This window comes from Arthrobacter sp. MYb214 (genome assembly GCF_002979865.1).
GTDB lineage: Bacteria > Actinomycetota > Actinomycetes > Actinomycetales > Micrococcaceae > Glutamicibacter.
Map to the genome: position 1 here is coordinate 286859 of NZ_PCPZ01000001.1, position 56797 is coordinate 343655.

At 61.1% G+C, this 56797-nt stretch carries 53 protein-coding genes, 4 tRNA genes and 1 other RNA gene (1 of these 58 only partly in view); 34 read left to right on the top strand and 24 right to left on the bottom strand.

Going from position 1 to position 56797, the window contains the following annotated elements:
- Positions 1 to 2246 carry the 5' portion of a pyruvate dehydrogenase (acetyl-transferring), homodimeric type gene (gene aceE, locus CQ012_RS01175; protein ID WP_105657749.1) on the bottom strand. It extends 499 nt beyond the left edge of the window, so the window shows 2246 of its 2745 coding nt (coding positions 1-2246); it begins with the start codon at positions 2244 to 2246; the stop codon falls past the left edge of the window.
- A 362-nt stretch (positions 2247 to 2608) separates the two neighbouring features.
- Here aceE and CQ012_RS01180 point away from each other — a divergent pair, with 362 nt between their 5' ends.
- The 8 genes from CQ012_RS01180 (at position 2609) to CQ012_RS01215 (ending at position 6372) form a co-directional block, all read left to right on the top strand.
- Entirely contained in the window at positions 2609 to 3025 is a 417-nt protein-coding gene (locus CQ012_RS01180) for a DUF3052 domain-containing protein (protein WP_105657750.1), read from the top strand.
- Positions 3025 to 3477, top strand: a complete 453-nt coding sequence (locus CQ012_RS01185; RefSeq protein WP_105657751.1) for a redoxin domain-containing protein — start codon at positions 3025 to 3027, stop codon at positions 3475 to 3477. The genes CQ012_RS01180 and CQ012_RS01185 overlap by 1 nt, the downstream gene beginning before the upstream one ends.
- A gap of 115 nt (positions 3478 to 3592) precedes the next feature.
- Positions 3593 to 3668, top strand: a tRNA-Val gene (locus tag CQ012_RS01190).
- Between the two features lie 662 nt (positions 3669 to 4330).
- A tRNA-Val gene (locus CQ012_RS01195) sits at positions 4331 to 4406 on the top strand.
- Between the two features lie 112 nt (positions 4407 to 4518).
- Positions 4519 to 5127, top strand: a complete 609-nt coding sequence (locus CQ012_RS01200) for a class I SAM-dependent methyltransferase (RefSeq protein ID WP_105657752.1) — start codon at positions 4519 to 4521, stop codon at positions 5125 to 5127.
- Between the two features lie 240 nt (positions 5128 to 5367).
- Positions 5368 to 5736, top strand: coding sequence for a hypothetical protein (locus tag CQ012_RS01205; protein WP_146112884.1), 369 nt, complete (start codon positions 5368 to 5370; stop codon positions 5734 to 5736).
- Complete coding sequence (locus CQ012_RS01210; RefSeq protein WP_105657754.1) at positions 5723 to 6016, top strand: transcriptional regulator; 294 nt, start codon at positions 5723 to 5725, stop codon at positions 6014 to 6016. Before CQ012_RS01205 ends, CQ012_RS01210 begins: the two co-directional genes overlap by 14 nt.
- A 161-nt stretch (positions 6017 to 6177) precedes the next feature.
- A complete protein-coding gene (locus tag CQ012_RS01215; RefSeq protein WP_105657755.1) occupies positions 6178 to 6372 on the top strand; it encodes a CsbD family protein in 195 nt (64 codons plus the stop codon).
- Positions 6373 to 6458: 86 nt separating this feature from the next.
- On the opposite strand, the gene CQ012_RS01220 is transcribed toward CQ012_RS01215, so the two are convergent.
- Together CQ012_RS01220 and CQ012_RS01225 are read right to left on the bottom strand one after the other, a co-directional pair.
- On the bottom strand, positions 6459 to 7685 hold the full coding sequence (locus CQ012_RS01220) for a N5-glutamine methyltransferase family protein (protein WP_105661217.1): 1227 nt from the start codon (positions 7683 to 7685) through the stop codon (positions 6459 to 6461).
- A gap of 66 nt (positions 7686 to 7751) precedes the next feature.
- On the bottom strand, positions 7752 to 8984 hold the full coding sequence (locus tag CQ012_RS01225) for a glycosyltransferase (protein WP_105661218.1): 1233 nt from the start codon (positions 8982 to 8984) through the stop codon (positions 7752 to 7754).
- Between the two features lie 94 nt (positions 8985 to 9078).
- Between CQ012_RS01225 and CQ012_RS01230 the strand changes: the two genes are divergently transcribed.
- From CQ012_RS01230 to CQ012_RS01240, 3 genes are all read left to right on the top strand, one after another.
- On the top strand, positions 9079 to 9720 hold the full coding sequence (locus CQ012_RS01230; protein ID WP_105661219.1) for a TetR/AcrR family transcriptional regulator: 642 nt from the start codon (positions 9079 to 9081) through the stop codon (positions 9718 to 9720).
- A 91-nt stretch (positions 9721 to 9811) separates the two neighbouring features.
- Positions 9812 to 10981, top strand: a complete 1170-nt coding sequence (argE, locus tag CQ012_RS01235) for an acetylornithine deacetylase (RefSeq protein WP_286134543.1) — start codon at positions 9812 to 9814, stop codon at positions 10979 to 10981.
- Positions 10978 to 12252, top strand: coding sequence for an MFS transporter (locus CQ012_RS01240; RefSeq protein ID WP_105661220.1), 1275 nt, complete (start codon positions 10978 to 10980; stop codon positions 12250 to 12252). Before argE ends, CQ012_RS01240 begins: the two co-directional genes overlap by 4 nt.
- 83 nt (positions 12253 to 12335) lie before the next feature.
- Here the strand turns inward: CQ012_RS01240 and trhA are convergent, their stop codons facing one another.
- The gene (trhA, locus tag CQ012_RS01245) at positions 12336 to 13025 is read right to left on the bottom strand and encodes a PAQR family membrane homeostasis protein TrhA (RefSeq protein ID WP_181148987.1); all 690 of its coding nucleotides are present in this window, start codon (positions 13023 to 13025) and stop codon (positions 12336 to 12338) included.
- A 110-nt stretch (positions 13026 to 13135) separates the two neighbouring features.
- Between trhA and CQ012_RS01250 the strand changes: the two genes are divergently transcribed.
- Complete coding sequence (locus CQ012_RS01250; RefSeq protein WP_105657760.1) at positions 13136 to 14068, top strand: zeta toxin family protein; 933 nt, start codon at positions 13136 to 13138, stop codon at positions 14066 to 14068.
- A gap of 93 nt (positions 14069 to 14161) precedes the next feature.
- Here the strand turns inward: CQ012_RS01250 and CQ012_RS01255 are convergent, their stop codons facing one another.
- On the bottom strand, positions 14162 to 14422 hold the full coding sequence (locus CQ012_RS01255) for a GlsB/YeaQ/YmgE family stress response membrane protein (protein WP_105657761.1): 261 nt from the start codon (positions 14420 to 14422) through the stop codon (positions 14162 to 14164).
- 322 nt (positions 14423 to 14744) lie between these two features.
- On the opposite strand from CQ012_RS01255, the gene CQ012_RS01260 reads away from it, so the two are divergent.
- Positions 14745 to 15251, top strand: a complete 507-nt coding sequence (locus CQ012_RS01260) for a gluconokinase (RefSeq protein WP_105661221.1) — start codon at positions 14745 to 14747, stop codon at positions 15249 to 15251.
- A 66-nt stretch (positions 15252 to 15317) separates the two neighbouring features.
- Positions 15318 to 16733, top strand: coding sequence for a GntP family permease (locus tag CQ012_RS01265; protein WP_105661222.1), 1416 nt, complete (start codon positions 15318 to 15320; stop codon positions 16731 to 16733).
- Between the two features lie 89 nt (positions 16734 to 16822).
- On the opposite strand, the gene CQ012_RS01270 is transcribed toward CQ012_RS01265, so the two are convergent.
- Positions 16823 to 17557 (bottom strand): FadR/GntR family transcriptional regulator, encoded by a 735-nt coding sequence (locus CQ012_RS01270; protein WP_105657764.1) that lies wholly within the window; start codon positions 17555 to 17557, stop codon positions 16823 to 16825.
- A 208-nt stretch (positions 17558 to 17765) separates the two neighbouring features.
- Here CQ012_RS01270 and gnd point away from each other — a divergent pair, with 208 nt between their 5' ends.
- A complete protein-coding gene (gene gnd, locus CQ012_RS01275; RefSeq protein ID WP_105657765.1) occupies positions 17766 to 19205 on the top strand; it encodes an NADP-dependent phosphogluconate dehydrogenase in 1440 nt (479 codons plus the stop codon).
- 591 nt (positions 19206 to 19796) lie between these two features.
- Here gnd and CQ012_RS01280 read toward each other — a convergent pair.
- On the bottom strand, positions 19797 to 20375 hold the full coding sequence (locus CQ012_RS01280; protein ID WP_105657766.1) for a TetR/AcrR family transcriptional regulator: 579 nt from the start codon (positions 20373 to 20375) through the stop codon (positions 19797 to 19799).
- Between the two features lie 92 nt (positions 20376 to 20467).
- On the opposite strand from CQ012_RS01280, the gene CQ012_RS01285 reads away from it, so the two are divergent.
- Genes CQ012_RS01285 through CQ012_RS01295 form a run of 3 tightly spaced genes read left to right on the top strand, consistent with a single transcriptional unit; the run spans position 20468 to position 22515 of the window.
- The gene (locus CQ012_RS01285) at positions 20468 to 20860 is read left to right on the top strand and encodes a DUF1304 domain-containing protein (RefSeq protein WP_105657767.1); all 393 of its coding nucleotides are present in this window, start codon (positions 20468 to 20470) and stop codon (positions 20858 to 20860) included.
- A 51-nt stretch (positions 20861 to 20911) separates the two neighbouring features.
- On the top strand, positions 20912 to 21922 hold the full coding sequence (locus CQ012_RS01290) for an NADP-dependent oxidoreductase (RefSeq protein ID WP_105661223.1): 1011 nt from the start codon (positions 20912 to 20914) through the stop codon (positions 21920 to 21922).
- Between the two features lie 59 nt (positions 21923 to 21981).
- Entirely contained in the window at positions 21982 to 22515 is a 534-nt protein-coding gene (locus CQ012_RS01295; protein WP_105657769.1) for a hypothetical protein, read from the top strand.
- Here the strand turns inward: CQ012_RS01295 and CQ012_RS17825 are convergent, their stop codons facing one another.
- Genes CQ012_RS17825 through CQ012_RS01305 form a run of 3 tightly spaced genes read right to left on the bottom strand, consistent with a single transcriptional unit; the run spans position 22516 to position 25280 of the window.
- Positions 22516 to 22716 carry a GNAT family N-acetyltransferase gene (locus CQ012_RS17825; protein ID WP_286134223.1) on the bottom strand — a complete coding sequence of 67 codons (201 nt, stop codon included), beginning with the start codon at positions 22714 to 22716 and terminating at the stop codon, positions 22516 to 22518.
- 9 nt (positions 22717 to 22725) lie between these two features.
- Complete coding sequence (locus tag CQ012_RS17830; RefSeq protein WP_286134224.1) at positions 22726 to 23016, bottom strand: GNAT family N-acetyltransferase; 291 nt, start codon at positions 23014 to 23016, stop codon at positions 22726 to 22728.
- A 2-nt stretch (positions 23017 to 23018) separates the two neighbouring features.
- On the bottom strand, positions 23019 to 25280 hold the full coding sequence (locus tag CQ012_RS01305) for an ATP-binding cassette domain-containing protein (RefSeq protein WP_105661224.1): 2262 nt from the start codon (positions 25278 to 25280) through the stop codon (positions 23019 to 23021).
- A 130-nt stretch (positions 25281 to 25410) separates the two neighbouring features.
- On the opposite strand from CQ012_RS01305, the gene CQ012_RS01310 reads away from it, so the two are divergent.
- On the top strand, positions 25411 to 25923 hold the full coding sequence (locus CQ012_RS01310) for a hypothetical protein (RefSeq protein ID WP_146112885.1): 513 nt from the start codon (positions 25411 to 25413) through the stop codon (positions 25921 to 25923).
- Between the two features lie 297 nt (positions 25924 to 26220).
- Positions 26221 to 27501: a dicarboxylate/amino acid:cation symporter gene (locus CQ012_RS01315; RefSeq protein ID WP_105661226.1), complete on the top strand. Its 1281-nt coding sequence runs from the start codon at positions 26221 to 26223 to the stop codon at positions 27499 to 27501.
- A gap of 182 nt (positions 27502 to 27683) precedes the next feature.
- Here the strand turns inward: CQ012_RS01315 and epsC are convergent, their stop codons facing one another.
- The 3 genes from epsC to msrA all read right to left on the bottom strand — a co-directional run bounded on the left by epsC (position 27684) and on the right by msrA (position 30001).
- Positions 27684 to 28268 carry a serine O-acetyltransferase EpsC gene (gene epsC / locus CQ012_RS01320; protein ID WP_105657773.1) on the bottom strand — a complete coding sequence of 195 codons (585 nt, stop codon included), beginning with the start codon at positions 28266 to 28268 and terminating at the stop codon, positions 27684 to 27686.
- Between the two features lie 142 nt (positions 28269 to 28410).
- The gene (gene cysK, locus CQ012_RS01325) at positions 28411 to 29346 is read right to left on the bottom strand and encodes a cysteine synthase A (protein ID WP_105661227.1); all 936 of its coding nucleotides are present in this window, start codon (positions 29344 to 29346) and stop codon (positions 28411 to 28413) included.
- Positions 29347 to 29473: 127 nt separating this feature from the next.
- Complete coding sequence (gene msrA, locus CQ012_RS01330; protein WP_105657859.1) at positions 29474 to 30001, bottom strand: peptide-methionine (S)-S-oxide reductase MsrA; 528 nt, start codon at positions 29999 to 30001, stop codon at positions 29474 to 29476.
- 132 nt (positions 30002 to 30133) lie between these two features.
- Between msrA and CQ012_RS01335 the strand changes: the two genes are divergently transcribed.
- The gene (locus tag CQ012_RS01335) at positions 30134 to 31114 is read left to right on the top strand and encodes a Nif3-like dinuclear metal center hexameric protein (protein WP_105661228.1); all 981 of its coding nucleotides are present in this window, start codon (positions 30134 to 30136) and stop codon (positions 31112 to 31114) included.
- A gap of 175 nt (positions 31115 to 31289) precedes the next feature.
- On the opposite strand, the gene CQ012_RS01340 is transcribed toward CQ012_RS01335, so the two are convergent.
- Positions 31290 to 32282 carry a hypothetical protein gene (locus tag CQ012_RS01340; protein ID WP_146112886.1) on the bottom strand — a complete coding sequence of 331 codons (993 nt, stop codon included), beginning with the start codon at positions 32280 to 32282 and terminating at the stop codon, positions 31290 to 31292.
- Between the two features lie 655 nt (positions 32283 to 32937).
- On the opposite strand from CQ012_RS01340, the gene CQ012_RS01350 reads away from it, so the two are divergent.
- Complete coding sequence (locus CQ012_RS01350) at positions 32938 to 33336, top strand: VOC family protein (protein WP_105661557.1); 399 nt, start codon at positions 32938 to 32940, stop codon at positions 33334 to 33336.
- 120 nt (positions 33337 to 33456) lie between these two features.
- Here the strand turns inward: CQ012_RS01350 and CQ012_RS01355 are convergent, their stop codons facing one another.
- Entirely contained in the window at positions 33457 to 35736 is a 2280-nt protein-coding gene (locus tag CQ012_RS01355; protein ID WP_181148988.1) for an exo-alpha-sialidase, read from the bottom strand.
- Between the two features lie 210 nt (positions 35737 to 35946).
- Entirely contained in the window at positions 35947 to 36726 is a 780-nt protein-coding gene (locus tag CQ012_RS01360) for a YaaA family protein (protein ID WP_105661558.1), read from the bottom strand.
- Between the two features lie 117 nt (positions 36727 to 36843).
- Between CQ012_RS01360 and CQ012_RS01365 the strand changes: the two genes are divergently transcribed.
- The 4 genes from CQ012_RS01365 to CQ012_RS01380 all read left to right on the top strand — a co-directional run bounded on the left by CQ012_RS01365 (position 36844) and on the right by CQ012_RS01380 (position 41760).
- Positions 36844 to 38286: a dihydrolipoyl dehydrogenase family protein gene (locus tag CQ012_RS01365; RefSeq protein WP_105661232.1), complete on the top strand. Its 1443-nt coding sequence runs from the start codon at positions 36844 to 36846 to the stop codon at positions 38284 to 38286.
- A gap of 72 nt (positions 38287 to 38358) precedes the next feature.
- Positions 38359 to 38714, top strand: an RNA gene (gene rnpB, locus CQ012_RS01370) — RNase P RNA component class A.
- Positions 38715 to 38933: 219 nt separating this feature from the next.
- Complete coding sequence (locus CQ012_RS01375; protein ID WP_105657779.1) at positions 38934 to 40391, top strand: glyceraldehyde-3-phosphate dehydrogenase; 1458 nt, start codon at positions 38934 to 38936, stop codon at positions 40389 to 40391.
- Positions 40392 to 40713: 322 nt separating this feature from the next.
- On the top strand, positions 40714 to 41760 hold the full coding sequence (locus tag CQ012_RS01380; RefSeq protein WP_105661233.1) for a winged helix DNA-binding domain-containing protein: 1047 nt from the start codon (positions 40714 to 40716) through the stop codon (positions 41758 to 41760).
- A gap of 12 nt (positions 41761 to 41772) precedes the next feature.
- Here CQ012_RS01380 and def read toward each other — a convergent pair whose 3' ends face one another.
- The 3 genes from def to CQ012_RS01395 form a co-directional block, all read right to left on the bottom strand.
- Positions 41773 to 42345, bottom strand: coding sequence for a peptide deformylase (gene def / locus CQ012_RS01385; protein ID WP_105657783.1), 573 nt, complete (start codon positions 42343 to 42345; stop codon positions 41773 to 41775).
- 24 nt (positions 42346 to 42369) lie between these two features.
- Complete coding sequence (locus CQ012_RS01390; RefSeq protein WP_181148860.1) at positions 42370 to 43518, bottom strand: acyl-CoA dehydrogenase family protein; 1149 nt, start codon at positions 43516 to 43518, stop codon at positions 42370 to 42372.
- 831 nt (positions 43519 to 44349) lie between these two features.
- Positions 44350 to 44425, bottom strand: a tRNA-His gene (locus CQ012_RS01395).
- Between the two features lie 332 nt (positions 44426 to 44757).
- On the opposite strand from CQ012_RS01395, the gene CQ012_RS01400 reads away from it, so the two are divergent.
- Positions 44758 to 45321 carry a DapH/DapD/GlmU-related protein gene (locus CQ012_RS01400; RefSeq protein WP_105657784.1) on the top strand — a complete coding sequence of 188 codons (564 nt, stop codon included), beginning with the start codon at positions 44758 to 44760 and terminating at the stop codon, positions 45319 to 45321.
- A 97-nt stretch (positions 45322 to 45418) separates the two neighbouring features.
- Here the strand turns inward: CQ012_RS01400 and CQ012_RS01405 are convergent.
- Together CQ012_RS01405 and orn are read right to left on the bottom strand one after the other, a co-directional pair.
- Positions 45419 to 45494, bottom strand: a tRNA-His gene (locus CQ012_RS01405).
- Between the two features lie 158 nt (positions 45495 to 45652).
- Positions 45653 to 46264: an oligoribonuclease gene (orn, locus tag CQ012_RS01410; protein ID WP_105661234.1), complete on the bottom strand. Its 612-nt coding sequence runs from the start codon at positions 46262 to 46264 to the stop codon at positions 45653 to 45655.
- Positions 46265 to 46499: 235 nt separating this feature from the next.
- On the opposite strand from orn, the gene mptB (CQ012_RS01415) reads away from it, so the two are divergent.
- The 7 genes from mptB (CQ012_RS01415) to CQ012_RS01445 all read left to right on the top strand — a co-directional run bounded on the left by mptB (CQ012_RS01415) (position 46500) and on the right by CQ012_RS01445 (position 55033).
- The gene (gene mptB, locus CQ012_RS01415; RefSeq protein ID WP_286134545.1) at positions 46500 to 47999 is read left to right on the top strand and encodes a polyprenol phosphomannose-dependent alpha 1,6 mannosyltransferase MptB; all 1500 of its coding nucleotides are present in this window, start codon (positions 46500 to 46502) and stop codon (positions 47997 to 47999) included.
- 5 nt (positions 48000 to 48004) lie between these two features.
- The gene (gene mptB, locus CQ012_RS01420) at positions 48005 to 49480 is read left to right on the top strand and encodes a polyprenol phosphomannose-dependent alpha 1,6 mannosyltransferase MptB (RefSeq protein ID WP_146112887.1); all 1476 of its coding nucleotides are present in this window, start codon (positions 48005 to 48007) and stop codon (positions 49478 to 49480) included.
- Positions 49481 to 49537: 57 nt separating this feature from the next.
- Positions 49538 to 50641, top strand: a complete 1104-nt coding sequence (locus CQ012_RS01425) for a VanZ family protein (protein WP_105661237.1) — start codon at positions 49538 to 49540, stop codon at positions 50639 to 50641.
- Between the two features lie 130 nt (positions 50642 to 50771).
- Positions 50772 to 51542, top strand: coding sequence for a DUF2637 domain-containing protein (locus CQ012_RS01430; RefSeq protein ID WP_105657789.1), 771 nt, complete (start codon positions 50772 to 50774; stop codon positions 51540 to 51542).
- A gap of 84 nt (positions 51543 to 51626) precedes the next feature.
- Positions 51627 to 52730: a GTP pyrophosphokinase gene (locus CQ012_RS01435; RefSeq protein WP_105657790.1), complete on the top strand. Its 1104-nt coding sequence runs from the start codon at positions 51627 to 51629 to the stop codon at positions 52728 to 52730.
- A gap of 186 nt (positions 52731 to 52916) precedes the next feature.
- Positions 52917 to 54518, top strand: a complete 1602-nt coding sequence (locus tag CQ012_RS01440; RefSeq protein ID WP_105657791.1) for an ABC-F family ATP-binding cassette domain-containing protein — start codon at positions 52917 to 52919, stop codon at positions 54516 to 54518.
- A gap of 68 nt (positions 54519 to 54586) precedes the next feature.
- A complete protein-coding gene (locus tag CQ012_RS01445) occupies positions 54587 to 55033 on the top strand; it encodes a hypothetical protein (protein WP_105661238.1) in 447 nt (148 codons plus the stop codon).
- 78 nt (positions 55034 to 55111) lie between these two features.
- Here the strand turns inward: CQ012_RS01445 and CQ012_RS01450 are convergent, their stop codons facing one another.
- The 3 genes from CQ012_RS01450 to CQ012_RS01460 are packed head-to-tail and all read right to left on the bottom strand — an operon-like array spanning position 55112 to position 56688.
- Entirely contained in the window at positions 55112 to 56020 is a 909-nt protein-coding gene (locus CQ012_RS01450; protein WP_105661239.1) for an SURF1 family cytochrome oxidase biogenesis protein, read from the bottom strand.
- A complete protein-coding gene (locus CQ012_RS01455) occupies positions 56021 to 56266 on the bottom strand; it encodes an acetone carboxylase (protein ID WP_105657794.1) in 246 nt (81 codons plus the stop codon).
- On the bottom strand, positions 56266 to 56688 hold the full coding sequence (locus CQ012_RS01460) for a DUF3099 domain-containing protein (RefSeq protein ID WP_105661559.1): 423 nt from the start codon (positions 56686 to 56688) through the stop codon (positions 56266 to 56268). The genes CQ012_RS01455 and CQ012_RS01460 overlap by 1 nt, the downstream gene beginning before the upstream one ends.
- Positions 56689 to 56797: the final 109 nt, after the last annotated feature.

Consider the following 56797-nt stretch of genomic DNA (forward strand, 5'->3'; position numbering starts at 1 on the left):
TGTGCGCGCGGGCCGTCGGTGGTAGCTTCCTTGAGCAGGTGGATGCCCTTGATGATGCCTTCGATGTCAACGTTCTCCGGCTCAGCTGGCTGGCTGATCGGCTCGTTGTACACGGTCAGGTAGTACATCACGTTCGGATCGGCGTGGGTTCCGCCGTACATGCGTTCCAGGCCGGAGCGCATGATGTGGCCGATTTCGTAGCCGTAGGCCGGATCGTAGGTGATCACAGCAGGGTTGGTCGAGGCCAGGATTGGCGAGTGGCCATCTGCGTGCTGCAGGCCTTCACCGGTCAGGGTGGTGCGGCCGGCGGTAGCGCCGATGATGAAGCCACGGGTCATCTGGTCCCCGGCTGCCCAGAACTGGTCGCCGGTGCGCTGGAAGCCGAACATCGAGTAGAACACGTAGATCGGGATCAGCGGTTCATCGTGGGTCGAGTAGCTGGTGCCGGCAGCGGTGAAGGCTGCGACGGCGCCGGCCTCGTTGATGCCCGGGTGGATCAGCTGGCCCTGAGGGGATTCCTTGTAGGCCAGGACCAGATCGCGGTCCACGGACAGGTAGTTCTGGCCGCCCGGGTTGTAGATCTTCGCAGTCGGGAAGAACGAGTCCATGCCGAAGGTACGGGACTCATCTGGCACGATCGGCACGATGCGGTGGCCGAATTCCTTGTCGCGCATCAGGTCCTTGAGCAGGCGCACGAAGGCCATGGTGGTGGCCGCCTGCTGCTTGCCCGAACCGCGCTTGGCGATCGCGTAGGTCTTCTCGCCTGGCAGGGCCAGCTTCTTCGAAGCTTCCTGGCGGCGGGTAGGCACCGAACCGCCCAGGGCCTCGCGGCGCTCCATCATGTACTTGTACTCAGCCGAATCCTCGGTTGGGCGGTAGTACGGAGGAGTGTAGAGGTCCGCTTCGAGCTGCTCGTCGGTGATGGGGATGCGCAGGTGATCACGGAACTTCTTCAAGTCCTCCATGGTCAGCTTCTTCATCTGGTGGGTCGCGTTGCGAGCCTCGAAGTGCGAACCCAGGCCGTAGCCCTTGACGGTCTTGGCCAAGATGACGGTCGGCTTGCCCTTGAACTCCGCAGCAGCCTTGTAGGCGGCGTAGACCTTGTGGTAATCGTGGCCGCCACGCTTCAGGTTCCAGATCTCGTCGTCGCTCATGTCGGCAACCAATTCCTTGGTTTCCGGACGCTGGCCGAAGAAGTGCTCGCGAACGAATGCGCCGGACTCGGCCTTGTAGGTCTGGTAGTCGCCATCCGGGGTCTGGTTCATGATGTCAACCAGCGCGTTGGTCTTGTCTGCTTCGAGCAGGGCATCCCACTCACGGCCCCAAGCAACCTTGATGACATTCCAGCCGGCACCGCGGAAGAAGGCTTCCAGTTCCTGCATGATCTTGCCATTGCCGCGAACCGGGCCGTCAAGGCGCTGCAGGTTGCAGTTGATGACGAAGTTCAGATTGTCCAGCTTTTCGTTGGCGGCCAGCTGCAGGAAGCCGCGCGACTCCGGCTCGTCCATTTCGCCGTCGCCCAGGAAGGCCCAGACCTGCTGGTCCGAGGTGTCCTTGATGCCGCGGTTCTGCAGGTAGCGGTTCAGCTGCGCCTGGTAGATGGCGTTAGCTGGGCCGATGCCCATCGAGACGGTTGGGAATTCCCAGAAGTCAGGCAGGGAACGCGGGTGAGGGTAGGAAGGAAGCGCGTGGCCTTCCTTCGACTTTTCCTGGCGGAACCCGTCCATGTCCTCTTCGGACAGGCGGCCTTCGAGGAATGCGCGGGCGTACATGCCTGGCGAGGCGTGGCCCTGGAAGAAGACCTGGTCGCCGCCGCCTGGGTGGTTCTTGCCGCGGAAGAAGTGGTTGAAACCTACTTCATACAGGGTCGCTGCACCGGCATAGGTGGAGATGTGCCCGCCAACGCCGATATGAGGGTTCTGGGCGCGGTGCACCATGATGGCGGCATTCCAGCGCATGAAGGCGCGGTAGCGGCGCTCGATGGCCTCGTCGCCCGGGAATTCTGGTTCCTGGTCCACAGGAATGGTGTTCACGTAGTCGGTGGTGGTCACGTGCGGCACGCCCACGGACTTGGCACCTGCACGCTGCAGCAGCGAGCGGATAATGAACTGGGCACGCTCGGTGCCCTGGGTCTCTACGAGGGAGTCAAACGAGTCCATCCATTCCTGAGTTTCCTCAGGATCCCGATCGGACAGCTGGTAAGTCAACCCGCTACGGATCTGGGAGATGTGTTCCTCTACAGCCACGGAAGCTCCTTGATTGAATTGCGGCTCCGACGCTGTGCAGTTTTGCGCTGCGGTGCATCGGTATTGGGACAACGGGTGCAGTAGCACTGGAATGATGTGCACTGCCGGTTCATATGCAACTCTAGTGTTAAACGATCCAGTTTTGTGGCGCGTTTTCCAGCAAAAACCGGTTTAAATCAGATATTTGAAGTGACTTGCGCAACTAGGTACTGGAGCTAACTTCCCGATGGCCATGTCAATATGATGCGGGTCACTGGAATGTGGGTTATATTTGTTCGGCGTGTTATCGCTGTAGCGCTTGAACGGAGCGGCAAAACCGTGTTTCGTTGGTAGTAACGCTTTGCACCAGCAGGAGGAATGAAGTGAGCGACGCCGTATCGGCAAACTTGGAGCCCGCCAAAAAATTGGGCTTCGCTAATGAAGACCTTATTCAGGAACTGGGTTACGACGATGACGTGGACTACGATCTGCGCGAATCGATCGAGGACCTGATTGGTTCAGAGCTGCTCACCGAAGAGGACCATGACGTTGTCGACGCAGTCATTTTCTGGTGGCGCGACGGCGATGGAGATCTAGTTGACGCATTGATGGACGCGCTGAACTGCTTGGACGAGAGTGGCATCGTTTGGCTGCTTACTCCTAAGCAGGGCCGCGAGGGACATGTATCCCCAGCACTTATCCAGCAGGAGGCGCCAACCGCTGGCCTGCATGTAACTACTAGTGAAGGCGTTTCGGAGGATTGGTCCGCAATCCGCCTCGCCCCGCGTAAGAAGAACTAATGATTCAAACAGGTTCACGCCTGTTCGACTTCTCGCTGGAAAATCAGTACGGCGAAACGATAACCAGTACCGGGCTGTCTAGCGGCCGGGTGCTGGTTGTCTTTTATCCCTGGGCATTTTCGCGGGTATGCGGGTCGGAACTGGCAACACTCCAAGAGCACTACGAATTCTTCACGCAGCACCAGGTGCGCATCGTGGCCATTTCGGTGGACCATAAATTCACCCTGCGCAACTATGCGCAGTCGCTTGGCTTGGACTTCGAGCTGCTGGCCGATTTTTGGCCTCATGGGGCGGTGGCGCAACAGGCCGACGCCTTTGACCCTGAGCGTGGGGTCGCGGCCAGATTGACGCTGTACCTGGTTGACGGTGAAGTGCGCGATATTTTCCGCAGCGAGATGACGCAGTCAAGAAGCATTGATGATTACAAGGCGGCAGTGGAACGCGCCGTTTAGCGTGCCGATATGGGCTGTGCTCCAGTTCACGAAAAAAGTCGGCTCACCGATTTGCCCGGACGCAGAAACCTGTGTAGAGTTATTCCTCGTTGGCTTGCAAAAGCGAACATGGTAAGGGCCTTTAGCTCAGCTGGTAGAGCGTCACGTTTACACCGTGAATGTCATCGGTTCGATCCCGGTAGGGCCCACCAAATAAGAATCCTCGATCCATTCGGATCGGGGATTTTTTGTCTCCTTGAGGCGATTTTTCCACTCGGGCAAGTCCTGCGGTGCCCATAGTGCCGCCTTCATGGAATATTTGATCCTCGATGACGCTGGACTCCTGGCATTGTCGTCCGAAGCCAGCGTGGCTGAGCCGGTGGCCCTTGCGCGGCACCGGAGGGTGCTTCGAATCTGCGAACCCGGTACAGCGATCTGGCATCGCTGTTTTCCAATGCCCCGTGGAGGGTGGCGGCGTCGTCTTCGATCACCGCTTCTTGGTACGTGCTATCGCTCATCGAGCTGCTTCGCTTCCACCTGCGGGGCAAGTCCGCAGATCCAGGCGCCTCGTGTTCTTCCGCGCTGGACTGAGCTCGCGCCTCGGTGGCGCTGGTCCCAGTGGTGCAGCGGGGAATAAGCAGGTGTGGGGGCGATGCTGGCGATTGCGGATTACCCGTGCATGCGAACAGCCTCGAACTTGCCGGCAACGCCACTGGAGAGTAGGTTCCAAGATCAGGCGATGTGGTGACGCTCGGCACTCTTTTATGAAAACCTCCATTTCAATTTGCCAAGTCAGTTCGGGATGCATTAGATTATTACTTGTTGCAGCGAAGGACTGAAGGAAAGAAACTTCCCGATTTCACACACTGCAGGAGGGCCTTTAGCTCAGCTGGTAGAGCGTCACGTTTACACCGTGAATGTCATCGGTTCGATCCCGGTAGGGCCCACCAAAACGAAGACCGCTTCAATCACTCTGGAAAGAGCGATTGAAGCGGTCTTCTTCGTATTCCCGGCCGGCGCCAGCCAATCGCCGAATGCCAGCGAAAGTGCGAAACTGGATGCATGACTGCACCAGAAGAAAACCTTTGGCTCGCCACCGTTCGCAAGAACCCGGACCACTCGCAGAATTTTGCCCAGCGCTGGCGCACGCTTGCCGCCGAAGGCCAGGATATTTTCGGGGAAGCTCGCGCCGTTGACGCGATGGTTGCCCGGGGCAGCAGAATTCTGGATGCCGGATGCGGGACCGGGCGGATCGGCGGCTGGCTTTCCGAGCAAGGGCACCAAGTGGTTGGCGTGGACCTCGACCCGCATTTAATCGATGTTGCCCGGGCAGATTACCCCAAAGCCCAATGGCAGGTCGGCAATCTGGCTGACTTCACCATCGCTGACGCAGCGGGGGAGAACCAGGAATTCGACCTGATAGTTTCTGCCGGCAATGTCGTCACCTTCCTCTCCGAGTCCGAACGCCGCCCGGCGCTGCAGCAACTGCGCGGGCATCTGGCGGCAGACGGGCGCATGATCATCGGCTTCGGCTCGGGACGCGGCTACGGGTTCGATGACTTCGAGGCCGACGCTTTGGAGGCGGGGCTGGCACTGCAGCAACGCTATTCGACCTGGAACTTCCATTTGCCTGCCGCCGATTTCCTGGTGGCCGTGCTCGGGCGCAAATAGCGCCAAGCGCAAACCGAGCGCTGCAGGAAAAATCCACTTCGCTTCCATGCGACGTGCAATCGCTCTTGAAGGGCCCTGGCCTGCGGCTTCTGCCGTGGTCAGGAAACCGCGGGGTGCGAGTCTGCGCGGCTGCTGCCGCCAGCAGTTGGCATCGGCACCGCAGTTGCCTCATTCCTCATTGTGATCGTGATTTCCGCCGTGCATTCGGCCAAGCGCGGGTCTGGGACCAAAGGGCCGCCGATGGCGCAAGGGGCGATCTACGGCAACACCTTCAGCCTGGGCGTGATCATCACCGCCCTGCTCGGGTGGCGGCTGCATGTCGAGGGGCTGAGCTCAATGGGCATGGCGACTTTTGCCCTCACCGGCCTGTGCCTGGTGATCGGCGTGCTCGTGGTTGCCGGCTCGGTGCTCTTCAACGACCGGGCCCAGCTGGTCTTCGGGTCCTGGATCCTGGCTATTGCCCTGCTCTCACTGGCCTCGCCGGCACCGCTGAACCTCTTGGCCGGTGCCGTTGGCGGGCTGGGATTCATCGTGCTGGGCCTGCTGCACGGCAGCAAGCCGGAACTGGTCTCAGGAGCGTTGATCCGGGGTGGGCATGCAGGAGCTTGACCCGCTGATCCACGCCCAGGCACGGCTGAGGACCGTCACGGTCCTGGACACCTTGCGGGCCGGGGACAGCATCTCGTTTCCCAAGCTGCAGGGCCTGCTGTCGATGACCTCGGGTAATCTGGCAACGCATTTGCGCAAGCTGGAAGACGGTGACTACGTGAAGGTGGACAAGATCCTGGAGGGGCGCAGCCCAGTGACCTACATTGCCTTGACCCGCGCTGGGCGAACCGCCTTCGAAGAGTACAAGGAACAGCTTCGCGCACTGCTGGATGCGGTGTGATCGCCGGACGAACGTGCAAGGATACACGCAATTGCGCAGCCGGGGAGGAACCGGGAAAATCTGCCAGCTAATGCAGAGGCCCGGGACAGGTGAATCATCTGCGCGGCCCATTAGGCTGGAGAAGGTACGCTGTCGAATCAACTGCAGAAGGAGATTTTCCAATGGGCCTAGGCGATAAGATCCAGAATAAGGCGCAAGAAGTTTCGGGCAAGGCCAAGAAATCCGTAGGCGATGCGACCGGCAATGAACGCCTGCAGGCTGAAGGCGTTAAGGACCAAGCCGCTGCGAAAGCCAAACAGGCCGGCGAGTCAGTCAAGGATGCGGCCAAGGACGTACGCGACGGCCTGGACAAGTAGCAACAGGCACGCAGGAGCTTAAACGGCAAAGGTGCCCGCGAATTCCGCGGGCACCTTTGCCGTTTCTGCATGGAACGCACTCGGGGCTACTTGGCCTTGAGCCTCCACAATGAAGTGACTTCCTTCGAACGGGCCGCATGCAGCACGTCCTGGGCATCCTGTGCGCGGTGGTGCCTTGGCGCGGTGTCGATCTTGTCGATGACTTCAAGGCCTGCCGCCTCGATGGCCTCCAGCAGCAGCGCGCGGGTACGCAAGCCCAGCAGCTCGGCGAGATCCGAGATGATCAGCCATCCTTCGCCGTTCTCGGTCAGGTGACCGGGCAATCCGCGCAGGAACTGCATCAGCATCTTGCTCTCGGGATCGTAGATGGCCGCATCCAGGGTGCTCGGCGCGCTGCCCGGAAGCCACGGGGGATTGCACACGACCAGCGGGGACCGGCCCTCGGGGAACATGCTGGTCATTTGCGCACGGGCGGTACCGGAAATACCCAAGCGCGCGAAGTTGTCATTGGCGCAGTCCACCGCGCGCTGGTGGATGTCGGTGCCGATGACCTGTTTGACTCCGCGGCGGGCCAGCACTGCCGAGAGCACTCCGGTTCCGGTGCCGATGTCGAAAGCCAGCGAGCGATCCTCCAGCGGGGCCACCGCCACCAGATCCACATATTCCTGGCGGGTGGGCATGAACGTCCCGTAGGCCGGGTGGATTTTCGCTCCCAGTGCCGGAACGTCCACACCCTTCAGGAACCACTGGTGGGCACTGAGCATGCCAGCTAGTTCCTGCAGGCTGGCCACAGCCCGGTGACCTGCCAGGCCTGCGGCCTGCTCGTAGCCGGATGCCACCGCCGGACCGACGATCGGCGCTCGGGGCAAGTCCAGGACGGCCAGGCCGTCCTCGGCGTGGAAATCCAAGGGAACCAGGATCAGCGACAACATCCGCGAACGCTGGGCCCGGGCCTGCCGGATGGCGTAGAACTTCTGCGCATCATCCAGGACCTTCTTCTTGGCCTTCGCGCTGCTGGCCTTGGCCGCGTTGGCGGCCGCCATGCGCCGGTCCATGGCGGCAAGCAGCTGCTTGGCGTTGTGGAAGTCGCCGGTCCACAGCATGGCCGTGCCGCGGGCCGCGTGGCGCATGGCCGCATCCGCGCTCAAGCGGTCATCGGCCACCACGATGTGTGCTGGTGCCCGGCGGGAATTGGCGGACAGCCAGATGGCCGTGGTGCTGGTTCCTTCGTGGTCCCAGGAAACGGTCACAGGGGCGGTGGCGGAATGGGAAGCGATGGGATGGCCCTGTCGATCAGCGTTGCTCAAGCGCATGGCAACCGCGCATGAGCTGTTCTGTTGCGAGGGGCTGGACTTCCAATTCTACCGGTCCCGGCCAGACTAGCTGGGCCGGTGCCTGGCGACCAGCTGTTCGAGGATCCTTATCACTGGAATCGAGCTGTCCGTTTCGGCTGCCAGCTGCCGGGCAATTCGCCGGGCGCCATCGGCCAGGTCCTCATTGGCCAGGACTCCGGTAATCGAGGACGCGAGCCGCTGCGCAGTCAAGTGCTTGTAGGCAATGGGCTCGGCAGCCGCGCCGAGCCGGTGGATGCGCTGGGCCCAGAACGGCTGGTCGGTGAAGACTGGAACCGGAACTGCGGGGACGCCTGCCCGCAGGCCAGCGGCCGTGGTGCCGGCCCCTGCATGCTGCACGACGGCTGCCATCTGCGGAAACAGCCAGTGGTGGGGTACCGCGCCGATGCCCAGGATGCCGGGTTCGTCGATTTCCGGTTCCCCTTGCACGATAGTCCGTCTTCCGGTGCGCCGGGCAACATCCGTGATGAAGTCCGGTTCCAGCGCCTGCGTGCTGCCGAAGCCAATGAAGACTGGCGCCGGCCCCTCGTCGATGAAGTCGAGCAGCCTCTGCGACGGTGTCCATGCCGGATCGGCTGGCGGCCACCAGTACCCGCAATTGACGATCCCCTCATGCCAATCAGCGGACCGTGGAACGATAACTGAACTGAAGCCGTGGAGAATGGGGCTCCGGTGCTGGCGGCGAAGGCGTTCGGAGGCGGCACGGCTGCGTGCGGGCAATCCCAGGGATTCGCGTACCCGCTTTGCTGGGAGGTCGTAGGGCGCCTTGGAAGCGGCGAAGAGCTGGCCGAGCAGCTTGTTGCCCAGTGGCCCGAAGCTGCGCGATGCACCCAAAGCCATGGGCGAGTACGCTGCACTGGGTTCAATGGGTTGCAGGTGCGCGCCGATCGCGGGGATGCCCATGGCCTCGGCCACGTCGTAGGCATAGGGTGCTACCGCATTGGTCATGATGATATCGGCACCTCGCTCGGCTGCGGCCATCGTTCCGGTAGCTGCCAGTTCGAAATAGTCCCGGAGCTCCCGGAGGTACCGGCGCAGATCCTTGGGGCTGGCCTTAGCGCCCGGAGCTGCCGGCTTGACCAAGGCGCCCATGTCGCCGGGGAGCTCCCGGAATCGGCAGCCTGCTGAAACCGCAAGGTCCTTGTATGCCGGGTTTGCCGCAATGGATACATCGAAACCATGGAGCGCCAGCTTCTGGCCGAGGCCGGCCATCGGCGCGACATCGCCTCGTGTTCCCGGTGCGATCATCAGCAAGCGCATGGTTCCTCCTGTAGAGTTAAATGCGAACAGTGTTCGCGGTTAACTATACAGCCAGAGCACGGCGCGCGATGCGCCCTGCGGGAAAGGACGAGCGATGACCGGCAACCAGCCTCGCACCGGGCCCAGGCCCCGGCACTCCCGGGACAAGATTGCCCAGGCGGCGATCGCGCTGGCCGATGAAGAAGGCATGGGAGCGGTATCCATCAGAGCCGTAGCTGCAAAGATCGGAGCAGGAGCCGCCTCCCTGTACCGTTACGTTGAGTCCCATGAGGAGCTCACCGGCCTTATGGTTGAGCAGATCAGCGCGGAATATGAACTGGAATCGCTGGCAGGTTCGGCTGCCCAGCAGCTTCTCGGCCTGGCCGCCCAGGGCCTACAGATCATGCGCAGGCATCCCTGGGTGCCCTCGCTGGCCATGGGCAAGTCGTCCATGGGGCCGAACGCCTTGGCCTACCTGGAACGCGGATTAGCGGCCCTGGAAGGCAGCGGGCTGGAGGCAGGGGCCAAGCTGCATTGCCTGGCGATGCTCAACGCCATCACCGCAGCATTTGCGCTCAATGAGCAAAGCCAGCAGCGGCCCGAAGACCCGGCGGCGCTGTTCGCGCAGCTGGAAACAGGCCGCTACCCCCACCTGTCGGCCGCGCTGGGCCAAGCGGCAAGGCCCGTGGACCAGCAAGAGGCCTTCGAGAACGCGATCATGCACTATCTGCGTGGTGCCGGTGTTATTCCCAACTAGCCAGAGGCCATTCTTTGACATCTTCTAGGTGGTGCGGGAGCAATATGGAAACATGAATCCATAGCATCATCGCCTAGAACCAGGAGCTGAAATGCCCGCGCCCAGCGAAGCAAGCATGAAAGAAATCTACGAGCTCATCGCCGTGGACACCACTAGCCGCGACAGCAACCTTGCGCTGATCGGGAATGTCGTGAAGAAGCTGGACGCCTATGGCATCAGCTCCCAGCTGATCCACAACGAAGAGGGCACCAAGGCCAACCTGCTGGCCACCATCCCCGCCGCCGATGGAACCCGCACCGGCGGCATTGTGCTTTCCGGGCACACCGACGTGGTGCCAGTGGACGGGCAGAAATGGAGCAGCGATCCATTCGACGCCCAGGTGCGCGCAGACAAGCTCTATGGCCGCGGCACCTGCGACATGAAGGGCTTCCTCGGGGTGATCCTGGCCAAGCTGGACCAGTTCACCGGCGCAGAACTTGCCGAACCAATCCACCTGGCGCTGTCCTATGACGAAGAAGTCGGCTGCGTCGGCGCGGTGTCGCTGGTGCAGAGAATTGTTGACGAGAAGCTGGCGCCTCGCGGATGCTTCGTGGGGGAGCCATCGAGCATGCGGGCGATCCGCGGCCACAAGTCGATGAACGTTTTCCGCGCCGAATTCAACGGCGTCGCAGCGCACTCCTCGCTGCCTTCCGAGGGAGTCAACGCAATTTCCTATGCGCTGCGCTTCGCGAATTTCGTCGAGGAAGTTTCGGACGAGCTGCGCAACCATGGACCGCGCGATGAAGCGTTCATCGAACCGACCACCACCATGAACGTGAACAAGTTCGACGGCGGCATCGCGGTGAACACCATTCCCTCGCAGGCGGTGGTGTTCTTCGAGTACCGCTCGCTCGCGGTGGTGGACCGCGAGGCGCTGACCGCGCGCTTGCGCGCAGAAGCGGCCAAGCTGGAAGCCCAGATGCGCGAGCAGAACCCGAGCTGCTCCGTAGAGTTCTCCCAGCAGGCGGGCGCTCCGGGACTGGATACCGCTGCGGAGGAAGGGATCGTGTCCTTCGCGGCCGCCTGCGGCGCCATTGCCACCGATGAAAAGGTTACCTATGGCACGGAGGCCGGGCTGTTCGCCGCGGCCGGCATTCCCACCGTGGTGTGCGGTCCTGGCGATATCGCCCAAGCCCACGCTCCGGACGAATACATCGAGCTGGAGCAGATCGTGGCGTGCGAGAACTTCATCGATTCGCTGATTGCGCAGGTCAGCTCGTGAGCGCCGAGGTGAAGGCGACACCAGAGCAGATCGTCAAAGCCCGCAAGGCGGTCATCTCCAGTTCCATCGGCGCGGCGCTGGAATGGTTCGACATCATTGTCTATGCCACTTTCGCGACGACCATTGCCAAGGTGTTCTATCCGGAATCGGACGGCACGTTCGCGCTGATTCTCACCTTCGCCTCCTTCGCAATTTCCTACCTGATCCGCCCCCTGGGCGGCATGGTGCTGGGCAGCTACGCCGACCGCAAGGGACGCAAGAACGCGCTGACCCTCACGCTGGGCCTGATGATGCTCGGTACGCTGATCATGGCTGTGGCACCGCCCTATGAGGTGGCGGGCGTAGCCGGTGCCTTGATCATCCTGCTCTCGCGCATGATCCAGGGCTTCTCTGCCGGTGGCGAATTCGGCACGGCCACTGCATTCCTGATCGAAACCGCACCGCACAAGAAGGCGTTCTACTCTTCGTGGCAGGTCGCCAGCCAAGGTGCATCCATGCTGCTGGCTTCTGCCTTCGGCTACTTCCTGACCACCGGCCTGAGCCAGGAAGCCCTGGAGAGCTGGGGCTGGCGCGTGCCGTTCTTCGTTGGCCTGCTAATCGGGCCGGTAGGCCTGTACATCCGCGCCAAGCTGGATGAAACCGACGAGTTCGTTTCCGCCGCCAAGGAGAAATCGCCACTGGGCACGCTGTTCACCCAGCACTACGGCCGCCTGCTGGCGGCAGCGGCAACCATTGGCGTGGCCACGATTTCGGTGTACATGATCCTGTACATGCCGACCTTCGCCGTCACGAACCTGAAGATCCCTGCCGACGCGGCTTTCCTGGGCGGCATCTCGGCGGGCATCATCACATTGTGCGGCGTCCCGCTGGTGGGCCATCTGGCTGACCGCATTGGCCCGGCCCGGGTGATGACCTACGCAGCGGTCGCGGCGTTCGTGCTGGCCTACCCGCTGTTCAAGCTGATGACCTCGAACCCGAGCGTGATCGTGATGGTGATCGTGATCGCGGTTCTCGGCGTGATCATGTCCTTCTACTTCGGTCCGCTGCCGGCGTTGCTCTCCAACCTCTTCCCGGCTGCCATCCGGGGTTCGGGCCTGTCGGTGGCCTACAACGTGGGCGTGACCCTTTTGGGCGGAATTGCCCCGCTGGTACTGACGTGGCTGCTGGACCTGACCGGGTCGCTGGATGCACCAAGCCTGTACTACATGGCAATTGCCGTGATTTCGCTGATCGGCCTCGTGGTCGTGCGAAAGCGCTACGGCCAGCGCTAATCCAGCCTGGGATTCAGCCAATGATCGCCGCAAGCTTCCTCGTGGAACTTGCGGCGATCGCTTTTTCCAGCGGGTTCGCGCGCTTACAGGGCCACCAGAAGCACAGCCGTCCAGTGGCACAGGAAGGCCATGACGGTGCAGGCATGGAAGAGCTCGTGGAATCCGAAAACGCTCGGCAGCGGATTTGGCCGCTTCGTGGCGTAGAAAACCGCACCGATCGTGTAGGCCAAGCCGCCAGCGAGAATCAGGATCATCACCGCGGGGTTCGCGGCCCAGAACGCTGGCAACTGCATCAATGCGCCCCACCCGAGCAGGATGTAGAGGCTGACTCCAACCCAGCGGGGTGCCGCGGGCCAGAATGACTTGATGGCAATGCCGGCCAGTGCACCGGCCCAGATGACGGACAGCACGATGATCGCCTGCGGACCGGGCAAGGTCAATGCTGCTACCGGAGTGTAGGTGCCGGCAATGAGCAGGAAGATGTTCGCATGGTCGGCCCGGCGGAAGAGCCCCATGACCTTGTCGGTCCAGTTGCCACGATGGTAAAGCGCCGAGGTGCCAAAGAGCAGGATCGAGCAGAGCGCGAAGACCGCGGTGGTCCATTCCGCCAAGCGTCCGTTGGCCAGTACGACCAGCACCAGGCTCATGATGATAATGCCCGGGGTGGACCAGGCATGGATCAGCCCGCGCCAGCGAGTACGCTCGGTGCCGATGTGCGCGAAGGTTCGCCCGGCTCGGCCTTTGCCTGCAGATGGTAGCGGTGCGGTAGCCATGGGTCTCCTTAACGTCGTGCGCGGGCACTGGGCCCATCATCGAACTATACGATAATCGGCTGTCAGCGTGCTGTGGGGTCATCGCGATTAATCCCGATTAGGATTCGAATATGGCAGATGACCAAGAAATTACCGACCACCTGAAGACTATTGCTCAACTCAATGAGCCCGGAGAAGTGCTGGCCAATGATTCACCGTTCATCTCCGTGCGCAACCCTGACTGGTTCGAAGAAGTGGCCCCGGGCTCGTGGAAGGCGATCGGGGAACGCGACCAGTTGCATCGGCGGTTGATCGACCAGGAACTGCGGGCAGCGGGCGGCGCCCAAGCGCAGCGCCAAGCTGTTGTGCTTGCCGGAGCTCCGGGAGCCGGCAAGAGCAGCCTGCTGCGCGAACTGCTTGGCGGTCATGAAGATGACTATGTGGTGATCGATGCCGATGAATTCAAGGCGAATCTGATGCGCGAAGCGCAAGAAGACGGAACTTACGAAGGATTCTTCAAGCCTCGGGAAGTCAAAGAGCGCGAGCAGCGCGGTGAGCAGTTCTTCCCGATGGACATGGCGAGCCTGGTGCATGAGGAATCTTCCATGCTCAGCGAGAACCTGCGTGCCGCATGCTTCGAGCAAGGGCTGAATGTCGTCATTGACAAGGTCCTTGCGTCCGAGGATTCAGCGCAGAAGCTGGCAGCTCAGCTGCAGGAGGCCGGATACGAGATTCAGATCGTGGAGGCGTACGCGCCGCAAGATGTCTCGGAAGAACGGATCGTTGAACGCTGGGAAAAGCAGCAGGAAGCTTCCCTGGATGGCGACGACAACCTTGGTGCACGCTGGGTTCCCGAAGGATTTACCGATATGGTCTTCGACGCCCCGGGCCAGCGGTCCCGGCCTGCTGCCGTGGCCCAGATGTTCGCACGCAACTGCCCAGCGGTACTGAGCTTCAAGGTATTCCATACCGCACTTGGGGAAGCCTCGGACACGGAGGGGAGCCTTCTGCTTTTCGAATTGCGCAGGGAAGCCGTGGGCTCTGAGCTGCTGCGGGTGAAGTAGCCAAGACAAGAGAAAAACCCGCCGAGCAGCAGTTGGTACTGCTGCTCGGCGGGAATTCAAGATCCGCAGGACAATGGTCCCTCGGGAGGTGACTTAGGCCCGTCGTTTGGTGATGAAGCCCCAAATGACCAAGACGATCAGGGCGCCGCCGATGGCAAGAAGCCAACTTGAGATCGAGAAGAACTCATCCACGCCCTCACCGAAGATAGCACTTCCGATCCAGCCTCCGAGTAGGGCGCCAACGACGCCGAGAATCAGGGTAGCGATCCAGCCGCCACCTTGCTTGCCGGGCAGAATGGCCTTTGCGATCGCTCCGGCAATCAAGCCCAAAACTATCCATCCAATGAATCCCATGATTCGCTCCAATGGTCAGACTGTGCAGTGGTCGGGTTCGATCCACTTAAAAACCGAGAGTACATGGCATTGAGCTGGGGTTCTACAACGACCTCGAAGAAATTCAGCATTTTCAAAGGCTGGGTTCAAGCCATGCTTGAACCTCGGGCCAATTGATCCGGGAATTCCCCATCTGGCCACATGTTTTACAGAATCTTCCTGGTGAACCAGGTGCAACCTGTTGACAGCGTCCGCTGCCGCTCCTACTCTAGTTAAATCATACTTTATGACTTTGGCTACAACATAAGTCATATATTAGGTTCACGTACGACGGAGTAAATGGATGAGTGAACAGGTCCCGCCCCTTGTTGTAATGGGTGTCTCGGGCAGCGGCAAGACCACCATCGGAAAGATGCTGGCTGATCAGCTGCATCATGAATTCATTGATGGCGACAACCTGCACCCCAAGGCCAACAAGGAAAAAATGGCCGGCGGACAGTCTCTGGATGACGCTGACCGCGAGCCGTGGCTGCAGCTGATCGGCGCCAAACTGGCCGAAAGCAATCGGCACCAAGCGCCGCTGGTTATTGCCTGTTCTGCACTCAAGCGAAGCTACCGGGATCTCATCCTCAGCTTGGAGCCAGCAACGATCTTCATCCACCTCACCGGTGTCCCGACGCTGATACGGGACCGGATGAACGCGCGTTCGCATGAGTACATGCCCACCAGCCTGCTTGACAGCCAGCTGGCCACGCTTGAGGCTCCCGATGCGGACGAGCCGGTGCTCAGCGCCGATATTGCCGATAGCCCCGAGGACATCGTTCGACAGCTGATCGCCAAACTGTCCTAGTGCAGTGCGCCGACAGCAATCCACAGACCACCTATGGCATAAGCCTCCCATTGATCAAGGATGACAATGACAACTGAGCTTGAACTGAACTGGACGTTAAGTACGCCCGGGCTCCTGACGCTAGCGGTCGCGGCGGTAGCGCTGCTGCTGGTGCTGATTATCCGCTTCCGCGTCCACGCGTTCCTCGCACTGGTGCTCACCAGCTTGCTGACCGCGGTCGCTTCCGGCATCCCGGCTGAATCGGTCATCACGACGCTGACCGGCGGCTTCGGATCCACCTTGGCCAGTGTGGCCCTGCTGGTCGGCCTTGGCGCAATGCTCGGACGCATGCTGGAAACCAGTGGCGGCGCCGATGTGATGACCAACTGGCTGATCTCCAAGTTCGGCGAGAAGCGCGCGCCGCTGGCACTGTCAGTTGCCTCGCTGCTCTTCGGCTTCCCGATCTTCTTCGATGCCGGGCTGGTAGTCATGCTGCCGATCATCTTCACCGTGGCCCGCCGCTTGGGCGGCTCGCTGCTGCTCTACGCCATCCCATCGGCCACCGCATTCTCGGTGATGCACGTCTTCGTTCCGCCGCACCCGGGCCCTGTGGCCGCCTCCGGCCTGCTGGAAGCCAACGTCGGGCTCGTGCTGGTGCTCGGCCTGGTCGTCGCGATTCCAACGTGGTTCGTTGCAGGCCATCTCTTTGGAAAGTTCGTTGGCAAGAAGTTCAACATCCCGGTACCGAATATCCTGGATGCGGCACTGGGCAACGGTGCAACGAAGGACGAGTTCAAGTCCTCTCCTTCCGTGGGCACGGTGTTCAGCTTGCTGCTGCTCCCGCTGTTGCTGATCTTCATGAACACCGGACTGAACATGCTCGGTTCCGCCGGCATCGTGGACCCGGAAGCCTCCTGGGTGCGCTGGCTTCGCCTGCTGGGTGAAACTCCGGTGGCCCTGCTCATCACCGTGCTGCTGGGCATTTTCCTGCTGGGCTTCCGCAAGGGCAAGGACAAGACCCTTACCGAGACCATCGTGGACTCCGCGCTGGGCCCGGTCTGCTCGATCATCCTGATCACCGGCGCTGGTGGCATGTTCGGCGGAGTGCTGCGTGCCAGCGGCATCGGCAACGCCATTGCCACCTCGCTTGAATCGGTGGGCATGCCGCTGATCGTCGCCGGCTTCCTGATCGCGGCCATCGTCCGGCTGGCCCAGGGCTCGGCAACAGTGGCGCTGACCACTGCGGCGGCCATCGTCCAGCCGGCGGTGCTGGCGGATGCCTCGCTGACCGCATTCCAGGTCGCCGCCATGGTGCTCGCGCTGGCAGCAGGCTCGGTCTTCGCCGGCCACGTCAACGACTCGGGCTTCTGGCTGATCTCGCGCTTCCTGGACATCGATGTGCCAACCACCTTGAAGGTCTGGACCGTTGGCCAGGCGCTGGTATCGGTGGTCGGCTTCGCCTGCGTCATGGTGCTCTACGGCCTGGCGACCGCGCTGGCCTAAAAAGGGGCAGCGAGCAGGACAAAAAATCCGCCGGGGCAGCGATGCAGTCGCTGTCCCGGCGGATTCGCTTTTAAGAAGGGAATGCCGGGTTACTGGGCGCTCTTGGCCGGGTCCACGAACAAGCGCGGCGCGCCGTCCCAGAGGCTGCAGATCTCGTTGTGCGTCCGGCGCATGATGCTTTCCATGTTCTTCCGCGCGCTGGCGGAGTCCGAATTGGAGATGGCATCGGCGACCGACTGGTGCCAGAGCAGGGCTTCCTCGTGCGGGCGTTCAGGCATCAGGCCCAATTCGGTGCGGCCGCGCAAAATCGCTCCGATCGGGGTGGAGAGGTTCGCAAACATCTCATTGCCCGAGGCGGCCAGCACCACAGCGTGGAATCGGATATCCAGTTCCAGGAACCGTCGCAAATCGCCTTGGCGCCCGTAATGGTTCATCTGCGCCGAGAGCATCATCAGCTCCTTGCGCATCGCTTCGGGGGCGAACTCGGCAGCCAGTTCCGCGGCCATCGGCTCTACGGAAATGCGCAGCTCGGTCAGCGAGCGCAGCTGTGCGCCCTTCTGGTCGCTGGCCAGCCGCCAGCGGATGACATGATCGTCGTAGGGGTTCCAGCGTTCGGCCCCCAGCACGCGGATGCCCACGCGCTTGGTGCTGGTGACTAGGCCGCATTGGGCCAGAACGCGGATGGCTTCACGGATCACCGAACGCGAGACCTGGAGCTTCTGCTCGAGGTCGGCGGCGAGGATAATGGAGCCGCGCGGAATTTGCCCGCTGATAATGCGAGAGCCGAGGTGCTCAACCACATGAGCGTGCAGACTAGTTGCCATGGGGTCAGTTTAGCCAATGACTTGCGCCAAATCGGACTATGGCGAGTCGATCCGCGAAATAAATATGCTTTAATTTACGCGATCCTCTGTAAAACACGGGCGTCGCCCTTGTAGGATGGAAAGGTCACGTGGCCGTGAACAGGGATCGTGACTCATCCGGTCTCTGCTTGGCGGTTCAACTCCCCGTAATCGATGGAGACTTATTTTTATGCCTGCACAGATTGGTGTCACAGGTCTGGCCGTCATGGGCGCAAACCTTGCCCGTAACTTCGCTCGCAACGGATACACCGTCGCCCTGCACAACCGCTCGGTCGGCAAGACCGACGCGCTGCTGGAAGCTCATGGCGATGAGGGCGATTTCATTCGCACCGAAAGCCTGGAAGAGCTGGTAGCAAACCTCGAAACCCCGCGCCGCGTGCTGATCATGGTCAAGGCCGGCGGTCCAGTGGACTCGGTCATCGACCAGCTGGTGCCGCTGCTCGAAGAGGGCGACGTGGTCATCGACGCCGGCAACTCGCACTACACCGACACCCGCCGCCGCGAAGCTGCCCTGGCTGAAAAGGGCCTGCACTTCGTGGGCATCGGCGTCTCCGGTGGCGAAGAGGGCGCACTGCTCGGCCCATCGATCATGCCCGGCGGTTCCGCTGAATCCTACAAGTCGCTGGGCCCGATGCTGGAGAAGATCTCCGCCAAGGCCGACGACGGCGCACCGTGCTGCGCTTGGATCTCCACCGACGGTGCAGGCCACTTCGTGAAGATGGTCCACAACGGCATCGAATACGCCGACATGCAGGTCATTGGCGAAGCCTACGATCTGATGCGCAGCGCCGCCGGCATCGAGCCAGCCAAGCAGTCGGAGATCTTCAACGAATGGAACCAGGGCGAACTGTCCAGCTTCCTGATCGAGATCACCGCTGAAGTGCTCGGCCACGTCGATGCTTCCACCGGCAAGCCGCTGGTCGACGTCATCCAGGACTCCGCAGGCCAGAAGGGCACCGGCCGCTGGACCGTGCAGTCCGGCCTGGATATGGGCTCGCCTGTTTCGGCCATCGCCGAGTCGGTCTTCGCCCGTTCCCTTTCCTCGCAGCGCGATATCCGCGCCGTGGGCCAGAAGGTGCTGACCGGCGAAACTGCCGAGGTCACCTTGCCGGAGAACTTCGTCGAGGATGTGCGCCAGGCACTGTTCGCTTCGAAGCTCGTCTCCTACGCGCAGGGCCTCGACATGCTCACTTCGGCTGCCGGCGAATACAACTGGGACCTGAAGCTCGACGAGATCGCTGGCCTGTGGCGTGAAGGCTGCATCATCCGTGCAGCCCTGCTCAAGGACATCACTGCTGCCTACTCGGCAGGCGAGAAGCCTTCGAACTTGCTGTTCGCTCCGGCATTCGCTGAAGCCATCAACAAGGCAGTTCCAGCATGGCGCCGCGTGGTTTCCGTTGCTGTCCAGCTGGGCATCCCTGCACCAGTGTTCTCCTCGTCGCTGGCTTACTACGATGGCCTGCGCCGCGACCGTCTGCCAGCAGCCCTGACCCAGGGCCTGCGCGACTACTTCGGTGCGCACACCTACCGCCGCACCGACAAGGAAGGCACCTTCCACACGCAGTGGAGCGGTGACCGTACCGAAATCGCTGCCGAGGACACCCACTAAGCGGAGTGATTCGACGCTAGCAGCTGCTGGCTGATCCGAAGCCCACCAGTTCAATTCGATTGAACTGGTGGGCTTCTGCCATTTGAGCCCTTCTGCGCGCTGTCCCGCTTCGCTGGAACTGGCAGCCGTGGGGCATGCTCAGCCGAATGCTGGGTGGGACAGAGGCAGGTCCCGGCCAGTGCCATGCGCTCAGGGGAGTACGGATCCCAGCGGTGCGGAAAATCGGCGCAGCAGCCAAAAGCAGTTGGATTTTCTGCGGCAAGCGTGACGATTAATGCCTGCTGCGTGCGAACTGATCTGCCACGCATGCGCCGGTGATTGGCTGCGGCCGTCGAAGCGCAGGAGCCGGACTATTTAATCGGATGAAAAGCAGGGGTTCCCGTATCCAGCACGCGGCAGAAAACTCGCTGAATGCAGAACGAACTGCCGCTGGCAGTAGGCGGCAGGGCACCCGCGCAGCGAGCCGGCAGCCCTCTGCGGTGCAATCACTGAATTGATCCGTGGATCAGTGCCTGGCTAGAAGCAATCCGGGAAAAGGTGCCCCGGGCTTGCGGCATAAGCCCGGAAAGGAATAGGGGCAGCAAACCGGTCCTAGTCATCTAGCAAATTCTCGGCGCATTGCAACAAGCGAACAGCTTCGCTGGGGGAGATGCGCACCAGAGTGAAAGCCGCTACTACCAGACCGGTGATGGTGTCGCTCAGCAGGGCATGGCGTTCAACTGAAAGATCCGGGCGAATGGCACGCAAGCCGCGGCCCATGGCTTCATCAAGTTCTTCCCGGTACGCGGAAATGATGGCGGCGATTTCGTTCTCTGCTGCGATCGGTGCGCTGGCGGTGTTGATCAGCAGGCACCCATGGGCTGCAGGCAGGGACTCTGGCTTCGCGAAAACGGCAGCAAGCCCACGCAGATAGTCTCTCAATGCCTGTGAAGGTACTGGGTCCTGGAGCAGCGGACGCAACCGTGGGCGCACAATTTCGTTCAAGTAGCTGTCTACCACTGCGTCGAACAGGCCGCGCTTGGAGCCGAAGGAGTTGTAGATGCTTGAACGGCTCAGGCCGGTGGCATTTTCAAGTTCGGGAATGGACGTGGCCTCGAAGCCCTTGGACCAGAACACCGAGCGGGCGTTCTGGATAGCCGTTTCCTTGTCGAATGCAGATGTACGCGCCATCACACCCACCTCCTCTTTTCGTAACGACCATTCCAGTATATATTGAAATGGTCGTTACAGAATAGTTGCCTTCCCAACACCAAGGACAAGCCATGATCATCGCCGCGCAGATCTTCGCAACCGCCGCTGCCCTGCTCCACATCTACATCTTCTCGATGGAGTCCATCACCTGGACCACTGGAAAAACCCGCGCCTTGTTCAAGACCAGCGAGGCTGAAGCAGAAGCAACGCGCGAAATGGCCTTCAATCAGGGGTTCTACAACCTCTTCTTGGCAGTTGCCGCACTTGCCGGGGTGATTGCCCTGGGCATGGGCCACTTGGCTGCGGGTGCCACGTTGGTCTTCGCCGGAGCCGGCTCCATGCTGGCCGCTGCGTTGGTGCTGGCACTGGGAAGCCCGGGCAAAGCCAAGCTGGCCGTCAAGCAGGGGATGTTCCCGCTGCTGTCAGTTGTGCTGCTGGTCCTCGGCCTGGCGCTGGGCAACTAGAACGACACCGAGAGTTTCCAATATCACCGAGAATTGAAAGAACTGGTAACCATGACTGAAGCAACCAGCTCGCAGATCCTGCTCGCCTCCCGTCCGTCCGGTTGGCCAACGCAGGAGAACTTCACCGTCCAGACCGTTGAGCTGCCGGAGCTGAAGACCGGTGAAATCCGGGTGCGCAACGAGTTCATTTCCGTGGACCCGTACATGCGCGGACGCATGAATGACACCCGTTCCTACATCCCGCCATTCAAGATTGGCGAGCAGATCCTCGGAGGCGCAATTGGCCGTGTCATCGAGACCGCGGACGAAGCGTTCCCGGCAGGTACCCTGGTCCAGCATCAGCTGGGCTGGTCTGACACCGTGCAGGCTGACTCTGCGAACTTCAAGCAGGCACCTGATCTGCCCGGCGTTTCCTCGTCGCTGCGCCTGCACATCTTGGGAATGACCGGCTTGACCGCCTATGTAGGCCTGAGCGCAGTCGCCAATCTTGCCGAGGGCGAGACCGTCTTCGTCTCCGGCGCTGCAGGTGCCGTGGGCACGGCTGCCGGGCAGATCGCCAAGCTCATGGGTGCCAAGCGCGTCATCGGCTCGGCCGGCAGTGCAGAGAAGGTTGAACTGCTGACCAGCAAGTACGGCTACGATGCCGCCTTCAACTACAAGGATGGCGATGTCCGTGGGCAGCTGGCCGCCGCAGCCCCGGAAGGCATCGATGTCTTCTTCGACAACGTGGGCGGGGACCACCTCGAAGCCGCCCTGGCAGCGTTCAACGATGGCGGTCGTGCTGCCCTGTGCGGCGCTATCGCCAGCTACAACACCACCGAGTCGACTCCTGGCCCGCAGAACATGGCCAACTTGATCACCCGCGGCCTGAAACTTCAGGGATTCACCCTCTCCAGCTACCTTGACCTCGCCCCGGAGTTCGGCGAGCGCATGGGCAAGTGGTTCTCCGAAGGCAAGATCGCCTACGACGAGACGATCGTTGATGGCATCGAGAATACCGTGGATGCCTTCCTTGGCATGATGCGCGGTGCGAACACCGGCAAGATGCTGGTGCGCATCTAGTTCTGCCAACCCGAGGATTGCTCCGGTCCGACCCCCGATTCAAGGGCTAGGATCGGAGCATGAACGGTTATGGTGGTAGCTGGGGCGCGGGGCTGGGGATCCTGCTCTCGCTCGTCCCGCTTTTGACAGTACTCATCGCGGCCGTAGGCGTTGTTCTGGCCTTGCGGACACTGCGGCTGCGCTCGAAACTGGATACCGCCGGGCAATGGTGGCTGCGTGTCCAATACGCCATCGACCGGTGCCTGTCCCAAGACATCACCGAGCGGAACGTCGGTACCTCGATGCTCGACCACCTGCAAGGCGTCGGCGAGCTGCCCGAAGGCTTGGAGGGGGCGCGGCGCAAATCCTGGCTTCGTGGCCATAGGGATAGCTGGGCGGTGCAGCCAGAGGATTTGGCCTTGATCCGTGATGTGCTCAAGGAGCTGGCCATGGACAAATCGCGCCAACTCAGCGCCACGGGAATCCGCGCGACCCCCGATCCTGGCCCCGAATACGGCACACTGATTCGCCAGGCTCAGCTGGTGCTGAAAATCGACGCGAAACTGGGTCGTGGGAGCGACCCGGACATCGTCGGGATTCTGTCCGCTTGCTAGCTACCTGATCATTCTTGCGTCGGTAATTTTCGGAGCAGCCGGGTCGTCCTCGCTCACGCCGTCGAAGGCGAATCCGTTGCGTTCGTAGAATCGGATGGCACGCGGATTCTGGGCCGCCACCCACAGCACGGCCGGCTCATCGCCAAGGACTGCATCCAGCAGCGCCTGCCCTGTTTCGTCGCCATGGAAGTCTTCCAGCACATACAGGTTCTACAGCTGGCGAGAGACGTTCTCCGGTATCCCGTCGGTATTCCCCATGGGTGATGCAGAGAACGCGAATCCGACAAGCTTCCCGTCCTCATTTTCCGCCACCGAAATCCTGAAGAGCGGATTCGGGTCCTCCAGAACCCTGTCCGACATGCGCAGCCGCTGCTCACTGTGGGCAGGGTCGAAGAAACCATCTGGCAGCAGCTGCGTGTAGGTTTCTTTCCAGCATTCGACATGCAACCTGGCAAGCTCCTGCGCGTCGGCAGGCAGCGGTTTCCTGAGCTTCTGTGCCATTCCTATCCCTTGATGTAGTCGGACAGATGAACTCCGGTCAGCGTGCCGGAGACGGCAAGGTCGGCCGGGGTCCCTTCGAAGACAATGCTTCCTCCCTCGTGCCCTGCCCCGGGACCCAAGTCAATGACCCAGTCGCAGTGGGCTACCACCGCCAGATGATGCTCGATGACCACGACGGTATTGCCTTCATCGACCATCTCGTCGAGCAGGCGCAGCAGGTTCTGCACGTCAGCCATGTGCAATCCTGTGGTTGGCTCGTCCAGGATGTAGGTACCGGCGCCCTGGCCCAAATGGATAGCCAGCTTGATTCGCTGCCGTTCGCCGCCAGAAAGCGTGTTCAGCCGCTGTCCCAGTTTCAGGTATCCCAGACCCACCTGGTTCAGGCGTTCGAGCGCGGCCTTCGCCTTGGGTACTTTGAGCTGCTCAAGCGCTTCTTCCATGCTCAAGTCCAGGACTTCGGCAATGTTCAACCCATCCAGGGTGTATTCCAGCACATCAGCGGTGAATCGCTTGCCGCCGCACTGCTCGCAAGGCAAGGCCACTCCGGCCATGGATGCCAAGTCCGTATAGGTGTATCCGACACCGCTGCACCCCGGGCATGCTCCGGCCGAATTGGCGCTGAACAGGGCAGGCTTCACGCCGTTGGCTTTAGCAAACGCCGCACGGATCGGATCCATGATCCCGGTATAGGTGGCCGGGTTCGAACGCCGGGAGCCTCGGATGGCGGTTTGGTCCACCACCGCCACGTCATCACGTTTGGCGATTGTCGAATGGATCAGCGTGGATTTGCCGGAACCGGCGACACCGGTGATTGCGCACATCACGCCGGTAGGGATATCCACGGAAACATTCTTCAGGTTGTGCAGGGAGGCACTGCGCACTTGCATGGACCCCTGTGCCTCGCGCGGGTTCGCATTGAGCGCAGCACGCGTGGTGAAGTGCTTTCCGGTCAGCGTATCGCTGGACAGCAGGCCGTCCACTGGACCGCTGTAGCAAATGGTGCCGCCATGGGTACCAGCGCCCGGGCCCAAGTCGATCACGTGGTCTGCGATGCCGATGACCTCGGGTTTGTGCTCCACCACCAGCACGGTATTGCCCTTGTCCCGAAGGCCAGCCAGCAGCCCGTTCATCCGCTGGATGTCATGGGGATGCAATCCAACGGTGGGCTCGTCGAAGACATACGTGACATCACTGAGTGCTGATCCAAGATGCCGGATCATCTTCACGCGCTGGGCTTCGCCGCCCGAAAGGGTCCCCGCCGGACGGTCGAGGGACAGGTATCCCAACCCCAAATCCACCATGGATTCGAGCACTGCCTTCAAATTGGTGGTCAATGGCGCTGCATCCGGGATCTGGATCTTCTCGAGGATTTCGAGCAGTTCGGAAACCTGCAGTGCAGTCATGTCCGCGATTCCCAAGGAATTGATCTTCGAATCACGAGCGGCCTGGCCGAGCCGTGATCCGGCGCAGGCAGAGCACGGTGCGGTCGTGGAGATGCGTTCGATCCAGGCACGAATATGGGCTTGCTTGATCTCCCTGCCCGAATGGATGTAGTTGGACTTGATGCGCGTGACCAAACCGGAGTAGCTCATGTTGGCCCCATTGAGCTTGACCTTGCCTGCTTCTTCGTAGAGCAAGCGGTCAAGCATGGCACTGGGCATGACCCTGAGCTTCATGTCCAGATCTGCTTGCGTGCCGGCAGTCAGCGTCTGCCACAGCCATGAATCCGGGGCAAAGTTCGGCGCCTTGATGGCCCCCTCGTTCAGCGACTTGTCCCAATCCAGCAGCTCATCAAGGTCGATGCTCGCCTCGGTGCCGAAACCCTCGCAGACAGGGCACGCGCCCTGGCCGAGATTAAACGAGTACGCGCCAGCGCCGCCGGCGCTCGGAGTGGAATAACGCGAATACAGAACGCGCAAGAGCGAGTAGGCGTCGGTCGCCGTGCCCACGGTAGAACGCGAATTCGCGCCCATGCGTTCCTGGTCGACCACGATGGCCGTGGAGAGGTTTTCCAGCACTTCTACATCAGGCCGGGGCATCGAGGGCATGAAGCTCTGGATGAAGGTCGTATACGTTTCATTGATCAGGCGCTGGGACTCTGCAGCAATCGTGCCGAACACCAGGGAGGACTTGCCGGAACCGGAAACACCGGTAAACGCGGTAATGCGCCGTTTTGGAATATCGACGTCAACACCTCGCAAGTTGTTTTCCCGGGCTTGGCGTACTCGAATGGTGTCATGGCTATCGGCAGGGTGCTGGCTCATGCCCCAAGCCTACTGAGAAATGCTCCAACCGACACCTGCTGGAGGGCGGCGGACTTGCAAACGCTGCCGATTCCGGTGGAGTATCGAACCCACAAGGAATCAGCGACCCCCTGCGAGAGCGGAGAAATCCATGCCGGACGCACCTAGGAAACTACTCAAGCTCAGTTCGGTGGCGGCGCTGGCCGGGTGCCTTGCGCTCGCCGGTTGCGGCAGCACTGCAGGTGGCACCGCAAGCCAGGAGCCGTCAAGTCCTGAAGCCAGCCCAACGCAGTCCGCATCGCCAACGGCATCCTCTCCCGGGGATGCCGGGGAGTCGGAGCAATCTGGAACTGTCGGAGGCCAAGAGCTGGGCAAGCTCCCATCGAGCGCTACCGAGTATGCAGATGCCCTGGTCGTCGCTTGGGGCAATGGAAATGAAGCGCAGATGCAACAGCTGGCCACCGATCAGGTGGTCGCCTTGCTCACCGGGCATTCGGCGGCGGGCGGACCGAACTGGTCGCAAACGGGCAGCGATGCCGGAGCCGGTTCGGTCTTCGTGAGTTATGAAAATGCCGATGACGGATCCGTGCTCAACCTGCGCGTGCAAAGCCAGGTGGTGGGCCAGGGCCAAGAACAAGGCGTGGTCGAAGCGAACTTCGAATAATCAATGAATCCAAGGTGGGGCGGGACTGCTTAATGGGGCAGATCCGCCCTGCTGCCGTTTAATCGACGAATATTCAGCTCCCGAACCCCCTCCGCACCAGGGATCGAACCTGATTGAGCGTGTTGCGATTTACGGTAGAGAATATTCGGCAGAAAGGCGTATTCTCGTAACACTCAATCCATTCACAGGATTTCGGTGTAACAAAAATTACGTCTATCATGATTGAGGCGTGCGCCACGACACACTTGTGGCCCGTCCAACAGTGCGCTCCGAGCCCGAACCGTTTAAAGGACATTCATGAAGCTGCTGAAATCTATCCCACTGCTTGGCTGGGTGGTCGTCGCCATTCTGCTGGGTATTCTGCTTGGCCCGGTCATGCCGGTCTGGTTGGGAAGCGTATTCCTGACCTACAACTCGATCTTCTCCGGATTCCTTGGCTTCGTCGTGCCTTTGATCATCTTCGGTTTGGTGGCACCCGCTATCGCTGAGCTCGGCAAAGGCGCCGGCAAGTGGTTGGGCATCACCGCAGCCATCGCCTACGCCTCCACCCTGTGCGCGGGCCTGCTCGCATACTTCGTGAGCCGTTGGCTATTCACCAAGTCGCTTTCCGGCGGTGGCGTCGAGGAAGTTGGCGGAGGCGAAGGATCCGGCTTTGAGCCGTACTTCTCCCTGGTCGGCAGCGCAGGCGAATCGGCAACAGAGATCGTGCTGGAACCGCTGATGGGCGTCATGACCGCGCTGGTCCTGGCATTCATGCTGGGCTTGGGCCTGACCGCCTTCCGTTCCACCGTCCTCTTCCGCGGGGCAGTGGAGTTCCGCAACATCATCGAGATGGTTATCCGCCGTGTGGTTGTTCCCGCATTGCCGCTGTTCATCTTCGGCATCTTCCTGGATCTGTCCGCTGCCGGTGACGCCGTCACCGTAGTGCAGAAGTTCCTCTTCGTTGCCGTGGTCTCCTTCGTGCTCACCCTGGTTGTCCTGCTGGTGCAGTACTCCATCGCTGGCGCGATGAACAAGCGCAACCCGCTGGCCGCCCTGTGGGGCATGCGCAATGCCTACTTCACCGCATTGGGTACCTCCTCCTCGGCCGCAACCATTCCAGTGACCTTGGAATCTGCGAAGAAGAACGGTGTTTCCGATGCGGTCGCCGGTTTCGTCATCCCGCTGTGCGCCACCATCCACCTGTCGGGCTCGATGGTCAAGATCACCTGCTTCTCCATCGCCGTGCTCCTGCTGACCGGTGGCGACGTTTCCTTCGGCGCCTACTTCCCGTTCATCCTGATGCTCGGCGTCATGATGGTTGCAGCTCCCGGCGTGCCTGGTGGCGCTATTGCGGCCGCTGCTGGCCTGCTCGCCCAGATGCTGGGCTTCGGCGAGGTCGAAGTCGGCCTGATGTTCGCAGCCTACATTGCCCTGGATAGCTTCGGCACCGCAACCAACGTGACCGGTGACGGCGCGCTGGCCATGATCATGCACAAGCTGACCCGTGGCAAGCTCGGCGCCCAGCCCCAGGATCCTGAGGACGAGGTCGTAGAGCTGGCCGATGGCACCGAAGCTGCGGACCACAAGCTGGCCTAAACGGCTTCCATCACTCGCATAGGCATCGATGCCCGGTACCAGACTCGCAGTGGTACCGGGCATCGATGTTTTGCTTTGCCCGCAAGGATCGGGGCGAAAGCGAAAACCCGCCCAGCAGGCGGACCGTGGCCGGTCCGTGTGCTGGGCGGGTTTGCTTTGCCGCAGTGGCAGCAGCGGTAGTACTAGATCCACATGGCCGGGTCGATGTACTCGGCCGGGTCTACAGCAGGCTTGCGTTCTTCAGGCCTGCGCGGACGGTTCTGTGCGGGGATTCCGGTGACAATCGAGCCTTCCGGAGCATCCTTGACGACCACGGCGTTCGCACCGATGGCGGAATCGGCGCCGATGACGATCGGGCCGAGCACCTTGGCTCCGGCACCGATGACCACGCGGTCACCGATGGTCGGGTGGCGCTTGACCTTGGCCAGTGAACGGCCGCCGAGGGTCACCCCGTGGTACAGCATGACGTCATCGCCGATTTCGGCAGTCTCGCCAATGACGATGCCCATGCCGTGGTCGATGAAGAAGCGGCGCCCAATGGTGGCGCCGGGATGGATCTCGATCCCGGTCAGGGCGCGGTTCGCCTGGGATAGCAAACGCGCTGGCCACTTCAACGAGGGGTTCTGCCACATCTTGTGGGCCAACCGGTGCAGCCAGATCGCGTGCAGTCCGGAATACACGAAGAAGTTTTCCGGATCGCTTCGCGCTGCCGGATCGTGCTGGCGTGCGTTGGCCAAATCCTCACGCAGGCGGGAGAAAAAACTCATGAATACTACCTTAGGGGTTGCGGTTCGCTCGGGGACAATCCGCAGATGTCACACAGCAAATCGGCGCGAGCTGCACCGATACAGGTCTCTCTATAGACCCAACAGTGGCTCGCGCCGATTTATTCTGCTTCTGCAAATTTACTTAGCCGCGGATGTCGTCGAAGAGCAGGGTGGAGATGTAGCGTTCACCGAAGTCAGGGATGATCGCAACGATCTGCTTGCCGGCGTTTTCTTCACGCGCGGCGATCTGTACCGCACCCCAAACGGCTGCGCCAGCGGAGATGCCGCCGAGGATACCTTCCTTGACGCCCAGCGCGCGAGCGGTCGATACCGAATCCTCGATGCTGGCATCCAGGACTTCGTCGTACAGCTCGGTGTCGAGCACCTCTGGTATGAAGTTCGCTCCCAGTCCCTGGATCTTGTGCGGGCCGGGCTTTCCGCCGTTGAGGATCGGGGAATCCTTGGGCTCAACGGCCACGATCTTCAGGTTTGGGTTCTTTTCCTTCAGGTAGCGGCCTGCACCGGTGATAGTGCCACCGGTACCGATGCCGGCAACCAGGACATCGATCTTGCCTTCGGTATCGGACCAAATCTCCGGACCGGTGGTCTCTGCGTGGACCTGCGGGTTCGCGGTGTTAGCGAACTGCTGCGCCCAGATAGCGTTCTCGGAAGTCGCAACAATCTCCTTGGCCTTTTCCACAGCCCCGCGCATGCCGTCGGCGCCCGGGGTCAGCACGATCTCGGCGCCGAAAGCGCGCAGCATCACACGGCGCTCGGTGGACATGGTTTCAGGCATGGTCAAGATGACCTTGTAGCCGCGGGCTGCACCGACCATCGCCAGTGCAATGCCGGTGTTGCCCGAAGTGCCCTCAACGATGGTGCCGCCTGGCTTCAATGCACCAGAGGCCTCGGCTGCATCAACGATGGCCACGCCGATGCGGTCCTTGACGGAGTTCGCCGGGTTGTAGAATTCCAGCTTCACAGCGATGTTCCCTGGCAGGCCCTCGCCGACGCGGTTCAGCTTCACCAGCGGGGTGTTGCCGACGACTTCGGTGACGTTGTTGTAGATCTTGCCCATCTTGTATGCAATCCTTACGTGACTCTATGCAGCCGCAGTTAGTTGCGGCGAAATAATTGCCGGAATCTGGCGTAACCGCCGGACACCTATGAGGTTCACAACTAACCCTAGTAGGCCAAAAGCGCGACTAGGCTTCGTTTAGCCATTGAGCGTAATATTTCCTGACTTTCGCGATCTTTGGATCGATAATCACGCGGCAATAGCCGACTTCCTGGTTTTCGGAGTAATAATCCTGATGGATTTGCTCGGCAGGATAGAAATCTTTGGACTCTTCGAGCGTAGTGACGATCGGATTGGGGTATACGCGCGAGAACTTCTCGATGGCGTCCTGGAAGAGATCGCGCTGCTGGTCATCGAGCGGGAACATCGCCGAGCGGTACTGCGTGCCCACATCGTAGCCCTGGCGGTTCAGCGTCGTCGGGTCGTGCACGGTAAAGAACATGTCCAAGATGACTTCGGCCGGAACCACTTGCGGGTCAAAGATCACGGCGACACCTTCGGCATGGCCAGTGGTGCCGCTGCAGACTTCGCGGTAGGCCGGATCCTTGGTGTGGCCACCGATGTATCCGGAAATCACGGCGTGGACGCCACGGGTTCGCTGGTACACGGCATCCAAGCACCAGAAGCAACCGCCGGCTAGTACGAAGGTGCTCAACTTGGTGTCCTGGACTTCCAGGAACGGGCTGAATTGATGAGGGGACTGAAGGCTGGGAATACTCACACAGTTCACAACGTTGCGGCGTTGCATTCTGTTCCATCCCCATACCCACCGCGTAGGGTGGTGGGTATGCAGAGCAAGGCAGATAACTCGCAAGACCTGGGGAAGAGCAGCGATTCCCTGGATGCCTCGACGCTCAAGCCCGTTACCGGAGAAACGCCTGAGCAACCGGTGGAAGACACCTCGGTTCCGCAGACCACCTTGGGTAACGTCCTTGAAGCAGCTGAGGAACTTTGGCCAAAATCATTGGCCGAAGATTGGGATGCCGTTGGCTTGGTGACCGGACGTACCAGCCAGCAGATTTCCAAGATCGTGATGGCTGTTGATCCAACGCTGGAGGTGATCGAGGATGCAATCGAGCGTGGGGCCGATCTGCTGATCACTCACCACCCATTGCTCCTGCGCGGAGTCACCCAGGTTGCCGCCACCAATTTCAAGGGCGAAGCCATTCACCGCCTGATCGAATCCGGAACCGCATTGCTTACGGCGCACACCAATGCCGACAGCGCCATCGGGGGAGTCAACGACGCCCTCGCCGATGCCTTCGGGCTGAAGGACTGCGTGCCGTTGATCGAGTCCAAGGATGGACTGCCAGAGGAAGGCTTGGGGCGGGTGGGCTTCTTGGAGAAGCCGATGAAGCTCGAGGATTTCGCTGAACGCGTTTACACCGTGCTCCCAGCGGTGGCTGGCGGTGTTCGTGTCGCCGGAGACCGTACAGGCATCATCCGGAAGGTCGCCCTTTGCGGCGGTGCCGGCGATTCCCTGTTTGACGCGGTGCGCTCGCACCAGGCCGATGTCTACGTGACTGCTGATCTGCGTCACCACCCGGCAAGCGAAGCACGCGAAGCTGCCAACGGCGGGTTCCCTTACCTGATTGATGTCTCCCACTTCGCTTCGGAATGGGTCTGGCTGTCGGCTGGTGCCCGCGCCCTGGGCAATGTGCTCAACGATCTTGGCCACACCGTGGAGATCGAGGTTTCCCAAGTGAATTCCGATCCATGGGATTTCGTGTTATTAGGATCTGCACCTGAAAAACCTACTTTGACCTAGGATAACAACTCAAAATCCCGCGGTATATTCGGGTGTGTCAGAGCTTGGAAACGGCCTGACTGTAAACGTAAAGACCTCACCAGAGTCCAAATAATATTGTGAATTTTGGTTCTGGTGAGGTCTTATTTCATGTTTGCTTCATGGAGGGTCGCGGCCTCGCGAACATACCGCTCATTTAGGATTCCTGATTGCCAGTTACTGTGATCTCGGCTTTGATACGACCTACCCAATTGGCTCGATGAATCACACGAACAAAATTTGCAGTCGGATCGGACAAAAGATCCGGTCGGCTCCGCTGACTGAGTTCTTTCCAATCATCGAACATCACGTAGGCTGCATTCCCATAGCTGAAATTCTCTAATACGACAGCTTTCGGGAAGGTAAATGCAACATACCTTGCAAAGCCGGACGATCCTGAGTAAATCTCAGTAGGTGATAGGGCTCGCATGGCTTCAAAACGTTCCCTATACGTATCCGGGAGTTGGCGACCCGACTGTTGGGAGAACTTCCTAGCCACAGTATCGAATTCAGGAAGTTCGGAAGCTTGACCTGCAGGTAGTAATTCCCATGAAACTGACTGAGTGGATTCCCAGTCGGCAACAGTCTGACCCGACGCCAATACCTGAGGATATCCAACCGTCTCTCCAACAAGAGAGACAGCCATAAGGAGATCCGAGTCGTTTTCGTCGATGCTAGTTTCGAAAACGAGGTCGCAGAGGAAGGTTACGACGGTGGTTTCAGAATCCAAATCCTCGTGCGAAACCGTGATGGGGAATCCCTTACCATGGATGACCTGTTTTCGGTAGGCCATCGTGGATCGCGTGTGGGTGGAATAACCATACTTTGCGCCGTCGCCAAAGTTTGGCGTAGTTAGTGACCATGAAACTGGGTGTTTGGGTAGGTCTTTGCGAATCTTGACCTGCCCATATAGGTTTCGCTTGGCCCAGCGCTTGTTGGGCTCAGGTAAGAATGACTTCTCGTAGTTGAGGTGACCCTCCTGCACCGTGACCCCGGCGTATGCCAGAACCCCGTCTCTCAGTTCATCCTTACTAAATTTCCGACGGAATCCAATTTGGAATGTAGAGTTGTCGAGCCGTCGAAATTGTTCCACAATGTTTTGAGGAACGGACCGAAATCCATGAAGTGCTTTAGCTCTCGGTTCTTTCACGGCTAAGCTCCCCGTCCTGATTTGTTGCGCGTACGATCCACAGGAATGTAAGACTGACCGGGCTTAGGGGTCGGGGGCAGTTGGGTGCCTTTCGGTACCGTGCGCTCCTGACCGGTGTGTCCTCCACGTGGGCCAATGATCTCCCACTGTGCGGATACAGTTGCCCGGTTTCCGGGCTTCAACGGCTTTGCCATTTTGCGAGTCCTCCTAAGGACTGCTTGGAGTTAAGAAGTCACTCCTAGAAAACCTAAGGTTCGAATATTCAGTTGCGTTCCATGCCTAGAGTCAACTAGTGTCAGAACGTTCCCGCCAAGGACAATGAATAAGTGAATATTCGAATCTCAGCCTCTCGGTCTAGCCGTGGGGCTAGATTTTTTGAAGGTGATTTCAGACTCAATACTACATCTAGTGTCTACTCGGTCAAGGTGACACAATATATAGTGGTGAAGTGCTGTGGCATCGAAGCTCGACTTTCCACATACCCTGTGGATAACCATCCCAGGAATTACCATGAGATTCCGCATAGTTCGAAAGTTTATCCACACCTTTAGCAATCTGATCTGTAGAAAATGTGCAACAGTTGTGATTTATGTCACATCAATATTGTAAGATGCATTCGTGGGACTTCGTGCTGACTCCGTAGTCAGTGAGTTCCATGCTGCATCATCTGGAAATATGGGTTGAGGATTGGGCAGCCAGTACAGCTTCCCTGGGCTGGCTGCTCACTCGCCTTGGCTATGTGGTGGATTCCCAATGGGCTGATGGCATCAGCTATGCCCGCGATGGATTCTATATAGTCCTGGAATCCGGACCGGATGCCAAAAGGCAGCGGCATGACCGCCTGGCTCCCGGGCTGAACCATTTGGCTTTCCATGCTGGAACCAGGCAGGCGGTGGAAACGTTGGCTGCCCAGGCGCTGGATCACGGGTTCACCCTGATGTTCCCGGAGCTGCACCCGTACGCCGGGGGACCAAAGCACTACGCGGCGTATTTGGAAGATGCTGCCGGTTTCGAGATTGAGCTAGTAGCGGCCCTGACACAAGCTGAAGTGTGAACCAGCAACCGGTGCGATCCAGGAAATACCCAATCCCGGATCGCACCGGTTGCTTTCTTCAGGGTGCTGGCAGCAGCCGGATAGATCTGCCGCGGCCTCCTCGCGCACTTTTACGAGGTCCTAGCGCTCCGCCAGCTTCACCTCGGCCAGCGAATACTCGGCTTCAACTTCTCTGTGCCCGTTGCTGGCAGTTGCAAGCAACGAACCCTTGGTCAGTTTTCCTTCCGAGATTTCCAGGCTGGTTAGCAATCTGCTGATGGTTGCAGTCCTTGACTGCCCGGCCGCCAATTCGACGACGCTGAACCCCGGTCCTTCTAGATCGGTCAATCGCACGTTGCCTGTGTTGGTGACAGTCACCTCGAAGTTGACCCAAGCGCCGGCCCTCGAAGAGGAGTTCCCCGTACGGTCCGCTACTGCCGGCTCGGATACTTCAACGCTGAAGGCCGGTTGGCGATCCAGCAGATCTACTTCCTCGCCGGTAACGGTGTATTCATCCACAACGCTGGTGTATTCGCCGATGCGGCCTGAAGTCCAGCGGGTCTGAGGAACGAAATAACCGTCCGCTAGTTCCTGATCCGTCACCTCGTGGCGCGGGGTTGCGCAGGTGTAGGCCTTGTCAGCACCGAGGTTTGAGTAGCGGCAATTCCCTGCTGGACTGGATTCGCCTACCGGCTTGGCGGCAAACGGTGAGAAATTGCCTTCTGCGGGAACTACCCATTGATTGATATTGCCGATGTTGCTCACGCGGAAACTGTATGGCACCTTTTCACCCACCGCGTAGGGATCTGCTGCCAGGTCGCGGCTCGCATCGCCGCGCTGGCCGACTACCTCGATGCCGGTGACTTCTTGGCCGGCCACCTGAGCTGCGATGGTGGCCTGCGAAGTGCTTCCGGACGCACTCGTGAACTGCAGCTGCAATGATTGGGCGCCGAGAGCTGTCGCCGCAATGGTTATGGGCACGTTAACGGTGGTGCTCTGGCCCGGTGCAAGATCGGTGACCTGGGTAGCTGCCGCATTGAACAGGTTCGATGCACCGACGTCTATGGTTCCCGAAATGGTTTGGGCTTCCTGGTTGGTGATGGTGACCGGCACATCCACGGTCGTTCCAGCATCGGCTTTGAATGTGCTGGCTTGCATTGGGGCGCAAACGTAATTCAGCCACTCTTCATCAAAGGATGCGAATTGCATGCTGTCGGTATAGCCGGCCTCGTAGAACACACCGAACTTGCCCCCATCGAGCGCACCTGCCACCGAATAGGCAGACAACCCTCGGCGGATCGTGCGAAGCCCCGGCCAGGTCTTGCCGTCATCGCAGGAGATCCTCGCCGAGACGTTGGAGCGGGAGGCCTGCGAGTTGGCTCCGGTGTATAGCAGCTTCTTGGCCTGGCTGCTGTTGATTTCGGCATCGGGGAACATCTGCGTGATGTGGGCATTATTGGTGGGGTCAGGCAGGTTCCTGTCCTGAGTGACCGATGAATAGCTGTGGCCGCCATCGGACGAAATTGCGACCTTGCGGTAGCCGCCGCCGCTGTTATCGCGGGAGTTGAGCAGCAAGCGGCCATCAGAAAGCTCAACGACCTTGTTCTCGTCCATGGCTTTCACGGTGAATTCGCCACGCTGCCAGGTAGCCCCGTGGTCATCCGAGTACACTGAATAGGCTTGGATAGCCCGCGATCCATCGGCTTGCATGACATCACCGGCATATTGCTGTACCAAGCGGCCGGCGTATTCACCGCGAGTGAGCTGGATTCCTTGGCCAGAGGTGGCAAAGGTGGTGCGGACCGCTCCGGGTACTGCGTGGTCGCCGGGCTTGACCACATCGGTGATCAACCGTGGCTTGCTCCAGGTAGCACCGTCATCAGTGGACTCGACCACCGCGGCGCTGATGACCTGGCGGTTCCCGTCATCGTGACCCCAGGTGCTGCCATGGAAACCTTGATCCTTTGAATAGACGAAGAAGGCGAATACCTTCCCCACCTCTTCATCCACCACGTAGCTTGGGTCGGAATAGCCGTATTTTCCTTCGTCAGCGGAGCCGGGGAAGCCGGCGGCGATGGTGGTCATCGCGCCCCATGTGGCACCGTTGTCGGTGCTCTTGCGTTGCACGATGCTGTTTGGATTCGGAGCGTCGGCGGCGCTGCCGGGGCGGGCATCCCAGGCAGCGATGATAACGCCATTGCCCAGATGGGCCATCGCCGGAATGCGGTAGAAGAAGTTCTGGGCAGTGCGGTCGGAACCCAGATTGATCTCGGAGAAGTTTCCGGGAGGTGCACCGGGATCAGCTTCGTCCAACGTGCTTGCCGCCAGCGCCCCGTGGGCGCTGATGACCGGGATGGCTAGGGAGATGGCGATGGCAGCCGCCAGGGTTTTTCCATGATGAAGCCTAGAGCGAATTCGCATGGGCCAGTTCCTCGCAGGTGAGTGGGATCCTGTAATCAGGAAGGACGTATGACGTAGGATGTCATACGTGAAGCCTAAGTGAACTGCATCACATTTGGAAGGGGTCTGCATGGAATAACGAAGCCCGGGGTGCTGCGAGGCCGGCGGTTGCAGTCAGGATTCTTCGCGTGGCAACGCCGGAGGGGTAGTGGACTGCAAATCCTGATTGGGCTATTTGGCGGTGGTGAACTGGTGGTCTTCCGGCAGCAGGATGTTCAGCGCCAAGCCCTTCTTGTCTTGGACGAGGGACGCTTCCCACTTGGTCTGGACCAGTTCGAGCAATTCTCCAGGGTTTTCCGGTGCGACCGGTTGCTGGACCAGGAAACCGGCGACCTCTCCGCGGGTGTGCTTGGCAAAGTGCGAGACCACCTTCGGGATCCCATTGCGCATCTGGAAGACGTTGACCGCAACGGTGTTGCCATTGGCCGGCTTGTAGGCGGCCGCATAGGTGCTCGACCGCGCGTCAACGATCAGCTGGTCGCCGGCCGCCGCATCCAGCACCGGAGCCAGGCGCTTCTTCCACCAGGTGGCCAGCTTGCCCAGCGGCTCGAGCTTGACCGACATGGATAAGCGGTAGGGCGGAATGCGATCGCCAAAACGCACGGCACCCCACAGGGCGGAGACCACGATGATGGATTCATCGGCGCGCCGCTGCGCTGCTTCATCCAGGCTTGCGTAGTCCAGGGCCTCGAAGAGCACCCCCGAGTAGATATCGTGCGCCTTGGCTGCGGGCTCGGTGTGCAGATTGATATTCCGCGCTACTTCCTTGGCCAGCGAGGCTCCGACTCCCAGCAGGTCCATGGCATCTTCGCGTGCTGAGACTTCAGCAAGGGCGTCAAGCACCAGGCGGCGTTCCCCGGAAAGCTCCGGAAAAGACAGGTCCTCGATTTCGAACGGAGAACCTTCGGCGTGGGCGGTCTTGCCTTCGGAAGGCGGCAACAGAATAAGCACGCGTTCCAGCTTATCGGAGTTCACCTGATCTTCTGCCCAGGGCATGTACCCGCAGAGCAGATCTGGCTAGGCTGAACCCACTACCCAGCAGCGCTTCACGCAGAGCAAGGACAGAGCATGCCCCAGCAGAACTCAAGAGCTAGCCAAACTGCCTCCGGGCAGCACTGCGACTTCGATGTGATCGTGATCGGCGCCGGGCCGGCCGGGGAGAACGCCGCCGACTATGCCACCCGGCAGGGCCTGAAGGCGGCCATCGTCGAATCCGAGCTGGTGGGCGGGGAATGCTCGTATTGGGCATGCATGCCTTCCAAGGCCCTGTTGCGCAGCGGCGATGCGCTGCGCGCGGCACGCCGGGTTCCCGGGGCCCGCGAAGCGGTGACTGGTGCGCTGGATCCCGAGGCGGTGCTCGCGCGGAGGGACGCCTTCACCAGCAACTGGGATGATGCCGGGCAGGAACGGTGGCTGCGCTCGGCGGGCATCGAGTTGATCCGCGGCCGGGCGCGGCTTTCCGGGCGCGGCCTGGTGCAGGTGGCGGATCGCGAGTACTCGGCCCGGGCCGTAGTCCTGGCCACCGGATCCACTCCAGTTCTGCCTGGGATCGAGGGATTGGCTGAAGCCAGGCCGTGGGGCACCCGGGAGGCCACTGCGGCCAAGGCGATCCCGCCAAGGCTGGCCATCATCGGTGGCGGAGTTGCCGGGGTGGAGCTGGCATTCGCCTTCGCCTCCCTCGATTCCAAGGTCACCATCCTTGCCCGCGGGTCGCTGCTGGGCCGCGAAGAGCCGTTCGCCGGCGAGCTGGTGGCCCAGTCGCTGGCCGAGGCCGGGGTAGTGGTGCACCAGGACACCACTCCGTTGCAGGTCCACCGCGATGAGCACGGGATAGCCGGCCTCCAGCTGCCCGGAGGATCCCTCGTGGAAGCCGAGGAAGTGCTCGTCTCCACCGGGCGGCGGCCGGACATCGGGAACCTGGGACTCGAAGCACTCGGGGTGGACCCGTCCCGGCGGTTGCAGGTCGATGACACGATGCTCGTGGCGGGCACCGACTGGCTCTACGCCGTGGGAGATGCCAGCGGGCGCAGCCCGCTGACCCACCAGGGCAAGTACCAGGCCCGGGCCGCGGGCGAGGCCATTGCCGCGAGGATCAATGGAACCGGGGTTCTCGATGCGCCCTGGGGCAGGCATGCGGCCACGGCGGACCACCATGCGGTGCCGCGCGTGGTCTTCAGCGATCCGCAGATCGCCGCGGTCGGACTCACCGAACGCCAGGCCCGCGACGCCGGTCTGCAGATTTCGGTTATCGAGCACGATCTGGGTGCGGTGGCCGGGGCGAGCCTGCACGCCGACGGGTATTCCGGGCGGGCCAAGCTGGTGATAGACCAGGCGCGTTCGGTGATCGTCGGCGCCACTTTCGCTGGCCAGGATGCCGCGGAACTGCTGCATGCGGCCACCATTGCGATCGTCGGCGAGGTCAGCCTGGACCGGCTGTGGCATGCGGTCCCCGCCTATCCGACGATCAGCGAAATCTGGTTGCGGTTGCTTGAGGCGCTGCGGTTCGGGTGAACCTGGCTGTGACCGAATCAGCGTTCGGAAGTGGTCTGCAGGCCGCGCCCAACGCATTAGACTGGTAGTGAATGGGATGGCCAGACGGTCGCGTGGCAAGCAATTGCCCCGAGGAACGTCCGGGCTCCGCAGAACAGGGTGGTGGGTAACGCCCACTCGGGGTAACCCGCAGGCTAGTGCCACAGAAAATAGACCGCCAGGTTTTCCTGGTAAGGGTGAAACGGTGGTGTAAGAGACCACCAGCACCCCAAGCGATTGGGGTGGCTAGGTAAACCCCACTCGGAGCAAGGTCAGACAGACTGCGTCATGAGGGCTGTTCGCCCCATGCAGTCGGGTGGACCGCTAGAGGCTGCCGGCAACGGCAGTCGTAGATAGATGACCGTCCCGCTTCGGCGCGACAAAACCCGGCGTATCGGCCATCCCATTCACACTCTTCCTCCCTGCGATTGCGCCGGCATCAGCCTTTAGTGCGCTGGTGAGATGATTCACAGTCCCCGATCCTCAGTTTTTCTGCGCACGGTCTAGAATGGATCATGTACTTACGAGGATGATCCTGTTACCTCGTGCCACCGCAAAAGCAATGGTGCTTCCCACGGTGCCAACCGACTTTATGGATCTGCGAGTCGGCTGAATTGGAAGGATTTTCTGTGACCCAGCAGTCTGTCGTTGCCCAGCAAGAATGGAGCGGGCGCGAAGAGCTCGCCGAGGCCATGATCCCACTGATCGGACGTCTGTACCGCAAGAACAATGTGGTGACCTCCGTCTACGGCCGCAAGCTGATCAACCAGTCCGCCATCGACATCATCAAGGCCCACCGCGTAGTGCGCCGCATCGATGGCGAAGAGCTCGACCTGAACGACACCAAGGCCATCCTGGATGCCATCGAGGCCCTGAACGTCGGTTCGGTAGCAGTTGACCTCGGCCGCGTGAACAAGAAGTTCAAGGAATCCGGTTCCGCTGATTTGAACGCTTTCCTGGCTGATGAATTGGGCGAGAAGGTTGGCCAGGCCGGCGCAACCGACGCTGAACCCCAGGACGTTGTCCTCTACGGCTTCGGCCGCATCGGACGCCTGCTGGCCCGCATCCTGATCGAGCGTGGCGGCTACGGCCTGCGCCTGCGCGCCATCGTGGTCCGCAAGGGCTCGGATGACGACATCGTCAAGCGCGCTTCGCTGCTGCGCCGCGACTCGGTGCACGGCCGCTTCGAAGGCTCGATCACGGTCGACGAGGAAAACAGCACGATCCTCGCCAACGGCACCCTGATCAAGGTCATCTACTCGAATGACCCGACCACCGTCGACTACACCGAACACGGCATCGACAACGCCATCGTGGTGGACAACACCGGCCGCTGGCGCGATGAGGCCGGACTGTCCCAGCACCTGGCCGCCAAGGGCGTTTCCCGCGTGCTGCTGACCGCACCGGGCAAGGGCGATCTGAAGAACATCGTCCACGGCATCAACGATTCGTGGATCACCGCAGAAGACAAGATCGTCACCGCTGCCTCGTGCACCACCAATGCCATCACCCCAGTGCTCAAGGCCCTGAACGACAAGTTCGGTGTCACCCACGGGCACGTCGAGACCGTTCACTCGTTCACCAACGACCAGAACCTGATCGACAACTTCCACAAGGGCGAGCGCCGCGGCCGTTCGGCAGCGCTGAACATGGTGATCACCGAAACCGGTGCCGCCAAGGCAGTGGCCAAGGCCCTGCCGGAGTTCGAAGGCAAGCTGACCGGCAACGCGATCCGTGTACCGACCCCGGATGTCTCCATGGCGATCTTGAACTTGAACCTGGAGAACGGGACCACCAAGGAAGAGCTCAATGCCTACCTGCGTGAAACCTCGCTGACCTCCAGCCTGCACAAGCAGATCGACTACATCGATTCGCCTGAGGTTGTCTCCACCGACTTCGTCGGCTCGCGCCGCGCCGGCATCGTTGACGGCCTGGCCACTATCGTGTCCGGCAAGAACGCTGTCGTCTACGTTTGGTACGACAACGAGTTCGGCTACTCCTGCCAGGTTGTGCGCGTCATCGAATCGATGGCCGGCACCCACCCGGCTGCAGTGCCTGCAGTGAAGGCTGAAGCCGTCACCGCCTAGGACCTCGCTGCTTGCAGCTGAAGGGACCATCCCAACGCATTGCGCGCTGGGATGGTCCCTTTTGCTATTCCATCCGGGTGGCACGAAGCCCTCCAAAGGACCTTCCGGGTCCAGGGGGCCAACGAGAACCAGTACCTGGCCAGCACCTCTCCAGCAAAGTCCAGGCAGGTCTCGACCTTTGCGCGCATCCGGGCGTGGAGGTCCGCTTGAGCCTGCGCCGTCCCTGCGTCAACGGCGGCTGCAGGTGCGCCGCTTCGCGGGCATCTCTGGACCCCCGCACTGCTAGGCTTTAGGCCATCAAGCATTGGATCGAGGTTGGTTAATGGACAGTACCCGGACGCTGGCGGCGCGCATGGCGAGCCAGCTGCTACTGGAGCCGGCAGAATCCGTACTGCAGGCCGCAGAACACATGCTCGCGTTCCAGTCCCAGGACTTCGCTGCAGGACGCTACGCGCTGGCTCAGCGCTCCGCAGCGCAAGAATCCCGCCAGCAAGTCGATGCGCTCTTCAGCGACGGCCGGCTCGTGCGGTCATGGACCATGCGGGGCACGCTGCATATCTGCTTGGCCGAAGATGCGCGCTGGATGACTCGCGCAACACGTGAACGCACCTTGCGCTCCTCGGCCACACGGATGCGGGGACTGCAGATCGGCACCCAGGACATTGACCAGGCAGCTGGCATCATCAGCGCGCATCTGCAGGAGCACGGGCAAGCCAGCCGCTCCGCGCTCTTCAAGGCACTGAACCAGAATGGAATGGAGACCGGCCAGCAGCGAGGACTGGTTATCCTGCAGGTCCTCGTCCTGGACGGGTTGATCTGCCAGGGGCCCATTCCACAAGACGCGAAACTCATCGCGCAGGACTTCGTGCTCGTGGATGAATGGATTGCAAGTCACCGGGAACCAGGAGATCCGTTGGCGCAACTCTTGCGCCGGTACCTGCACTCGCATGGGCCAGCTACCCTTCGCGACGCAGCCTGGTACACGGGACAGACGCTGACCACCATGAGAACCGCCGCAGAAGCACTCGGCGGCTTGCTGTCCAGCGCAGGAAGCGATGAGCGCGGGGAGGGCTACTGGGTCATCGCCGGCAGCCGCGCCCACCGGGAGCTTGAAGCGATGGAGCCCACCGGGCTGCCACTGCGCCTGCTCGGTCCCTTTGACGAGTACTACCTGGGCTACGCGAATCGCACGCTGGTAGCCGACGAGCAGATGGCTGCGCAGATCCTGCCCGGCAAGAACGGCATGTTCCTGCCCTTCTGGCTAGAACAAGGCAGGGCTTCGAAGCTCTGGAACGCAGAAACAGCGCCCACCGGCAAAATCGGTGCGGCGCTGCATCAGCGGTATCTGGACTTCAAGACTGCCCGGTAGGCGGCGGGAGGCCTAGTGGCCGAATGGATCCTCATCGGTACCCGGCAACCAGGTGTTGCCAGGCACGCCCCAACCCAGAGCCTTCTTGGCCTTCTTCCACTTCTTCTCCCAGCGTGGCTGCAACTTGTCCACGTAGAGGTAGCCATCAAGGTGGTCGTACTCGTGCTGCATGATGCGCGCGAACCAGCCGTGCGCTTCGAAAGAGATCGGATTGCCGAACTCGTCGAAACCCTCCACCTTCGCATAGTCGGCACGCTGCAGCGGGTAGTTCAACCCGGGCACGGACAAGCAGCCCTCGGAGTCGTCATCAGCATCTGCGGGAGCCTGCGACACCTTTGAAAGCGTCAGCTTGGGGTTGATCACTACGCCCCGCTCGGGAGCATCGTCCTGGTCCGCGAAGACGTAGGTGAACATGCGCAGGCCCAAACCGATCTGCGGAGCCGCCAGGCCCACGCCATGCGCTTCATCCATGGTGAGGTGCATATCGGCAACGAGCTCGCGCAAGGCGCCATCAAACTCGGTGACCTCCACCGCACGCTTGTGAAGTACAGGTTCTCCGTAAACAGTGATCTGCCGAATAGGCACGTGATCGGTTCCTTTCAAAAGTGCTTAGAGTGCTCGTCCAATAGTTTCACGCATGATCTCGCTTGTGCCACCAAAGATGGTCAGCAAGCGGGAGGCAGTGAAGGACTGGGCAATCGGGTACTCCATGATGTAGCCATAGCCGCCATGCAGCTGCAATGCCTGATCGGAAAGCTTTTTAGCGCTCTCACTAGCCCAAAGCTTGACCTCGGCAGCCTCGGAAGGATCCAGCTCGCCGTCGTTGAATGCCAGGACGGCCCGGTCCACGAAGCTCTGGGTGACATGCGCCTCAGTCTTCAGGTTAGCCAGTTCGAAACGGGTGTTCTGGTACTCGGTCAGCGCCTGGCCAAAGGTCGAGCGGTTCTTCGCATGCTCCAGCGCCTGCTCGAAGGACGCGGTGCAGATCGCCGAGGCAGCCACGGCAATAGCCAGACGGGCCTGGGGAAGCTGCGCCTTGACATAGGACAGGCCCTGTCCAGCCTCGCCAACAAGATCCGCAGACGAGACGCGGACATCGTCGAAGAACAGCTCAGCGGTATCAGAAGCCCGCAGCCCAATCTTGTCGAAGGGGCTGCCGTTGGTGTACCCCTCGGAACGCTCGACCATGAACAGCGAGAATGACTGCTCGCCCGCACGTCCGCTCTCGCCATCGGTGCGCGCAAGCACCAGAGCGGCATCGCCAAACGCAGCATTGCCGATGAAAGTCTTCTGGCCGCTAATCAGCCAGTCATCCCCATCGCGGACCGCCTTGGTGCGCACCGCGCGCAGGTCAGATCCAGCGCCAGGCTCGGTAAACGCGCAGGAGGTAATGGTGGAGCCATCGACCATGCGTGGAAGCCACTTGGCCTTGAGCTCGGCAGAGCCGTAGGAGAGCAGGTACGGCAGCACCAGGTCGTCGTGCAGGTGGAAGGCCAAGGCTACGGACAGATGCCCCGAACGCACGAGCTGCTCATCAAGCACTACACGGAAGCGGTAATCATCGATGCCCATGCCACCGAACTGCTCAGGCACTGCAAGACCCAGCAGGCCGTTTTCACCGGCAGACTGCCACACCTCGCGGGGGATCTGATGATCCTTTTCCCACTGAGCGTATTTACCGGAAATCTCCCGGGCGTTGAATTCCGTAGCCAGTTCACGGAACTGCTCGTGGTCCTCTTCAAAGAGCGCGCGTTTCACAGGGGGAGTACCTTTCGGTGGATGGAACGAAGGCATAAAGCTCACTGGCTTGCCGAAGTACATCATCCATTATGGTCGCTCAGGCCAATGCGTGCCTATTCGCCAGGGCAAACAACGATTCAAGTCACTAGATAACGCAAAAAGTCTCGAAAAACACGGGGGTAGACCCCAAAACACAACGCATTCGAACATAGTTTCGAATCCGTGTTCCTAGCCACCGAAATATGACTTAACACCGCATCCGGGCAGCACTGCGCTCGCCGGCAGGTTCGAACTGCCTGTTCAATCGGTCCTGTCGGCGACGAATCTGCAACCGGCATCCGTGCGTGATGGCGTTGGCTTCACCGGAGACAGTGATACTTCGAATAGGGGCCTAGGGGAGGCAAGTGGCTCGTTATGCAGGGGCGGGCAGTGCCAATAATGCAACCCTGGACTGTCCCGCGGGTTGCGGATCACTCCACGCGAAATCGACCCGGTTGCCGCTTGATGGAATCCGCTTGTTTCGAGACTGCTGGCAGGGTTGCGTGCGATCGCGTCGAGGCGCCCGACCTGTGCCATGGAAGCGATCTTTTCGGCGTCGGCAGGGTGCCTGGGCATCTGGTGGTTCCATGCGGTGGCAATTGCCGGCGGTGAAGGCGGGTTGGCGGCTAGCGGCGCGATGCTGAACGCCGTGTCGGATTCGCTGGCGGGGACTGGTGGCGAGTGCCTCTGGATTCCAGATGTTCGGTCTGGAATCAACGAGGCCCGGTGCCTTGCTGATTGCGCTTCAAGGCGTCGGAAACGAGAAAAGACCTGGTTCGGAATTTCCATTCCGAACCAGGTCTTTCGATCTGGGGTGAGTAACGGGGTTTGAACCCGCGACCTTCTGGACCACAACCAGACGCTCTACCGACTGAGCTATACCCACCATGTCTACTTCGTTACTAGTCAGAAGCTGTAGTGCTCATGATCTCGTACCGGGCAACGAGAAATACTATACACGTATCCAGGCCGGAAATACCAATTCGCATGGAGCCATTTCCGGGATTGTGACGGGATGCTCATTATTCATGGCCGTGGGGCTGTTGCTCGCCGCTGAACTGCCTCATGAGATGGATCCCCGTGCCGTGATCATCCCTTTGCTTGCAGTACCTTAGGGAATGGCTTTGCCGCGGGTCCGGGGCACAGCTGCGCTAGGCATCGACGGTGGAAGCCGATATAGTTCGAGCCACCGTGAAGAATTGATGATGGGGGGAATTCTTGGGCATTGACGATCTTCTGGAAGCCTTGAATGCTGGCCAGAGAATTACCGCCGGTTCGCCGCTGCATGCGCTCATGCATAGCACAAGCCAGGACGCGCTGCGCATTTGCGCGGAGCTGAACGACGGCTACCGCAGCCCAGGGCAAGTGCGGGATTTGCTGCGGCAGCTGACCGGAACGAACGTTGACGACTCGGTGGTGCTATTCCCGCCGTTCAACTCGGAGTTTGGCCGCAATATCGAACTGGGGAAAAACGTCTTCATCAATGCTGGCTGCAAATTCCAGGACCAAGGCGGCATCAGTATCGGGGATGAGTGCTTGATTGGGCACAACGTCGTTGTGGCAACACTTAATCACGATCTTGAACCTGCTCGGCGGGCGGATATGATTCCGGCTCCAGTGATCATTGGGCGCAACGTCTGGATTGGCGCGAACGCGACCATACTTTCCGGTGTCACGATCGGCGAGAACGCAGTTGTCGCTGCCGCCGCGGTCGTAACGAAAGACGTACCTGCCGGCGCTGTTGTGGTTGGCTCGCCAGCCAGGGTGGTGCGCACGGTCTAATTCTGCGGCTCGTCAGCTGAGCGGCGGCGTTGCCAGGCGTGCGGGTAAAGCAAAAGACTCGATCCGGAACTTTCGTTCTGGATCGAGTCTTTGTCTCTGGGGTGAGTAACGGGGTTTGAACCCGCGACCTTCTGGACCACAACCAGACGCTCTACCGACTGAGCTATACCCACCATGTTTGCTTCGTTACTAGTCAGAACGCTTTTGCGAACCAATTCCGTATCTGGCAACGAGAAATACTATACACACAATTCCGCGCTTGGTGCCAATCGGAAGGCCCCTGGGACACTGTGCAGTGCATCACCAATGCGCCGGGGCCTTCGTTTAGCGGTTAGCCGGCGCTTTGGGTGATCCCGGCGGCGATCTTCCTGGCCTCATCGGAGGTTGGCCCCGGCGCCGGCACCATGATGGCGTCGCGGTAGTAGCGAAGCTCGTTGATCGAATCCTGGATGTCGCCCAGTGCGCGATGGTTGCCGGTCTTGGCTGGAGCGCCGTAGTGCGCCTTCGGGAACCAGCGGCGGCTCAGCTCCTTCAAGGTCGACACGTCGATAATGCGGTAGTGCAGGTGCTCAATGACCTCAGGCATATCGCGTGCCAAGAAGTTCTTGTCGGTGCCCACCGAGTTGCCGCCCAGCAACGCCTTGTTCGGCTCCGGAACGTGCTTCTTGATGTAGTCGACCACCAGGCGCTGGGCTTCCTCCATGGAAATGCCGTTCTCCAGCTCGGGCAGCAGGCCGCTAACCACATGCATATTGCGAACGAAATCATCCATCTGCGCCAGAGCTGCCGGCTCGGGCTTGATGACTACCTGGATGCCCTCGTCGACGATCTCCAGATCGGAGTCGGTAATGAGCACTGCTACTTCGATCAATGCGTCGTTAACCAGATCCAAGCCGGTCATTTCGCAATCGATCCATACAATTTTTTCTGAGTTACTAGCCACGTAACCAATCTACACTTCAAGCAGCGCTGTGGGGGAGCGCACCCTCGTCGCACGGCGGAAGGACAGTGTTTCAACCGGCCTGGACGCGTGCTCGATGCTAAAATCGTCTGAGATTTCCGGCTGTTGAATTGCCTGCTTGCAAGGGCGCGGCACATGCGACGCTGGCTTAATTACTCTCGAACTCATGTCCGTTACAGCCCGAGGTGTCAGTGTGTCAGCCAGCAAGCCAGCAGCAGTGAGCTCCCCGCCCTACGCTGGAGTGAATAGGACCCTTCTCAGCGGCGTCATCGGTTCCTCCCTGATCCTTTTCGGATCCTTCGGTACCGGGTGGCTGGCCAGCGTATCCCCGCTGAACCGCGACCCGTTCTTCATCATGCTGCGCACCGAACCCGCCGGCGTGATCACCTGCGTGATCCTGCTGGCCCTGGGTTGCTGGGTCCTCTTCCGTTCCTGGTGGCGCCTGGGCCAGAAGCTCAAGGGCTGGGGCGAGGGTTCGCTGAAGGTGGTCCGCCGTGCGGTCTGGCTGTGGAGCATCCCGATGTTCGTCACGTTGCCGATCATGAGCCGGGACGTGTTCGCCTACATCGGCCAAGGCCGGCTGGTGGATGCCGGGCAGGATCCTTATGTTGACGGAATATCCTCGCTGAATAACTGGTTCCAGCTCGGTGCCGACACCATGTGGGCGCAGGACGGCACCCCTTACGGCCCGCTCTACCTGAGCATCGAATTCCTCGTGGTCAAGCTGACTGGCCCTTCGACCGACGCGGCGGTCCTGGCCTTCCGCGCCATTGCATTCATCGGCGTGCTGCTCTGCCTGCGCTACGTGCCCAAGCTTGCCGAACTGCACGGTGTCTCCGGGGCCAAAGCCGCCTGGATGACCGTGGCGAACCCGCTGTTCCTGGTGAACTTCGTGGCCAGTGCGCACAACGATGCCCTGATGACCGGCCTGTCGGTCTGGGCTGTCTACCTGGCATGCAAGCGCTACGGCTTCTGGGCCATCGTGGTGCTGGCGGCCTCGGTGGGGGTCAAACCGATTACCCTGGTACTGCTGCCGTTTATCGGCCTGCTCTGGGCAGGGCCTAATGCTGCCTGGCCGCGCCGCATCCTCTACTGGTTCTACACCGGCATGATCTTCCTGGCCCTGATGACCGTGGTTGGGTGGCTCAATGGCTACTGGTTCGGTTGGCTGAAGGTCATGCTCTTCACCGGTACCGGATACTCCATCTTCTCCCCGGTAGGCATTGCGGTCATCGCGCTGAGCGGGCTGGTCTCCGCCATCGGGCTGTCCACCGAGTGGATCCTGCCCGCGGCCAAGCTCTTCGGCCGCCTGGTCGGCGTAGCCATCGCCTTTGTCTTGATCTTCCGAGGAAAGCACTCGCACCTGGTGCAGCGCATGGCCATCGCCTTCGCGGCGATTGTCGTGCTCTCCCCGGTGATCCAGCCGTGGTACCTCCTGTGGCTGCTGCCGTTCTTCGCCGCGACCGGCCTGCGCGATGACTGGCAGATGCTCTGGCTGCACCTGACCACCATCTTCTTCCTGGCCTACCAGGCCGCTGACCAGATCTTCGTTTGGCAGTTCCTGCAGGATTCCCTGGTTCCACGCGTCCAATTGATTTCCTGGGGCATCTCCATCGCCTGCGCCCTGTACCTTGTCTTCTTCGATCCGAAGACCAAGAACATCTGCGCTGATCTGCTCAGCTCGACCAACTGGCTGAAGAAGAGCAAGAAAGCCTAGTGGCAGTGGAGCAGCCGAAGCTGGCACCGCAGCGCGCAAGCCTGCGGTCACTATCATGGCAAGGGTTCACCGCCTCGGCCATGATTACCGTCGCCTCCTGGGGGATCGGCTGGTTCCCGCGCAACCAGCTGTCCCCGCTGGCACGCAGCGGCTTCTTCATAGAATTCCGAACCGAAGTGCCAGGTGTCATCAGCTGCATCGTGCTGATGGCCGTGGGAATTGTCTGGTTGACCCGAACCTGGATCCTGGCCCGGCCATGGGTCCAGGCTGCCGGTGAGATTACCGGGCGGGAACTGGCCCGCGTGCTGGCCATGTGGTCTGCTCCGCTGATGCTCAGCTTCCCGATCCTCAGCCGCGACGTCTACTCCTACCTGGCCCAGGGCCGCATGCTGCACGCCGGCAAATCCCCGTACGCCGAAGGCGTGTCCGCGCTTCCGGGCTGGTTCGATGGCGGATCCGACAGCCTGTGGGCGCAATCGCCCTCGCCCTATGGTCCGTTCTTCCTCGTGCTCGCCCGCATCATCTACTTCGCCTCCAACGGCATTCCCGAAATCGGCGTGGGCCTGCTGCGCGTCATTGCCGTGCTCGGTGTCTGGGGCTGCTATCACTTCACTGCGAAGCTGGCGCAGAAAATGGGGCAGAGCGCGAACTGGGCCAACTGGGCCATCGTGGGCAATCCGCTGTTCCTGCTGACCATGATCGGCGGCGTCCACAACGACGCGCTGATGATCGCCGGTGTCTTCAGCGCCTTCGCCTATGCCTACGACCGCCGTCCCATGGCCGCCACGATGGCGCTGGCCATAGCCGTGTCGGTCAAGCCGATCGTGCTGCTGGCGCTGCCTTTTATCGGCTTGGTCCTGCTGGGCAGGAGCCCGTCGATGCGCGAGAGGTGGAAAATCTGGGCCAAGGTCGCGGCCCTCTCCCTGACCTGGCTGCTTTTGATCGGTGCGGTCACCAACCTCTGGTTCGGCTGGCTGCTTGCCATGTTCACCGCGGGCGATGCGGCGTTCCCGTACGCTCCCGTGGGACTGATCGGCTGGTCCCTGAGCAATCTCGCTGGCATATTCGGCGCCGATATCTCCTTGGTGAATGCCATCGTGGTGGGCGTCTTCCAGGTCATCGCGCTGGCCATTGTGGCGCGCCTGGCGCTGGCCAAGGACACCTCCAGCCCGGTGCGCCTAGCGGCGTGGGCGCTCTCGGCGGTGGTGCTGCTGGCTCCGATTATCCAGCCGTGGTACATCCTGTGGCTGATGGCGCTGTTCGCCATTTCGCACAAGGTGTCCTGGGGATCGGAAAAGCTGATGATCTATGTATCCAGCCTGATCCTGGTGGCGGTTTTCGTCGACCAGCTCTCCATCGAGCAGTGGCACTCGGCCTGGCTGATGAAGACCCTGGCTGGCGTGCTCGTAGCGGGCTTGTTCATCGGCCTCTTCACTGCCGATGCCAGAACCAGGAAAGTGCTGCGCGGGCCGAAAGCATAGCCAAGGTCACATTCTGCAGCCCAGCTTTCTCCCGGAATATTCCGCTTAGATAGAAATATGCAAACAATGTTCTGGCCAGCGGCAATCGCCATTCTCGGCGGCGCCCTCTTCTTGGCGTCCGCCGGCGTTTTCCTGCTGGCCGTGCAATACCGCCGGCATGGACGGTTGTCCTGGCGCCGCACCATTACCACCGCAACCGCAGCGGTCTACGGATTCGGCCTCTTCAGCTACACCATGCTTCCGCTGCCGGCCACGCGCGACGAATTCTGCCGTCCCGGGGTGGCCATCCCGCAACTGGTGCCCGGCCGTTTCGTCGACGACTTCAGGGTGGCCATCGTGGAGCGCGGGCTGAGCGGCTTCGCCACCAGCTTCACGCTGTGGCAGGTGCTGTTCAACATCATCTTGTTCATGCCCCTGGGCATCTTGGCCGTGCGCTGGCTGCGCGGCAACATTTTCACCGGCGTCTTGCTGGGCTTCGCGGCCTCGTTGGCCATCGAGCTGACCCAGTACACCGCTATTTGGGGGTTGTACACCTGCGCCTACCGCGTGGCCGACGTCGATGACCTGATCACTAACACTGCCGGCGCGCTGCTGGGCGCGATGATCGCCTACCTTCCGATGTTCCGCTTCCTGTCCGGTCCGGTGGAAGCGGACGCGGCCAACGCGCCGGCGCGGCCGGTCACCCGCGCCCGCCGCGCACTGGCCAACATCTTCGATGCAGGCTTCACCTCGGCCGTGCTCTTCGTCATCGGCGCTGCACTGGAACTCCTGGAGCGCTTGGGTGCCCCGGAGTTCGGCCAACAGTGGATGAACTTCTGGCTTCCGCTGCTCGTGGTCTTCTGCGTCTTCTGGCTGCCGAGCCTGGCGCCGGGACGGGCTACCCTCGGCCAGCGCTGTGCCTGGCTGATGCTCACCGACGGGCAGGGGCAACCGGCTCCGGCCGGCCGGGCCTTGCTGCGCAGCCTGCTCGGATTTGGCGGGATTAACTTCCTCTTCCAGATTTCCACCAGCATGGTCGACTTCACGCCCTACCCGCTGCTGAACATGCTCGTTGTGATCTATATCGCGATCAGCGCCTTCTACTTCATCTTCGAGGCGAATCACCGGGGGCTGGCCGGAAAAATCAGCGGTACCGGTTTCATCGACCGTCGCGCCCTTTGAGCCAAGGCGCCCCAGCAACGCAAGGCGCACGCTAAAATGGAACGCGGTGGTCTGCGCCTGGGGTGCGGTCCAGCAAACTCGCGTTTGAAGACATACCGATAATTCCCAAAAGTTAGGTCTGCTCAGCAGCATGGAAGATAACAAACCAGAGGTCCCGGCCGAACCGCACCGCGCCGTCCTAGGCACGGCCGTAGGCGCGACGGTCCTCATTGCCATCGGCGCATTCGTGCTCTCGTTCGCTGCATTGACCGACCTGGCCGAACGCTCGGGCATCAGCCCGCGCCTGGCCTGGATCTGGCCAATCATCATCGACGGCATGATCGTGGCCGCCACCGTGGCCATCGTGGCCCTGAACGGCTTCCATCGCAAGGCCATGATCTACCCGTGGTCGCTGCTGTTCTTCGGTGCGATCGTTTCCACCGCGGCGAACTCCACCCACGCAATCCTGACCGTGGACTCGATCGAAAACGGAGTGCCGCCGCTGGTTTCCGCGCTGGTTGCCGCCATGCCGCCAATCGTCTTGCTGGCCATCACCCACCTGACCGTGCACATGTACCAGAAGAAGTCCGAAGCCGCGAAGCTGCGCGCTGAGCTGGAATACAACGAAGAGCAGGAAAACGCCGAGAAGTACGGCGTCGCTTATGATGATGGCTACAACGCTGCGCTGACCGACACCAAGACCGCCGAGGAAGAACGCCTATCGGTCCTGGAACAGGATCACCAGGACGCGCTGGCCCGAGCCCGCGCCGAAGGCATCGCGGCCGGCCGATCGGACTCGAAGGTCACCCCGATCAAGCAGAACGCGCAGCCAGCCAAGGAAACCAAGCCTGCAGCGCAGAAGAAGACCGAGGACAAGGCGCCATTGTTCGACGACATGGCTAAGCGCCTTTCCCGCCCATAAGGGCCGTCGCCGCACCCGGCTGGCGCCAGGGCATGAGCATGAGGACAGCATTTTCAGGAACGCTTTAGCATCCAGGAGGCATCAATGATGGATCCGGCGCAGGGCCAGGCGAACGACGAGTTCTCCGAACAGATTGCGGCCGCCGTTGAGCAGTACAAGTCTGTGACCGGCGAACTCAATACCGTCATGTCGGCCATGAAGGCGAAGATCCGCCGGTTGTTCGCGAATTCCGAGGTGCAACCGCTGTTCATTACCGGCCGGGTGAAATCGCCGCAGTCCTTCGCGGCCAAGGCCTCGCGCCGGCTGCAGGAAAGTTCCGAGACCGCCCCGGTGCTGGAATTCCCCAACCCGCTGCGCGAAATCCACGACATGGTGGGCATCCGCATCATCGTGATGCTGCCCCATGAAATCCAGCAGGTGGCCAGCCTGATCAAGTCGCACCGCGACTCCTTCGACTGCCGCAGCGACCGGGAGAAGGACATCGGCTCGGTGGAGTCCGGCACCTACGGCTACTCCTCGCGCCACCTGCTGCTCAAGACCCGCAGCGAGCCGATCGTGCGCAAATTCCAGGAGGCCTTGGGCAAGCCGGTGGTAGCCAGCGGCAACTTCGTCTTCGAAGTGCAGATCCGCACCGTGCTGCAGCATGCCTGGTCCGAAATGGAGCACGACATCCGCTTCAAGCATCCCGGCGAGGCCGCCTGGAATCCGCAGATCGACCGCCACTTCACCGCCACCGCGGCGATGCTGGAAACCGTGGAGGACTACTTCACGGACATCGACGAGCTGTACCACCGCCTGAACGGCTACCACGACCAGCAGGGAGCCGGATCCGAGCCGTTGACCGGCGAGAAGATCGGCGAAATATGGCAGACGCTGTTGCCGCACGTGGACCGCAAGCGCGATGACGATTGGTCCTGGGCCGCCGAGCTGCTCGGCTCCCACGGCATCGACCAGACCTGGCAGCTGGCGCAGCTGCTGGATGCGAATGTGGTCACCGATGTGCGTGCGGCGCTGGACCACCGGTACTCGCCGGGGCCGGACCGCTTGCTTGACGACGTGCTGCTCTGGCGCTTCGGCAAGGACCACATCGACAAGACCAGCGGCGGGGACCTGCGCCGCGAAGCCTCCTTGCGCCGCCGCCTGATCCAGATGATGGATTACCGATCGCAACCCAGCGACAAGGAATAATTTCGATTCGAAGCCCGGATTTCCACTGCGGTGGAAGTGCGGGCTTCGATTCTTTAGCCAGCTCAACCCCAAACTGTTAGTTTGTGCACGTTCCGCAGGCCACGGCGTGGTTGGCCGGTAGAATAGTCAAGTTGCCCAATTTGTGGGCCGCACAATTCTTGTACCCGCATGAAAGGGCCACACCATATGATTTCCGTAGCCAACCTTGAGCTACGCGTCGGCGCCCGCTTGCTGATGGACGAAGTGAACTTCCGCATCGACAAGGGCGACAAGATCGGACTGGTGGGACGCAACGGTGCCGGCAAGACGACGATGACCAAGGTCCTCGCCGGCGAGACCCAGCCAGCCTCGGGTGAGGTCACCTTCAAGGGCTCCATCGGCTACCTGCCGCAGGACCCCAAGACCCCTGACATGGAGCAGCTGGCGCGCAATCGCATCCTTGGCGCCCGCGGCCTGGACGTGGTGGTCACCAAGCTGGCCCAGAACCGCGAGGACATGGCCAGCGAGGACGCTGCCGTCTCCGCCAAGGCCATGCGCCAGTACGACCGGTTGGAAGCAGAATTCATCGCTGCCGGTGGCTACGCTGCCGAATCCGAAGCGGCCGCCATCTGCGCCAACCTGGATCTGCCGGACCGCATCCTGGACCAGCCGCTGCGCACCCTGTCCGGTGGACAGCGCCGCCGCGTCGAGCTGGCCCGCATCCTCTACTCGGACGCCGAGACCCTGCTGCTCGATGAGCCGACCAACCACCTGGACGTCGATTCGATCATGTGGCTGCGCGACTTCATCAAGAACTACCCCGGCGGCGTGCTGATGATCAGCCACGATACCGGCCTGATGGAATCCACCGTGAACAAGGTGCTGAACCTCGACGCGAACCGCGGCGTGGTGGATGTCTACAACATGAACTGGAAGCGCTACAAGATCCAGCGCGAAACCGATGAGCGTGCCCGCAAGCGCGAGCGCGCCAACATCGAGAAGAAGGCTTCGGTCCTGCTGACCCAGGCGAACAAGATGAAGGCCCGCGCCTCCGGCGCCTCGGCGGCGCAGTCCATGCTCAAGCGCGTGGATCGCATGCTTTCCGGGCTGCAGGAAGAGCGTGCCTCCGACAAGGTCGCAGCCCTGCGCTTCCCGGATCCGGCTCCCTGCGGCAAGACCCCGCTCATGGCCGAAGGCCTGTCCAAGGCCTATGGCTCGCTGGAGATCTTCAACGATGTCTCGCTGGCCATCGACCGCGGCTCGAAGGTTGTCATCCTGGGCCTGAACGGTGCCGGCAAGACCACCTTGCTGCGCATGCTCGCCGGTGTCTCCGAACCCGATACCGGAAAGATCATTCCGGGCCACGGCCTGAAGATCGGCTACTTCGCCCAGGAGCATGACACCTTGGATCCGGAAGCCAGCGTGCTGGAGAACATGCGCCGCAACGCGCCTGACCACCTGAACGATGCCGACGTCCGCTCGATCCTCGGCTCGTTCCTGTTCGTCGGCGACGACGTGACCAAGCCGGCCGGCGTGCTCTCCGGCGGCGAGAAGACCCGTCTGGCCCTGGCCACCATCGTGGCTTCCAGCGCCAATGTGCTGCTGCTTGATGAGCCGACCAACAACCTCGACCCTGCCTCGCGCGCCGAGGTGCTGGGCGCGCTGTCCACCTTCCCGGGTGCCGTGGTCATGGTGTCCCACGATGAGGGCGCAGTGATGTCGTTGCAGCCTGAGCGCGTGGTCATCCTGCCTGATGGCGATGAGGACCTCTTCAACGAGGATTACCTGGAATTGGTTTCGCTGACTTAAATCCTGACAACGCGCAATAGCTCTCGTAGGCTTGGCAGATCACCATCTTCAAAGGGAGCTGCCAAGCCATGAGTGTTTTTGGACGCAAATTACCGCGGATCGCAGGCGCTGGGCTGCTGCTTGCCAGCGCGCTGGCCGGCTGCGCCGCACAGGTTCACGATGAGGTCAACGCCCAGTGGACGCTGCTGGACCCTGCCGGGGTGAACGCGTCGAGCACCAGCCTCGACCTCGGGGTCATGCGGCTTGCCTGTTCCTCCGGGGTGACCGGCGAGGTGACCGCCACCCAGGTGGAGCTGTCCAAAGACCAGATCGCCATCGGGATCGTGGTTGAACCGCTGGAAGGCGAAGCGCATGCCTGCCAGGGCAACGAGACCGCGCCCTACACGCTGGAACTGCAGGAGCCGGTGGGGGACCGCACCCTCATCGATGCCTCCTGCCTCGAAGGCGAGGGGCACAAGACTCCTGGGTGCAGCGACAGCGGGATCCGCTGGACTCCGCCGGCCAACGGCAGCTGAAAGAAAACTGCATTAAGCAGAGAACCGCGCGGCAACTGGAATATTCCAGCTGCCGCGCGGTTTCCTTGTTTCCCGCAGCTACTTCGGGAGGCCCCCTGGCGTGTGGTCGGCCTGGTCGAGCAGCGCATCCTCGATGGCTTCATCGGTCGGCGTGCCGTCACGGCGGAACTTCTTATCCGGCTTGGCGCGAATCTTGCGCACCTTGTGCAGCGGCTCGTCCAGGCCCAGCGCCTCGGCTTCGGCTTGCTCGGCGGCATCCTCGGCGTTCAGCTTCTTCTGCTGGCGAGCGGCATACCAGAAGCCGATGAAGGCCAGCACGCCAAAGATGTACCACTGGATCTCGTAGGAAAGATGCGGACCTTCATCCATATCCGGAGCGTCCAGCTGCAGTGGCGCAGTGGCCGGGGCCGGATCCTCTTCATACATCAGGCCGTAGGCGCCCTGGGCGATCTCGTAGTCCAGGAGCTTGGCGTAGTCTTCGAGCTGGATCGAAGCCAATTGGCCCTCCGGGGCGCCGCGGTCCAAGCGGATTTCCGATGGTTTCAAACGCACATCCACAGTGACTTCTCCGGCAGGTGGCGCTGGAACAGCATCCGGGTGGCCGTCTTCCTGGTTGCCGATCGGCAGGTAGCCGCGGTTCACGACGACAGTTCCGCCCTCGTTGGTCCTGAACGGCACCAGCACCTCGTAGCCGGGGCTGCCGGCCTTGATGCGGTTGCGCACGATCATGGTATCCGCGGGCAGATATTGGCCGGTGAGCTGCGCGGTCATCCAGGTCTTGTCCTCGTCCAGGTCCTGGAAATTCTCCAGGGCCTGCGTGCCGGTGACCGGCTCTGCGAAGTAGTTGCGGTTGACCCGTTCGATGCCCTCGAGGACTTCGGCACGGCGGTCGGCTTGCCAATTGCCCAAGCCAATGCAGGCGGCGGCGAAGATCGCCACCAGAATGAGCCAGCCGACCCACCGGGTACTGGCCAGAAAACGATACATCTACTTGCTTTCTCCTTCATTGCCCGGCATCGGCAGCGTTTCCTTGTAGAGCAGGCGTTCCTTCAGATACGTTTCGAGCCAGTCGCGGTGCTCTTCGCAGGCCAGCCAGATTTTGCGCCGGTCCGGGGTGTGGATCTTCGGATTATTCCACAGCAGCTGGTGGCTGGCGGCGTTGCGGCAGCCCTTTCGCGAGCACTGGATTTCGGCGGCGGCAGGGGAGCCGCCGAGCGAACCTAGCAGATCCACTAGTCCTCCTTGGGAGCAGTTGTTGGCTGTTGCACCGGATCAGCTTCTTCGGCGAAGCTTCCGTCGATCACTTCTGGTTCCGGTGCCTGCTGCGCGGCCGGCGCGGTTTCGTCCGGTGCGGCGATAGCCTCGGCGCCGGGAGCCTTGTAGAACTCGGCGGGCGGTTCGCGTTTGGTCAGATCCGCACCGCCGTTGGCGATCACCACTGCGATATAGGGAAGGATAATTGCGCCCGCGAGCAAGACCCAGCGCAGCCAGCCATCGAAGAAGAAAGCGAGAACGAAGCAGATCAGGCGCACGGTCATGGAAATCGTGTATTTGCGCACACGTGAATCGCGCTCGGTGGTATGGGACTCGCGCGCTTCGGTAATGCGGTGAACTTCCGGTTGGCTGGAACCGTGATTCGTGGGCTGTGGGGACATGTAAAAGACTTCGCTTCGCAGTACGGGATCTGCTCCCATTGTCTCACCTGCGGCACGAAGAGTGTAATTTCTACGCGCTGTCGAAGCGGTAAAACTGGGTAGTAACTAA

Coding starts and splice junctions, on each gene's coding strand:
- CQ012_RS01290 (WP_105661223.1), top strand. CDS start 20,912: ATGACTGAAGCAACCAGCTCGCAGATCCTGCTCGCCTCCCGTCCGTCC.
- CQ012_RS01270 (WP_105657764.1), bottom strand. CDS start 17,557: ATGGCAACTAGTCTGCACGCTCATGTGGTTGAGCACCTCGGCTCTCGC.
- CQ012_RS01210 (WP_105657754.1), top strand. CDS start 5,723: ATGCAGGAGCTTGACCCGCTGATCCACGCCCAGGCACGGCTGAGGACC.
- CQ012_RS01265 (WP_105661222.1), top strand. CDS start 15,318: ATGACAACTGAGCTTGAACTGAACTGGACGTTAAGTACGCCCGGGCTC.
- CQ012_RS01450 (WP_105661239.1), bottom strand. CDS start 56,020: ATGTATCGTTTTCTGGCCAGTACCCGGTGGGTCGGCTGGCTCATTCTG.
- CQ012_RS01230 (WP_105661219.1), top strand. CDS start 9,079: ATGACCGGCAACCAGCCTCGCACCGGGCCCAGGCCCCGGCACTCCCGG.
- CQ012_RS01295 (WP_105657769.1), top strand. CDS start 21,982: ATGAACGGTTATGGTGGTAGCTGGGGCGCGGGGCTGGGGATCCTGCTC.
- CQ012_RS01315 (WP_105661226.1), top strand. CDS start 26,221: ATGAAGCTGCTGAAATCTATCCCACTGCTTGGCTGGGTGGTCGTCGCC.
- CQ012_RS01205 (WP_146112884.1), top strand. CDS start 5,368: ATGGCGCAAGGGGCGATCTACGGCAACACCTTCAGCCTGGGCGTGATC.
- CQ012_RS01350 (WP_105661557.1), top strand. CDS start 32,938: ATGCTGCATCATCTGGAAATATGGGTTGAGGATTGGGCAGCCAGTACA.
- CQ012_RS01305 (WP_105661224.1), bottom strand. CDS start 25,280: ATGAGCCAGCACCCTGCCGATAGCCATGACACCATTCGAGTACGCCAA.
- CQ012_RS01435 (WP_105657790.1), top strand. CDS start 51,627: ATGATGGATCCGGCGCAGGGCCAGGCGAACGACGAGTTCTCCGAACAG.
- argE (WP_286134543.1), top strand. CDS start 9,812: ATGCCCGCGCCCAGCGAAGCAAGCATGAAAGAAATCTACGAGCTCATC.
- gnd (WP_105657765.1), top strand. CDS start 17,766: ATGCCTGCACAGATTGGTGTCACAGGTCTGGCCGTCATGGGCGCAAAC.
- cysK (WP_105661227.1), bottom strand. CDS start 29,346: ATGGGCAAGATCTACAACAACGTCACCGAAGTCGTCGGCAACACCCCG.
- CQ012_RS01260 (WP_105661221.1), top strand. CDS start 14,745: ATGAGTGAACAGGTCCCGCCCCTTGTTGTAATGGGTGTCTCGGGCAGC.
- CQ012_RS01380 (WP_105661233.1), top strand. CDS start 40,714: ATGGACAGTACCCGGACGCTGGCGGCGCGCATGGCGAGCCAGCTGCTA.
- CQ012_RS01335 (WP_105661228.1), top strand. CDS start 30,134: ATGCAGAGCAAGGCAGATAACTCGCAAGACCTGGGGAAGAGCAGCGAT.
- CQ012_RS01285 (WP_105657767.1), top strand. CDS start 20,468: ATGATCATCGCCGCGCAGATCTTCGCAACCGCCGCTGCCCTGCTCCAC.
- CQ012_RS01200 (WP_105657752.1), top strand. CDS start 4,519: ATGACTGCACCAGAAGAAAACCTTTGGCTCGCCACCGTTCGCAAGAAC.
- CQ012_RS01280 (WP_105657766.1), bottom strand. CDS start 20,375: ATGGCGCGTACATCTGCATTCGACAAGGAAACGGCTATCCAGAACGCC.
- CQ012_RS01255 (WP_105657761.1), bottom strand. CDS start 14,422: ATGGGATTCATTGGATGGATAGTTTTGGGCTTGATTGCCGGAGCGATC.
- CQ012_RS01220 (WP_105661217.1), bottom strand. CDS start 7,685: ATGCGCTTGAGCAACGCTGATCGACAGGGCCATCCCATCGCTTCCCAT.
- CQ012_RS01460 (WP_105661559.1), bottom strand. CDS start 56,688: ATGTCCCCACAGCCCACGAATCACGGTTCCAGCCAACCGGAAGTTCAC.
- CQ012_RS01425 (WP_105661237.1), top strand. CDS start 49,538: ATGCAAACAATGTTCTGGCCAGCGGCAATCGCCATTCTCGGCGGCGCC.
- CQ012_RS01445 (WP_105661238.1), top strand. CDS start 54,587: ATGAGTGTTTTTGGACGCAAATTACCGCGGATCGCAGGCGCTGGGCTG.
- epsC (WP_105657773.1), bottom strand. CDS start 28,268: ATGAGTTTTTTCTCCCGCCTGCGTGAGGATTTGGCCAACGCACGCCAG.
- CQ012_RS01215 (WP_105657755.1), top strand. CDS start 6,178: ATGGGCCTAGGCGATAAGATCCAGAATAAGGCGCAAGAAGTTTCGGGC.
- CQ012_RS01250 (WP_105657760.1), top strand. CDS start 13,136: ATGGCAGATGACCAAGAAATTACCGACCACCTGAAGACTATTGCTCAA.
- CQ012_RS17830 (WP_286134224.1), bottom strand. CDS start 23,016: ATGGCACAGAAGCTCAGGAAACCGCTGCCTGCCGACGCGCAGGAGCTT.
- trhA (WP_181148987.1), bottom strand. CDS start 13,025: ATGGCTACCGCACCGCTACCATCTGCAGGCAAAGGCCGAGCCGGGCGA.
- CQ012_RS01225 (WP_105661218.1), bottom strand. CDS start 8,984: ATGCGCTTGCTGATGATCGCACCGGGAACACGAGGCGATGTCGCGCCG.
- CQ012_RS01430 (WP_105657789.1), top strand. CDS start 50,772: ATGGAAGATAACAAACCAGAGGTCCCGGCCGAACCGCACCGCGCCGTC.
- CQ012_RS01185 (WP_105657751.1), top strand. CDS start 3,025: ATGATTCAAACAGGTTCACGCCTGTTCGACTTCTCGCTGGAAAATCAG.
- CQ012_RS01355 (WP_181148988.1), bottom strand. CDS start 35,736: ATGCGAATTCGCTCTAGGCTTCATCATGGAAAAACCCTGGCGGCTGCC.
- CQ012_RS01310 (WP_146112885.1), top strand. CDS start 25,411: ATGCCGGACGCACCTAGGAAACTACTCAAGCTCAGTTCGGTGGCGGCG.
- CQ012_RS01365 (WP_105661232.1), top strand. CDS start 36,844: ATGCCCCAGCAGAACTCAAGAGCTAGCCAAACTGCCTCCGGGCAGCAC.
- CQ012_RS01440 (WP_105657791.1), top strand. CDS start 52,917: ATGATTTCCGTAGCCAACCTTGAGCTACGCGTCGGCGCCCGCTTGCTG.